Annotated in this window: 56 protein-coding genes (1 of these 56 running past the window's edge); 22 read left to right on the forward strand and 34 right to left on the reverse strand. The window is 54.6% G+C overall.

All coding sequences use genetic code 11. The annotated features are described in order from the left end of the window. Nucleotides 1-208: 208 nt before the first annotated feature. Genes AC5JPW_RS00800 through AC5JPW_RS00825 form a run of 6 tightly spaced genes read left to right on the forward strand, consistent with a single transcriptional unit; the run spans nucleotide 209 to nucleotide 6856 of the window. Nucleotides 209-871, forward strand: a complete 663-nt coding sequence (locus tag AC5JPW_RS00800) for a cysteine hydrolase family protein (RefSeq protein WP_494237732.1) — start codon at nucleotides 209-211, stop codon at nucleotides 869-871. Nucleotides 872-911: 40 nt separating this feature from the next. After that, the gene (fdrA, locus tag AC5JPW_RS00805; protein ID WP_494237733.1) at nucleotides 912-2462 is read left to right on the forward strand and encodes an acyl-CoA synthetase FdrA; all 1551 of its coding nucleotides are present in this window, start codon (nucleotides 912-914) and stop codon (nucleotides 2460-2462) included. 3 nt (nucleotides 2463-2465) lie between these two features. Then, entirely contained in the window at nucleotides 2466-3857 is a 1392-nt protein-coding gene (locus tag AC5JPW_RS00810; RefSeq protein WP_494237734.1) for a YlbE family protein, read from the forward strand. A 2-nt stretch (nucleotides 3858-3859) separates the two neighbouring features. Beyond that, on the forward strand, nucleotides 3860-4813 hold the full coding sequence (locus AC5JPW_RS00815) for a carbamate kinase (protein WP_494237735.1): 954 nt from the start codon (nucleotides 3860-3862) through the stop codon (nucleotides 4811-4813). Nucleotides 4814-4842: 29 nt separating this feature from the next. After that, nucleotides 4843-5238 carry an allophanate hydrolase-related protein gene (locus AC5JPW_RS00820; protein WP_494237736.1) on the forward strand — a complete coding sequence of 132 codons (396 nt, stop codon included), beginning with the start codon at nucleotides 4843-4845 and terminating at the stop codon, nucleotides 5236-5238. Nucleotides 5239-5257: 19 nt separating this feature from the next. Then, entirely contained in the window at nucleotides 5258-6856 is a 1599-nt protein-coding gene (locus AC5JPW_RS00825; protein ID WP_494237737.1) for a regulator, read from the forward strand. Nucleotides 6857-6909: 53 nt separating this feature from the next. Here AC5JPW_RS00825 and AC5JPW_RS00830 read toward each other — a convergent pair whose 3' ends face one another. The 7 genes from AC5JPW_RS00830 to gmk form a co-directional block, all read right to left on the reverse strand. Beyond that, a complete protein-coding gene (locus AC5JPW_RS00830; protein ID WP_494237738.1) occupies nucleotides 6910-8610 on the reverse strand; it encodes an AsmA family protein in 1701 nt (566 codons plus the stop codon). A 129-nt stretch (nucleotides 8611-8739) separates the two neighbouring features. Further along, on the reverse strand, nucleotides 8740-10125 hold the full coding sequence (locus AC5JPW_RS00835; protein ID WP_494237739.1) for a uracil-xanthine permease family protein: 1386 nt from the start codon (nucleotides 10123-10125) through the stop codon (nucleotides 8740-8742). Between the two features lie 160 nt (nucleotides 10126-10285). Then, on the reverse strand, nucleotides 10286-12367 hold the full coding sequence (gene recG, locus AC5JPW_RS00840) for an ATP-dependent DNA helicase RecG (protein WP_494237740.1): 2082 nt from the start codon (nucleotides 12365-12367) through the stop codon (nucleotides 10286-10288). After that, nucleotides 12368-13072 carry a tRNA (guanosine(18)-2'-O)-methyltransferase TrmH gene (gene trmH / locus AC5JPW_RS00845; RefSeq protein WP_494237741.1) on the reverse strand — a complete coding sequence of 235 codons (705 nt, stop codon included), beginning with the start codon at nucleotides 13070-13072 and terminating at the stop codon, nucleotides 12368-12370. It lies immediately after the preceding gene. 66 nt (nucleotides 13073-13138) lie between these two features. Then, nucleotides 13139-15265, reverse strand: a complete 2127-nt coding sequence (gene spoT, locus AC5JPW_RS00850; RefSeq protein ID WP_494237742.1) for a bifunctional GTP diphosphokinase/guanosine-3',5'-bis pyrophosphate 3'-pyrophosphohydrolase — start codon at nucleotides 15263-15265, stop codon at nucleotides 13139-13141. A gap of 18 nt (nucleotides 15266-15283) precedes the next feature. After that, the gene (gene rpoZ, locus AC5JPW_RS00855; protein ID WP_000135058.1) at nucleotides 15284-15559 is read right to left on the reverse strand and encodes a DNA-directed RNA polymerase subunit omega; all 276 of its coding nucleotides are present in this window, start codon (nucleotides 15557-15559) and stop codon (nucleotides 15284-15286) included. Between the two features lie 54 nt (nucleotides 15560-15613). After that, nucleotides 15614-16237, reverse strand: coding sequence for a guanylate kinase (gene gmk / locus AC5JPW_RS00860; RefSeq protein ID WP_494237743.1), 624 nt, complete (start codon nucleotides 16235-16237; stop codon nucleotides 15614-15616). A gap of 257 nt (nucleotides 16238-16494) precedes the next feature. Here gmk and ligB point away from each other — a divergent pair, with 257 nt between their 5' ends. After that, on the forward strand, nucleotides 16495-18180 hold the full coding sequence (ligB, locus tag AC5JPW_RS00865; RefSeq protein ID WP_494237744.1) for an NAD-dependent DNA ligase LigB: 1686 nt from the start codon (nucleotides 16495-16497) through the stop codon (nucleotides 18178-18180). On the opposite strand, the gene AC5JPW_RS00870 is transcribed toward ligB, so the two are convergent. Both AC5JPW_RS00870 and AC5JPW_RS00875 read right to left on the reverse strand, forming a co-directional pair. Continuing rightward, nucleotides 18177-18794, reverse strand: coding sequence for a trimeric intracellular cation channel family protein (locus tag AC5JPW_RS00870; RefSeq protein ID WP_494237746.1), 618 nt, complete (start codon nucleotides 18792-18794; stop codon nucleotides 18177-18179). The genes ligB and AC5JPW_RS00870 overlap by 4 nt on opposite strands. Nucleotides 18795-19052: 258 nt before the next feature. Then, complete coding sequence (locus tag AC5JPW_RS00875; protein ID WP_494237748.1) at nucleotides 19053-19916, reverse strand: YicC/YloC family endoribonuclease; 864 nt, start codon at nucleotides 19914-19916, stop codon at nucleotides 19053-19055. A gap of 124 nt (nucleotides 19917-20040) precedes the next feature. On the opposite strand from AC5JPW_RS00875, the gene rph reads away from it, so the two are divergent. Further along, nucleotides 20041-20757, forward strand: a complete 717-nt coding sequence (rph, locus tag AC5JPW_RS00880; RefSeq protein WP_494237749.1) for a ribonuclease PH — start codon at nucleotides 20041-20043, stop codon at nucleotides 20755-20757. Nucleotides 20758-20817: 60 nt separating this feature from the next. Then, entirely contained in the window at nucleotides 20818-21459 is a 642-nt protein-coding gene (gene pyrE, locus AC5JPW_RS00885) for an orotate phosphoribosyltransferase (protein WP_494237750.1), read from the forward strand. A gap of 45 nt (nucleotides 21460-21504) precedes the next feature. Here the strand turns inward: pyrE and AC5JPW_RS00890 are convergent, their stop codons facing one another. The 4 genes from AC5JPW_RS00890 to coaBC form a co-directional block, all read right to left on the reverse strand. Then, entirely contained in the window at nucleotides 21505-22521 is a 1017-nt protein-coding gene (locus AC5JPW_RS00890; protein WP_494237751.1) for an SMP-30/gluconolactonase/LRE family protein, read from the reverse strand. A gap of 184 nt (nucleotides 22522-22705) precedes the next feature. Beyond that, nucleotides 22706-23302, reverse strand: coding sequence for a nucleoid occlusion factor SlmA (gene slmA, locus AC5JPW_RS00895; protein WP_494237752.1), 597 nt, complete (start codon nucleotides 23300-23302; stop codon nucleotides 22706-22708). Nucleotides 23303-23419: 117 nt separating this feature from the next. Continuing rightward, nucleotides 23420-23878, reverse strand: coding sequence for a dUTP diphosphatase (dut, locus tag AC5JPW_RS00900; RefSeq protein WP_494237753.1), 459 nt, complete (start codon nucleotides 23876-23878; stop codon nucleotides 23420-23422). Further along, nucleotides 23856-25067, reverse strand: a complete 1212-nt coding sequence (gene coaBC / locus AC5JPW_RS00905) for a bifunctional phosphopantothenoylcysteine decarboxylase/phosphopantothenate--cysteine ligase CoaBC (RefSeq protein ID WP_494238122.1) — start codon at nucleotides 25065-25067, stop codon at nucleotides 23856-23858. Before coaBC ends, dut begins: the two co-directional genes overlap by 23 nt. A gap of 171 nt (nucleotides 25068-25238) precedes the next feature. Between coaBC and radC the strand changes: the two genes are divergently transcribed. The 4 genes from radC (at nucleotide 25239) to mutM (ending at nucleotide 27414) form a co-directional block, all read left to right on the forward strand. Next, nucleotides 25239-25895: a RadC family protein gene (gene radC, locus AC5JPW_RS00910; RefSeq protein WP_494237754.1), complete on the forward strand. Its 657-nt coding sequence runs from the start codon at nucleotides 25239-25241 to the stop codon at nucleotides 25893-25895. Between the two features lie 215 nt (nucleotides 25896-26110). After that, nucleotides 26111-26347 (forward strand): 50S ribosomal protein L28, encoded by a 237-nt coding sequence (gene rpmB, locus AC5JPW_RS00915; RefSeq protein WP_032198225.1) that lies wholly within the window; start codon nucleotides 26111-26113, stop codon nucleotides 26345-26347. A 20-nt stretch (nucleotides 26348-26367) separates the two neighbouring features. Beyond that, on the forward strand, nucleotides 26368-26535 hold the full coding sequence (rpmG, locus tag AC5JPW_RS00920; protein ID WP_003024094.1) for a 50S ribosomal protein L33: 168 nt from the start codon (nucleotides 26368-26370) through the stop codon (nucleotides 26533-26535). 69 nt (nucleotides 26536-26604) lie between these two features. Further along, the gene (gene mutM, locus AC5JPW_RS00925) at nucleotides 26605-27414 is read left to right on the forward strand and encodes a bifunctional DNA-formamidopyrimidine glycosylase/DNA-(apurinic or apyrimidinic site) lyase (protein ID WP_494237757.1); all 810 of its coding nucleotides are present in this window, start codon (nucleotides 26605-26607) and stop codon (nucleotides 27412-27414) included. 48 nt (nucleotides 27415-27462) lie between these two features. On the opposite strand, the gene coaD is transcribed toward mutM, so the two are convergent. From coaD to AC5JPW_RS00960, 7 genes are all read right to left on the reverse strand, one after another. Beyond that, on the reverse strand, nucleotides 27463-27942 hold the full coding sequence (gene coaD, locus AC5JPW_RS00930; RefSeq protein WP_494237759.1) for a pantetheine-phosphate adenylyltransferase: 480 nt from the start codon (nucleotides 27940-27942) through the stop codon (nucleotides 27463-27465). Between the two features lie 3 nt (nucleotides 27943-27945). Then, nucleotides 27946-28716, reverse strand: coding sequence for a glycosyltransferase family 2 protein (locus AC5JPW_RS00935; protein ID WP_494237761.1), 771 nt, complete (start codon nucleotides 28714-28716; stop codon nucleotides 27946-27948). Next, nucleotides 28716-29990: a lipid IV(A) 3-deoxy-D-manno-octulosonic acid transferase gene (gene waaA, locus AC5JPW_RS00940; RefSeq protein ID WP_494237762.1), complete on the reverse strand. Its 1275-nt coding sequence runs from the start codon at nucleotides 29988-29990 to the stop codon at nucleotides 28716-28718. The genes AC5JPW_RS00935 and waaA overlap by 1 nt, the downstream gene beginning before the upstream one ends. A gap of 153 nt (nucleotides 29991-30143) precedes the next feature. Further along, nucleotides 30144-31778, reverse strand: coding sequence for a sulfatase-like hydrolase/transferase (locus AC5JPW_RS00945; RefSeq protein WP_494237763.1), 1635 nt, complete (start codon nucleotides 31776-31778; stop codon nucleotides 30144-30146). An 18-nt stretch (nucleotides 31779-31796) separates the two neighbouring features. Then, the gene (locus AC5JPW_RS00950) at nucleotides 31797-32768 is read right to left on the reverse strand and encodes a glycosyltransferase family protein (protein WP_494237764.1); all 972 of its coding nucleotides are present in this window, start codon (nucleotides 32766-32768) and stop codon (nucleotides 31797-31799) included. 9 nt (nucleotides 32769-32777) lie between these two features. Beyond that, complete coding sequence (locus tag AC5JPW_RS00955; protein ID WP_494237765.1) at nucleotides 32778-33761, reverse strand: glycosyltransferase; 984 nt, start codon at nucleotides 33759-33761, stop codon at nucleotides 32778-32780. 143 nt (nucleotides 33762-33904) lie between these two features. Continuing rightward, entirely contained in the window at nucleotides 33905-35236 is a 1332-nt protein-coding gene (locus AC5JPW_RS00960) for an O-antigen ligase family protein (protein ID WP_494237766.1), read from the reverse strand. Nucleotides 35237-35515: 279 nt separating this feature from the next. Here AC5JPW_RS00960 and AC5JPW_RS00965 point away from each other — a divergent pair, with 279 nt between their 5' ends. Further along, the gene (locus tag AC5JPW_RS00965) at nucleotides 35516-36619 is read left to right on the forward strand and encodes a glycosyltransferase family 4 protein (RefSeq protein WP_494237767.1); all 1104 of its coding nucleotides are present in this window, start codon (nucleotides 35516-35518) and stop codon (nucleotides 36617-36619) included. On the opposite strand, the gene AC5JPW_RS00970 is transcribed toward AC5JPW_RS00965, so the two are convergent. Genes AC5JPW_RS00970 through rfaD form a run of 5 tightly spaced genes read right to left on the reverse strand, consistent with a single transcriptional unit; the run spans nucleotide 36598 to nucleotide 41768 of the window. After that, nucleotides 36598-37707 (reverse strand): glycosyltransferase family 4 protein, encoded by a 1110-nt coding sequence (locus AC5JPW_RS00970; protein WP_494237768.1) that lies wholly within the window; start codon nucleotides 37705-37707, stop codon nucleotides 36598-36600. The genes AC5JPW_RS00965 and AC5JPW_RS00970 overlap by 22 nt on opposite strands. Further along, the gene (gene rfaQ / locus AC5JPW_RS00975) at nucleotides 37704-38807 is read right to left on the reverse strand and encodes a putative lipopolysaccharide heptosyltransferase III (RefSeq protein WP_494237769.1); all 1104 of its coding nucleotides are present in this window, start codon (nucleotides 38805-38807) and stop codon (nucleotides 37704-37706) included. Before rfaQ ends, AC5JPW_RS00970 begins: the two co-directional genes overlap by 4 nt. Continuing rightward, nucleotides 38800-39783: a lipopolysaccharide heptosyltransferase RfaC gene (gene rfaC / locus AC5JPW_RS00980; protein ID WP_494237770.1), complete on the reverse strand. Its 984-nt coding sequence runs from the start codon at nucleotides 39781-39783 to the stop codon at nucleotides 38800-38802. Before rfaC ends, rfaQ begins: the two co-directional genes overlap by 8 nt. Before the next feature lie 3 nt (nucleotides 39784-39786). Next, a complete protein-coding gene (gene rfaF, locus AC5JPW_RS00985; RefSeq protein ID WP_494237771.1) occupies nucleotides 39787-40833 on the reverse strand; it encodes an ADP-heptose--LPS heptosyltransferase RfaF in 1047 nt (348 codons plus the stop codon). 2 nt (nucleotides 40834-40835) lie between these two features. Then, nucleotides 40836-41768, reverse strand: coding sequence for an ADP-glyceromanno-heptose 6-epimerase (rfaD, locus tag AC5JPW_RS00990; RefSeq protein ID WP_494237772.1), 933 nt, complete (start codon nucleotides 41766-41768; stop codon nucleotides 40836-40838). A 216-nt stretch (nucleotides 41769-41984) separates the two neighbouring features. Between rfaD and kbl the strand changes: the two genes are divergently transcribed. From kbl to AC5JPW_RS01005, 3 genes are all read left to right on the forward strand, one after another. Then, a complete protein-coding gene (gene kbl / locus AC5JPW_RS00995; protein ID WP_494237773.1) occupies nucleotides 41985-43181 on the forward strand; it encodes a glycine C-acetyltransferase in 1197 nt (398 codons plus the stop codon). Between the two features lie 9 nt (nucleotides 43182-43190). Next, complete coding sequence (gene tdh, locus AC5JPW_RS01000) at nucleotides 43191-44216, forward strand: L-threonine 3-dehydrogenase (protein WP_494237774.1); 1026 nt, start codon at nucleotides 43191-43193, stop codon at nucleotides 44214-44216. Between the two features lie 147 nt (nucleotides 44217-44363). Beyond that, on the forward strand, nucleotides 44364-45161 hold the full coding sequence (locus AC5JPW_RS01005; protein WP_494237776.1) for a glycosyltransferase family 2 protein: 798 nt from the start codon (nucleotides 44364-44366) through the stop codon (nucleotides 45159-45161). Here AC5JPW_RS01005 and AC5JPW_RS01010 read toward each other — a convergent pair. The 3 genes from AC5JPW_RS01010 to gpmM are packed head-to-tail and all read right to left on the reverse strand — an operon-like array spanning nucleotide 45158 to nucleotide 48922. Continuing rightward, on the reverse strand, nucleotides 45158-46096 hold the full coding sequence (locus AC5JPW_RS01010) for a divergent polysaccharide deacetylase family protein (protein WP_494237777.1): 939 nt from the start codon (nucleotides 46094-46096) through the stop codon (nucleotides 45158-45160). The two genes, AC5JPW_RS01005 and AC5JPW_RS01010, sit on opposite strands and share 4 nt — an antisense overlap. Nucleotides 46097-46099: 3 nt before the next feature. Beyond that, nucleotides 46100-47365 (reverse strand): murein hydrolase activator EnvC, encoded by a 1266-nt coding sequence (gene envC / locus AC5JPW_RS01015; protein ID WP_494237779.1) that lies wholly within the window; start codon nucleotides 47363-47365, stop codon nucleotides 46100-46102. Between the two features lie 9 nt (nucleotides 47366-47374). Next, entirely contained in the window at nucleotides 47375-48922 is a 1548-nt protein-coding gene (gene gpmM, locus AC5JPW_RS01020; RefSeq protein ID WP_494237780.1) for a 2,3-bisphosphoglycerate-independent phosphoglycerate mutase, read from the reverse strand. Nucleotides 48923-49168: 246 nt separating this feature from the next. Here gpmM and AC5JPW_RS01025 point away from each other — a divergent pair, with 246 nt between their 5' ends. From AC5JPW_RS01025 to cysE, 5 genes are all read left to right on the forward strand, one after another. Next, nucleotides 49169-49600: a rhodanese-like domain-containing protein gene (locus AC5JPW_RS01025; protein ID WP_494237781.1), complete on the forward strand. Its 432-nt coding sequence runs from the start codon at nucleotides 49169-49171 to the stop codon at nucleotides 49598-49600. Between the two features lie 17 nt (nucleotides 49601-49617). Continuing rightward, nucleotides 49618-49869: a glutaredoxin 3 gene (gene grxC, locus AC5JPW_RS01030; RefSeq protein WP_494237782.1), complete on the forward strand. Its 252-nt coding sequence runs from the start codon at nucleotides 49618-49620 to the stop codon at nucleotides 49867-49869. A 96-nt stretch (nucleotides 49870-49965) separates the two neighbouring features. Further along, nucleotides 49966-50433: a protein-export chaperone SecB gene (secB, locus tag AC5JPW_RS01035; RefSeq protein ID WP_494237783.1), complete on the forward strand. Its 468-nt coding sequence runs from the start codon at nucleotides 49966-49968 to the stop codon at nucleotides 50431-50433. After that, nucleotides 50433-51452, forward strand: a complete 1020-nt coding sequence (gene gpsA / locus AC5JPW_RS01040) for an NAD(P)H-dependent glycerol-3-phosphate dehydrogenase (RefSeq protein ID WP_494237784.1) — start codon at nucleotides 50433-50435, stop codon at nucleotides 51450-51452. The genes secB and gpsA overlap by 1 nt, the downstream gene beginning before the upstream one ends. A 75-nt stretch (nucleotides 51453-51527) precedes the next feature. Next, on the forward strand, nucleotides 51528-52349 hold the full coding sequence (gene cysE, locus AC5JPW_RS01045) for a serine O-acetyltransferase (RefSeq protein WP_494237786.1): 822 nt from the start codon (nucleotides 51528-51530) through the stop codon (nucleotides 52347-52349). Here cysE and trmL read toward each other — a convergent pair. From trmL to mtlD, 6 genes are all read right to left on the reverse strand, one after another. Further along, nucleotides 52346-52819 carry a tRNA (uridine(34)/cytosine(34)/5-carboxymethylaminomethyluridine(34)-2'-O)-methyltransferase TrmL gene (trmL, locus tag AC5JPW_RS01050; protein ID WP_494237788.1) on the reverse strand — a complete coding sequence of 158 codons (474 nt, stop codon included), beginning with the start codon at nucleotides 52817-52819 and terminating at the stop codon, nucleotides 52346-52348. The two genes, cysE and trmL, sit on opposite strands and share 4 nt — an antisense overlap. 152 nt (nucleotides 52820-52971) lie before the next feature. Beyond that, a complete protein-coding gene (gene lldD, locus AC5JPW_RS01055) occupies nucleotides 52972-54159 on the reverse strand; it encodes an FMN-dependent L-lactate dehydrogenase LldD (protein WP_494237789.1) in 1188 nt (395 codons plus the stop codon). Continuing rightward, nucleotides 54156-54932, reverse strand: a complete 777-nt coding sequence (gene lldR, locus AC5JPW_RS01060; protein ID WP_494237790.1) for a transcriptional regulator LldR — start codon at nucleotides 54930-54932, stop codon at nucleotides 54156-54158. Before lldR ends, lldD begins: the two co-directional genes overlap by 4 nt. Nucleotides 54933-55147: 215 nt before the next feature. Continuing rightward, nucleotides 55148-55510: a YibL family ribosome-associated protein gene (locus AC5JPW_RS01065; protein WP_494237791.1), complete on the reverse strand. Its 363-nt coding sequence runs from the start codon at nucleotides 55508-55510 to the stop codon at nucleotides 55148-55150. Between the two features lie 59 nt (nucleotides 55511-55569). Then, nucleotides 55570-56157 carry a mannitol operon repressor MtlR gene (mtlR, locus tag AC5JPW_RS01070; RefSeq protein WP_485889801.1) on the reverse strand — a complete coding sequence of 196 codons (588 nt, stop codon included), beginning with the start codon at nucleotides 56155-56157 and terminating at the stop codon, nucleotides 55570-55572. After that, nucleotides 56157-56667, reverse strand: the end of a protein-coding gene (mtlD, locus tag AC5JPW_RS01075; protein WP_494237792.1) for a mannitol-1-phosphate 5-dehydrogenase. It continues 638 nt past the right edge of the window; 511 of the gene's 1149 nt are visible here — the last part of the coding sequence; its start codon lies beyond the right edge, outside the window — the gene reads right to left on this strand; its stop codon occupies nucleotides 56157-56159. Before mtlD ends, mtlR begins: the two co-directional genes overlap by 1 nt.

The raw sequence follows: 56667 nt of genomic DNA on the forward strand, positions 1-56667 counted from the left end.
TTTAGCATGCGTTTTTTTGCCGGGGTTTTTATACCCGTTTGCATCCTGTGCAGAAAAAGTCATATCAGTACACGATTTACGCATTATGGTGGTTTGTTGCGCAATGGAGCCTCATTTTTTTTGAGGTTGAGACAGAAAACCTTTTTGCGCACATACCGTTAGCACTCCGTACACTTCATTTAAAGTCAACATCAACAAGGGAACGTTTATGCGCACGATTAAAGCACAACCTTTTGACTTTCAGTTTGACCCCAGGACCACTGCTCTGGTGGTTATCGATATGCAGCGCGATTTTGTCGAAAGCGGAGGATTTGGAGAAGCCCTCGGCAATGACGTTTCGATTGTGCGCCGGGCGATTGAACCCTGCGCCGCGCTGTTAAAAAGTGCGCGTGAAGCAGGATTGCTGGTCATCCATACCCGTGAAGGTCACCGCGACGATCTCAGCGATTGCCTGCCTGCAAAACGAACCCGTGGTGGCAAAACCTTTATTGGCGAGCAGGGCCCGATGGGCCGCATTCTCGTCCGTGGTCAGAAAGGCCACGACATTATCCCGGAACTGGCCCCGCTGCCGGGTGAACCGATTATCGATAAACCAGGAAAAGGGGCATTCTACGCCACCGACCTGCACATTATTCTGCAATCTCACCACATTACCTCTCTGATTATCTGCGGCGTTACCACGGAAGTCTGCGTCCAGAGTACCGCGCGTGAAGCGAACGACCGTGGGTACGAGCTGGTGATTCCGGAAGATTGCTGCGCCTCCTATTTCCCTGAGTTCCACCAGGCGGCGCTGGAGATGATCAAAGCCCAGGGCGCCATTGTTGGTTGGGTAAGTGATTCGGCAGCGGTCATTTCGGCACTCCGCTTGTGACTTAACGCCGTATACAACAGATTCTGTTCGAGGACACAAAATGTCACTGCATTACCAATGTTTCCCGAATCTGTATAAGGACTCCGTTTCCCTTATGCAGATCTCTGCCCGACTCAATGCCCTGGAAGGCGTTAAGCAGGCTTCCGTGGCGATGGCGACACCGGCAAACATCGAGCGCATGCGCGATGCCGGTTTGGACATCACCCTGGAAGCGCGGCCCAACGACCTGCTGATTGCTCTCGATGCGGGCGATGAGGCGGCGGCTGAGGCGCTGGAACTGGCCGCATCTTTGCTGCGCCCGTCCACAACTCAGGAAACATCGAATAATGCTACCCACCGCCCGGCAGTCAGCATCGCTATGGGGGTACACGATGAAATGCAGGCTAATTTTGCGCTGATTTCAGTGCCGGGGCGCTATGCCGCTGCCGAAGCCCTGAAAGCGTTGAGTCAGGGTCTGCACGTCATGCTGTTCAGCGATAACGTCCCCGAAGAACACGAAGCAGCAATCAAACGTTATGCCCGCGAGCAGGATCTGCTGGTGATGGGGCCGGATTGCGGGACTGCCATTATCAACGGCATGCCGCTCGGTTTTGCCAACGTAGTGCGACGTGGGTCGATTGGCCTGGTTGCTGCATCCGGTACTGGCTTACAGGAAGTCAGTTGTCATATTCACCATCTCGGTGCGGGCGTGTCGCAGGCTATTGGCACGGGCGGACGAGATTTACACGAAGCCATCGGCGGCCTGAGCATGATCCAGGGGATCGCGATGTTGGCCGATGATCCAGAAACAGACCTTATTGTTCTTATTTCTAAACCACCAGCACCAGGGATTATGCAAAAAGTACTGGCCAGCGCACGCCAGTGTGGAAAACCGGTTGTCGTGCACTTCCTCGGCGCCGAAGACCACAGCTTAGAATATGAAGGTGTTATTCCCGCACGCAGCCTGCTTCATGCAGCTGAAGTCGCGGTAGCCACATTAGAGGGCAAAAAAACACCTCAGGAATCCAATACCAGGGAATCCTTAATCGTCCGAGCCCGAGCCAAAATCGGGGCAATGGCGGCAATACAAAAAGACATTCGCGGCGTTTTCGCCGGTGGCACATTCTGTTACGAAGCACAACTCGCCCTGCTGGCGGCCGGACTTTCTTGCGAATCGAACGCGCCTGTTCACGGCGCTGCACATTTGCAAAACCGCCAGAAGGGTACCGGACACAGTCTGGTCGATATGGGTGACGACGAATTCACTCAGGGCAGACCGCATCCGATGATTGACCCCGAACTGCGCAATGCGCGCCTGCTGTCTGAAGGGCGCGACCCCGCGACTGCCGCTCTGCTTTTCGACATTGTCCTGGGCTATGGGGCCAGCGCCGATCCGTGTGCCACGCTTCTGCCAGTCCTGGAGGCGTTGCAGCAAGAGGCAGTCCAGGGGCAGCGTTCGCTGTTGCTGATTGCGCATGTTTGCGGCACCGAAGACGATCCTCAGAATCGTCAGCAGCAAATTGAACATTTACATCAGGCGGGTGTACTGGTGGCCGAGAGCAATATCGAGGCTGCACGGCTGGCGGCATTTGTCGCACAACAACGGAAATAGATTATGACGTCGTTATTTCAACAACCGCTTAGCGTTATCAATCTCGGTCTGGAGAGTTTCGCCGATAATCTGCGTGATGCCGGTGGGGACGTATTGCATCTGCAATGGCAACCCGCGGCCGAAGGGGACGACGAAGCGAACTGGATGCTGGCAACACTGACCGCTGACACGCGGGTTGATGCGGCTAACGAAATTGCTCTCCAGCGTTACCTGGATGCGCAACCGGTGCTTGTGGATATTAGTACAGCGCGGGAAGCCATTCCTGCGCTGGCGACGGAACGTAAAATTCTTCATGCCGGTCCGCCTATCGCATGGGCGGATATGTGTGGCCCCATGCAGGGTGCGATTGCGGGTGCGATCGTGCTGGAAGGGTGGGCGGATAGCGTTGAGCAAGCCATGCTGATGGCGGCAAACAGCGAAGTTGCGCTGGAGCCTTGCCACCACCACCACGCCACCGGTCCGATGGCGGGCATTATCAGCCCGTCGATGCCGGTCTGGGTAGTAGAGAACAAAACGGCGGGCAATCGCGCCTTCTGCAACTTCAATGAAGGCCTGGGGAAAGTGCTGCGCTTTGGTGCTAACCATGAAGAGGTGCTCGATCGCCTGCGCTGGATGGCTACCGTGCTGGCCCCGACTCTGAAAAAAGCCCTGGCCATGAGCGGTAACATTGAACTGAAACCGCTGATTGCGCAGGCCCTGCATATGGGAGATGAGTGCCATAACCGCAACGTCGCGGCGAGTGGGCTGCTGTTCCGCCGTCTTGCCCCCGATCTGGCGCGTATTGAGCACGGGCCGGAGGTGCTGGAGTTTATTGCCGCCAACGATCACTTCTTCCTCAACCTCTCTATGGCGGCCTGTAAGTCGATGCTCGATGCTGCCAGCGATGTACCGTACAGCTCGATGGTGACGGTGATGGCACGCAATGGGGTTAACTTCGGGATTCGCCTGTCCGGCACTGGCGACCGCTGGTTCCAGGCACCGGCTAACCCGGTGAATGGTCTCTTCTTCCCCGGCTTTGGCGTGGACGATGCCGCGGCGGATTTAGGCGACTCTGCCATCACTGAAACCGCAGGTATTGGCGGCTTTGCGATGGCAGCCTCTCCGGCGATTGTGAAATTCGTCGGCGGCACGCCAGCGGATGCGGTACGCCATAGCCAGGCAATGCACGAAATCACCCTGACCACGCAACCGGCCTTCACCCTGCCTGCGCTGAACTTTGTCGGCAGCGGCTGTGGGATTGACGCCCGACGCGTTGTCGACAGTAACATTTTGCCGATCATCAACACCGGTATTGCCCACAAGCTGGCCGGAGTTGGACAAATTGGTGCGGGCATTACCACCGCACCGTTAGCCTGTTTCATTGCTGGACTGACCGCGCTGTCCCAAGGGGGATAACCATGTCTGGACGCAACATTGCTGTCGTCGCCGTGGGTGGCAACGCGCTGATCCGCTTGCCGGGTGAAAATGCCCTTGAGCAGCAGTATGAAGCGGTGAAAGAGACCGCCACGCATGTGGTGGACCTGATTGCTGAAGGCTGGCGCGTTGTCCTGACGCACGGCAACGGGCCGCAGGTAGGTTTCATTCTGCGGCGCAGTGAAGTTGCGAAAGATGCCGCCCCGACTGTGCCGCTGGAATATGCGGTAGGGGATACACAAGGGGCGATTGGCTTTATGTTCCAGAACGCCTTAGGTAATGCGCTGACTGCGCGTGGCCTGGCGGATATTAACGTTGTTGCGCTGGTCACTCAGACGCGCATCGACCCCAACGATCCGGCGTTTGCTGCGCCAGATAAACCCATCGGTGCGCCGATGGACAAGGAGACGGCGACCCATCTTGCGAACACGCAGGGTTGGCAGATTGCCGAAGACTCCGGGCGCGGCTGGCGACGTGTGGTGGCCTCTCCCGCACCGCTGGAAGTGATTGAAACTCCTGTTATTCGCACCCTTCTTGAGCAAAACGTTCTGGTTATTGCCTGTGGCGGCGGCGGGATCCCCGTCTGGCGCGATAGCGACGGCAGGCTGGTTGCCGCGCAGGCCGTTATCGACAAAGACAGAGCATCGGCGCTACTGGCCTGCGAGCTAGGCGCGCAGATGCTGCTTATCCCGACCGGGGTTGATCAGGTAGCACTTCATTTTGGTACACCGCAGCAGCGCTGGCTCAGCCAGCTTTCACTCGCAGAAGCAGAAGCGCTGCTAAAAAGCAGCGAACTGGGTGCGGGCAGTATGGCTCCGAAGGTCGAGGCTATGCTGACTTATTTGCGTGGTCAACCGCAGGGTACCGGGATTATCACCACACCGCAGGGCATTGCCCGCGCACTGCGTGGAGAGGGCGGAACCCGTTTTACGTGCTAGAGCAGGCAAACTATTCAGAGCAAAACACTATGATAAATAACAAGATCTTACTCGCGGTAAATGGCACATTAATGCGTGGCCTTGTGTTGAATCCTAATATGATTTCCGCACAGGCCGACTTTATCAGGGAAGACACTACCGCCGCCTGCTACCGCTGTTGGACCATCAACGATAATCATCCTGGCATGATCCGTACCCCCGGAGACGGCGGTGCGATTGCGCTGGAGATTTGGGCTGTACCGCCTGCGGGACTTGGCGATATTTTACAAAAAGAGCCTGCCGGATTGTGTATCGGCAAAGTGGAGTTGAGTGACGGTAGCGAAGTCCTTGGCGTGCTGGCTGAACCCTGGCTGGTGGAAGGACAAAAAGAGATTACCACCCTGGGAGGCTGGAGAGCATATACCGGCCACTATATGACTGAGTAATAACGTCAGGAGTAGGATCATGGCGCAAGGAAACAACGCCTTTAGACCACAGCTCTGGGTCGCAGGCGATTTAAACGCTTTTTTTGGTCTGTTCACGAATGTGTTATTGAATGTGCTGGTCCTCTCCGGACTGGCGTTGTACGTCGCGCAAATTCCGGCGACCACTGTTTATGGCCGTATCCTGCCCGCTCTGGGCATTGCACTTCCCCTCGGAAATCTCTTTTACGCATGGCTTGCCTGGCGACTGGCCCAGCGCGAAGGTCGCAACAATGTGACCGCTCTGCCTTACGGTCCCAGCGTTCCACATATGTTTATCGTGGTGTTTGTGGTGATGCTGCCGACGCTGCTCATCCATAAAGACTGGATGCTGGCGTGGAAGCTTGGGCTTATCTGGGCAATGATTGTTGGCGTTATTGTTCTGCTCGGGGTGATTGTTGGCCCGACTATCCGTAAATATACGCCGCGTGCTGCCATGCTGGGCACGCTTGCTGGTATCGCCATTGCATTTATCGCCATGCGTCCGGCGTATCAGATGTTTGATACCGCGTGGATTGGCGTTATCTGCTTCGCCATTATTCTGCTCAACTGGGTCGGCAATGTGCGCCTGCCGTTTGGTTTGCCGGGTGGGCTGGCGGTGGTGATTGTCGGGTGCGTGCTGGGCTGGGGCGCGACCTTCTTAGGCCTCAGCGACATCATGAATCCGGCGGCGGTCAAAGAGGCAGCGGGCAATTTTGCGCTACATTTACCATCACTAACGGGTGATGTGTTCAGCGTGCCGTCGGAGCTGGTCTGGCCGCTGCTGGTCACCGCAATCCCACTGGGCATCTTTAACTTCACCGAAATTCTCAATAACGTCGAATCTGCGGCGGTGGGTGGCGATAGCTACAACCTGCGTGCGGTGCTGGCGGCGGATGGCGTTGGGGCGATTGTCGGTGCGCTGCTCGGTTCTCCGTTCCCGCCTGCAGTCTATATCGGCCACCCAGGCTGGAAGGCGATGGGCGGGCGTATTGGCTACTCGCTGGCAACCGGTATCTGTATGGCGATTGTTTGCTTCCTCGGCCTGACCGCGCTGTTGCTGTCGATCATTCCGCTGGTAGCGATTGTGCCAATCCTGCTGTTTATCGGGCTGGTGATTGGTGCGCAGGCATTCCAGGTGTCACCAAAACGCCATGCGCCGGCCATTGTGCTGGCACTGGTGCCGAACATCGCCGAATGGGCGAAAACCCAGGTAGACGGTGCGCTGAACGCAGCAGGGGCGAACACGGTCAATTTGCCGACTGAAGTGGTGAGCAATATGGCTACCAACGGCGTGCTCTATAACGGCATGGCGACCACCGGTGGCGGAGCGGTGCTGGCAGGACTGATGATGGGGGCAATTGCTGCCTTTATTATCGACCGACGCTTTAACTGGGCGGCAGTGTACGCCGCAGCGGCAACGGTGCTCTCTTTCTTCGGCTTTATTCACGGCCACCAGATGGCGGTCAACGCCTCGCCAACGGTCACCTTTGCCTATGCGGTGGTGACGCTGATGCTGACGTTCCTGGCCTGGCGTCAGGTGCGTGAACAGGGCGCACTCGACTGGTCACCTATCGATAATGACAAGGAACCGCTGGTCTAATCGGTTTTGCGTTAAATGAGAGACTGCGCCATCTTCGGATGGCGCAGTGCTTATCAAGGCTGTGGTTGCACTTCTCCGCCTGACACTACACCCGCGCGCATACTCTGCTTAACCTGTTGCTGTTGCGCATTCACGACGGATAACTCGCCATTCACCGTCGGTTTTAACGGCGCATCGGCCTGTACCCGGCCCGTGGCGCTGAGCTGCAAATTGCCATCTCCGCTGATAGGTAGCGCTGGCCAGCCCCATTCCTGCAAGACATTCACCGGTACACCGCGCCCGTTAAGGCTCAGGTTTACGCTACGTTCCGGCGTTTGTCCTACCACTGCGGTCGCTTCGAGCATCCCTTTTGCGGTGAAAGCACTGAGTTCAGTAATGTTCACCGAGCTGCTGTTGGCGCTCAGTGCTAAAGACGGGCGACGCACATCCACGCGATTAAAGGTGGCGGCAGCGGCATTCAGCTTAAGATCGCCATTCCAGATGCCCCACTGGCGATCGCGAGCCAGCAGCAGATTGGTGCCGTAACCGTCGAGAGCCGTCAGTTGCCAGGGGAAGGTCGGGTCAATGTCGATAACCAGGTTACGGCTGGCACTCAGTTTTTTCAGTTCAACGCTATGCAGCCATTCAGGAAGCGTATCCATCCAGGTCTGTTTCCACTTCTCGGGCAACGTGTATTCCAGACCGACAATAGCCGCATCGTTCAGCACCAGCGCTTTACCGCTGCGCGTCCAGTAGCCGGATGTCCGTACCATGCCGTTTTCCCAGCGGGTGGTGAACTGCTGGACGGCGATACCCTGCGGGGTAAATTCCGCATTGATAATGGGATCGAAGAAGTGCAGCGAACCGTAGATGAACTCGTTGGCATTCATAGATAACTGACCGTCATCCGTGTGCCAGTCGCCTTTGGTGAGCGTCAGGTTGCGCAAGCTGAGATCAAGATCGGTGACCGCCCACTCCGGCCCTTGTAAACGTGCATCGGTCACGTCCAGGCGACCAATTTGCAGTGAAGGCAGGGTGGTCAGCGGGGCGAAAAAGTCAGTCAGTGATTTGTCGCTTTGCAGACGAATGTCATTCAGGCGCAGGTTATCCACCACCCAGCCGCCGTCGGCGTCGCGCCTTGCGTTGCCGGTGAGTGAGCCACGCGCCATATCAGCACCGATGGTGGTCAGGGTGACGGTGTCCTTATCAATGCTCCCCTGAATCAACACGTTGCTGGCGGGCACGCCGTTGAGGGTCATCGAGCCTGCGCTCATCTGAATCTGTGCCTGATTTCCCAGGACGTTCCCGGCAATCGGCTGCCAGGGACTCACTCCACCGGTCACGCGCTGAGCGCTGAGATCCCACCCGGTAGCCGGGCTGTTGAACGCCATGTTGCTCAGTTGCAGGCGGTCGGCCTGGAAAGGCAGAGGGGCGGTGGCCGGGGAGAGATTCAGCGTGCCATCCTGAAGCAGAATGGTGTCGGTGTGCAGCGGGTCGGTGAGCTGGCGGCTGCTCAGGCCGATGTCGACGCCTTTGGCGACCAGTGTCGCGGGCTGGCCTTTACGACCAAAATTCACATTGCTTAAACGTATATGGGAAGGCGAAGAGAGGCTGTGATCGATGGCATCGAAGGTCAGGTGATAGTCGCTGTTTTTGTTGACCCAGTTACTGACCTGCGTCGCGCCCCATTGGGTTTTCAGCAGAAAATAACAGGCGACCAGCGCCACCAGCAGGACGATAACAACGAAAAGAAGCAGCTTTCCAATAAATTTCATGATCTTCCATCCTCGAATGCCGATACAGGAGTTATGCACGATTTGTGCGCAATCCTCAAGGTACGATTGGTGAAAGAGCGTTACAGCGGGGTGACAGAGGCAACGGTGTGACCCGCTGCCTCGACAGGATTACTTCTTATCGACAGGGAAAACCAGGTTCAGCACGATAGCGGTAATGCCGCCCGCAGCGATGCCGGAAGAGAGCAGGTTTTTCAGCCAGTCAGGCGCGAACTGCAGGATCATCGGTTGCTGAGATACGCCCAGGCCAACGGCCAGAGACAGCGCGATAATCATGATGGCGCGACGGTTCAGCGGCTCGCGGGAAACGATACGCACACCGGATGCGGCAATGGTACCGAACATGACCAGCGTTGCGCCGCCCAGTACCGGCTCAGGCAACTGCTGCACGAAGGCGGCAACGGCCGGGAACAGGCCCATCACCATCAGCATTACGGCAACAAAGAAGCCGACGTAACGGCTGGCTACACCGGTCAGCTGGATAACCCCATTGTTCTGCCCGAAGCAGGAGTTCGGGAAGGTGTTGAACACCGCAGAGACAAAGGAGTTCAGGCCGTTTGCCAGCACGCCACCTTTCAGGCGATTCATGTAAACCGGGCCGGAAACTGGCTGCTCGGAGACGTCAGATGTAGCGGTGATGTCGCCGATGGTTTCCAGAGAGGTGATCATAAAGACCAGCATCAGTGGCAGCAGCAGACTCCAGTCGATGCTCAGGCCGTAGTAAAGCGGGGTCGGGATCATAAAGGCGTCGGCAGGGGCAACATAGTCCGGCAGCATGCCCATCATCATGGCCATGACATAACCGACGGCCATCGCAATCACCAGGGAAGCGATACGCAGGTACGGGTTACGCTGACGGTTCAGAAGGATGATGATGGCGAGCACAATGCCTGCCAGCAGCAGATTTTTTGGTGCGCCAAAGGTGTGGTTTGCCATGGCCCCAAAGCCACCGCCCACGGACGTCAGGCCAACCTGAATCAGCGACAGACCGATAATCATCACCACGACGCCGGAGACCAGTGGGGTGATCACGCGACGGGCGAACGGCAGAATGCGGGAGATGACCATCTCGGTGCAGCTTGCCAGCATCAGGGAGCCGAACAGCGCTGCCATCATGGTCGGGACATCTGCGCCACCGGTTTTCAGCGCCGTACCGCCCATAATCAGCGGAGCCACAAAGTTAAAGCTTGTTCCCTGAATGGAGAGCAGGCCGGAACCGACCGGGCCCCAGGCTTTAATCTGGATGATGGATGCCACGCCGGAAGCGAACAGGGACATGCTGATGATGTGCTGCGTGTCCTGAGCCGGTAAACCCAGAGCCTGGCAAATCAGTAAGCCTGGTGTGATAACGCCAACAAACATCGCCAGCAGGTGCTGCAGGGCGGCAAAAATGGTTTGCGCCATAGGCGGGCGGTCTTCAAGGCGATAGATCAGTTCGCTGGGCTGGGTATGCGCAACCGTTTGCGCATTTTCGGACTCGATGGTGTTGACAGACATCTCAAGCAATCCCCTGATGGAAAAGCGGAGATTCTATCGGACTGTTTGGTAAAAGCAAACGGTTGCTTACCAATAAAACGTACTTTTATAAAGAAAGTTGAGAGCGGCGAGTTAGGTTCTAAAGAGGGTTGTACTATTGGCGGAATGAACGTTAGAAAAATCAGGCGTTTGAATAGCGTTCGGTTTCCGGCATCCAGCGTTCGATCAGGGCTTCAGCCTGCTGTGGATAGCGTTCATGGATATGGCGGGCAATGCGCTGCACTTCCGGGATCATCGCCTGGTCACGCAGCAAATCCGCCACTTTAAACTCTGCATTACCGGTCTGGCGGGTGCCAAGCAGTTCGCCGGGGCCGCGAATTTCCAGATCTTTTTGCGCAATCACAAAGCCGTCATTGCTGTCGCGTAGTACCTGCAGACGCATTTGCGCCGTCTTCGACAGCGGGGATTTGTAGAGCAGAACGCAGTGTGAGGCTACCGCACCGCGCCCAACGCGACCACGAAGCTGGTGCAGTTGCGCAAGGCCCAGACGCTCCGGGTTTTCGATAATCATCAGGCTCGCATTCGGTACATCCACGCCCACTTCGATAACCGTTGTCGCAATCAACAGGTGCAATTCACCCTGTTTGAAGGCGTGCATGACTGCCTGCTTTTCTGCGGGTTTCATGCGGCCGTGCACCAGGCCGATATTCAGCTCCGGCAGTGCCAGTTTCAGCTCTTCCCATGTGGCTTCTGCTGCCTGGGCTTCGAGAAGTTCGGACTCTTCAATCAGTGTGCAGACCCAGTAAGCCTGACGACTCTCTTCGGTGCAGGCGTTGCGCACACGGGTAATGATGTCGTTACGACGGGTATCCGGTATCGCCACGGTAGTCACAGGTGTGCGACCCGGTGGCATTTCATCAATCACCGAGGTATCGAGGTCAGCATAGGCGGTCATCGCCAGGGTGCGCGGAATCGGGGTCGCCGTCATGATCAACTGATGTGGGTGGAAGCCCTGCTGCTGGCCTTTTTCCCTCAGAGCCAGGCGCTGGTGGACGCCGAAACGGTGCTGTTCGTCGATAATCACTAATGCGAGTCCGTTAAATTGCACCTGTTCCTGGAAGATAGCGTGGGTGCCCACCACCATCTGTACCTGACCATTGGCAATAGCATCTTGCTGCGCCTGACGCGCTTTCCCTTTTTGTTTACCCGCCAGCCAGCCCACTTCGACACCCAGTGGTTCAAACCAGCTACGGAAGTTGTTGGCGTGCTGTTCAGCCAGCAGTTCGGTAGGGGCCATCAGCGCCACCTGGTTACCGTTAGCAATGGCGCGCAACGCGGCCAGCGCGGCAACCAGTGTTTTACCGGAGCCGACATCACCCTGTACCAGACGCATCATCGGTACGTCGAGTGCCATATCGTGTTCGATTTCTGCCACTACACGTGCCTGGGCTCCGGTAGGTTTGAATGGCAGCGAAGCCAACAGGTTGTTTTTAAGGATGTCTTTCGCACCCAGAGGCTTAGCGTGATACCGCTGTGCACCAGCCCGCACGGCCAGCATGCTCAGGTTGTGTGCCAGCAGTTCTTCAAGAATCAGTCGGCGCTGTGCCGGATGCTGCCCGGTTTCCAGATCGGCAAGCTGCAGTGACGGCGGCGGGCGATGTAGCGTGCGCAAGGCTTCCGGCAGGGACATCAGTCCTTGCGCCAGTTCTGGCGGTAACAGCTCTGCAATGGCGCAGGTATCGAGCAAATCCAGCGCCTGGTCGGTGAGTTTGCGCAACGTCGCCTGCTTCACCCCTTCGGTGGTCGGGTAGACCGGGGTTAAGGTTTCCTGCAGCTCAGGTGTGCTGAGATCGCCCTGCACGCGGTATTCCGGGTGGATCATTTCCGCACCGTATTTCCCGCGTTTTGCTTCGCCGTAGGCCAGCACGCGACGCCCGGTCGCGAGGCTGTTTTTCATCGCCGCGTTGAAGTTGAAGAAGCGCATGGTGAGGATGCCGGTACCGTCGCTTATCTGGCAGGTCATCATGCGACGGCCGCCAAAGGTGATATTGCAGTTCAGCACTTCGCCTTCCACCGTGGCGTAAATGCCCGGAAGCAGGTCGTTAATGGGGTAAAGCTGGGTGCGGTCTTCGTAACGTAGCGGCAGGTGTAACAAAAGGTCCTGAACGGTATGCAGGCCGATTTTCGCAAGCTTGCTGGCCTGAGCGGCACCCACACCGGTGAGGGTGTTGAGGGGGACAGCGTCCAGCAAACGGCCTTTCATTTACAGTTCAGCCTTTAAGGATTTGGATTGCATGGTCGCCCACCAGCTTTCGTCAGCTTCGACTTGCCCCTGCAGATTGATGCGGGGATAGGGCAGGCCTTTGCGTTTGGCGACTCGCGCCAGTACCGGATAGCCGCCTTCAAACAGCAGGCGTTGCTGCTCTTCATCCGGTAGCGTGCTGTTTTCACGATTGTACATACCGGCGTTCTGCCGCTGACGCTGTGCTTCATAAAGAATGAGCGCCGAAGCGACGGAGACGTTCAGCGACTGAACCATGCCAATCATCGGAATGATAATGTCCTGATCCGCCAGATCCAGCGCTTCCTGGGTGATCCCGGTTTTTTCCTGGCCCATCAGAATACAGGTCGGGCGGGTGTAGTCGATTTCGCGAAAATCCACGGCCTTAGCCGAGAGATGGGTCGCCAGCACCTGCATGCCAGAGGCTTTGATATGTGTGACGGCATCGCGGATGTTGGGGTGGGTTTTCACTTCCACCCAACTGTTGCTGCCAGCGGCTGCGCCAGCCATGGTGCGTAGGTTATTGCCTGGCCAGACGGCGTGCACTTCATGAATACCGACGGCGTCCGCAGTGCGGATGATTGCGGAAACGTTATGAGGTTTGTGGACCTGCTCCATACATACGGTCAGGTCCGGTTGACGCCTGGCGAGCATTTCGCGGATGCGCGTATAACGTTGTTCATTCATATACACTTCATTCTTCAAATTGCCTCGGCGTTAGCTGCGCTCTCTCACCCAGGTCTGTGTATAAAATTAATTTCGGTTACGGGTGACTTTGATAACGTCCGGCATCACGCGGATTTTGCGCATGATGTTTGCCAGATGGACACGATCGCGAGCGGTCAGACGGATATAAGCGCTATAAACGCGGCCGTCTTTCTCTTCCGTATTCAGGCTTTGAATATTGGATGACGCAGTGTTGATTGCCGCCGTCAGGTTCGCCAGTGCACCCTGGTGGTTGAACATATCCACCCTGATTTCGGTGATAAATTCCTGCGCGGTGTCCTTGTCCCACTCGACTGCCATGTATTTTTCGGGCTCTTTTTGATAGCCACGAATGTTACGGCAGGACTCATGGTGGATGACCAGCCCTTTACCTGGACTGACGTGCGCCACGATCGGGTCGCCCGGAATAGGACGGCAACATTTCGCGAAGGTGATCAGGACACCATCAGCACCTTTGATAGGCAGATGGCTGTGACCGTTGCTTATGCTAGTGATGCTTTGCGTTGTGGCTGTTGCGTCACCCTGTTGCAGGTTCTTCGCGACGACGACGCTCATGGCGTTACCCAGACCGATTTCCGCCAGCAGGTCGTCCAGCGACGCCAGCTTCATGCGATCGAGCTCGCGCTGAATATGTTCCTGCGGGATCTCTGCCAGTTTGCGGCTGCCACCCAATGCATGGTTGAGCAGACGACGCCCCAGGCTGACAGAATCGTCGCGTTTGAGGTTTTTCAGCAACTGGCGGATTTTGGCACGGGCTTTCGAGCTGACGACAAAGTTCAGCCACGCTGCGTTCGGGCGAGCGCCCGGTGCGGTAATGATTTCCACCGTCTGGCCGCTGGCAAGAGACTGCGACAGCGGGTAAGGCTGGCGGTCGACGCGCGCGCCGACGCAAGCATGACCAATATCGGTATGCACGGCATAGGCAAAGTCGACCGGAGTCGCGCCAGCCGGCAGTTCGACAATGCGGCCTTCCGGGGTGAAAACATAAATCTCATCCGGGAAGAGATCAGATTTTACGCTCTCGATAAATTCAAAGGAGCTGCCTGCACTTTGTTGCAGTTCCAGCAGGCTTTGCATCCAGCGCTGGGCGCGGATTTGCGCCGTGGTGCTGCTTTCGCCACCGTCTTCTTTATAAGCCCAGTGAGCCGCAACACCCATCTCCGCCATCTGGTCCATGTCTTCGGTGCGGATCTGCACTTCAACCGGAACACCGTGCGGGCCAATCATCGAGGTGTGTAAAGATTGATAGCCGTTCGCCTTCGGAATGGCGATGTAATCTTTGACGCGGCCTGGACGTGGCTTGTAGAGGCTGTGCATCTGGCCAAGCACGCGGTAGCAGGTGTCTGCATCCTGGACGATTACGCGAAACGCGTAGATATCCATGATCGAGTGGAAGCGCTGCTCTTTCAGCACCATCTTGCAGTAGATGGAGTACAAATGCTTTTCCCGACCACTGACGCGACAGGGAATTCCCGCTTCCTGCAAACGCCCTTCAATCTCCGCAAGGATTTTTTGAATCATCTCTTTACGGTTGCCGCGCGCGGCTTTCACCACTTCTTTGATAACGCGGTAACGGTTCGGGTGCAACGCTTCAAAGCCCAGCTCTTCAAGCTCGGTTTTGATGTGATGTATACCTAAACGGTGCGCCAGCGGGCTGTAGATTTCGAGGGTTTCACGGGCGATGCGGCGACGCTTGTCCGGGCGAAGTGAGCCCAGCGTGCGCATGTTGTGGGTGCGGTCAGCGAGTTTGATGAGAATGACGCGGATATCCTGCACCATCGCCATGATCATCTTGCGAAAGTTTTCAGCCTGGGCTTCTTTCTTATCGCGGAACTTGAGTTTATCAAGCTTCGACACCCCTTCCACCAGCTCGGCAACGCTTTTGCCAAACAGCTGTTCCATGTCCTGGTAGGTGGCGGGGGTATCTTCAATCACGTCATGCAGCAGAGCGGCCATCAGCGTTTCGTGGTCGAGTTTCATCTCGGCCAGGATACAGGCCACCGCTACCGGGTGCGTGATATAGGGTTCACCGCTTGAACGTGTCTGGCCCTCGTGAGCGTCACGTGCAACGAGGTACGCCTGCCGCAGACGCTTAATCTGGTCTTCCGGCAGGTAGTGTTGAATCAGCTGATTCAGGCTTTCAAACAGATACAAGGGCGACCCGCTTTGTGATTAACGACGACCTTCAGCAATAGCGGTAACGGCTTGTAATTCAGCGGCTTCCTGCTCTTGCTGTTCCTGGCGCTCACGTACGTCGAGGATCTGGTTGTTGATCAGACCTTCTTCGATTTCGCGCAGGGCGATAACGGTGGTTTTATCGTTTTCTTCCGGTACCAGCGGATCCTTTCCGCCTACCTGCATCTGACGAGCGCGACGCGCGGCGACCAGTACCAGGTCAAAACGGTTACCAATTTTCTCAACAGCGTCCTGAACAGTTACGCGTGCCATAATTAAAATGCTCCACAGGTGAAGAAATGACTGGGCATGATACTGAAACTGGTGTCAGTCTGCCAATAGTTTGCTGATTAAAGCGTCATGTCGCTGTTTTTGGCGGCTCATGCGCAGACGTTCGGCGCGAATGATGTTTTTCAGATCGCTCAGCGCGGTATCAAAATCATCATTCACAATAAGGTAATCATACTCGGCGTAATGGCTCATTTCAGCAACTGCCTGCGCCATTCGTTTCGCAATCACCTCTTCGCTGTCCTGACCGCGACCACGCAGGCGTCTGTCCAGTTCGACCTTAGACGGCGGCAGAATAAAGATGCTGCGTGCCTGCGGCATTCTTGAACGGATTTGCTGAGCGCCCTGCCAGTCGATATCGAGGAAAACATCCACGCCGGTTTTAAGCACTTGCTCAATGGTGGCGCGGGATGTGCCGTAATAGTTACCAAAGACCTCGGCATGCTCAAGGAACGCATCATCGCCAATCATCGATTTAAATTCGTCGTGATTAACAAAGAAATAGTGTTCACCGTGCACCTCACCCGGACGCGGCGCGCGCGTGGTGTGTGAAACAGAAACCTGGGTGTCATACAACGGTTGGGTTTTCAATAAAGCCTGAATGAGGCTTGATTTACCCGCGCCACTGGGGGCGGAAACAATATAAAGCGTGCCTTGAGCCATGAGAGTCTTTTGTATGTGAATTGCGAAAGGAAACTTACATACGTGCCTATTATACACAACGGCGCAACGTGACGTAGCCCTCGTCACACTTTTTACTGTCGATTCTCCGGTTTTGCGCGTCTTTTCCCTGATTTGACGTCAGTTTTCTGTAACAAGCAAAAGTGTACTGGAGCCGCCTCGCAAACCTTCCCTTTGTATCTCGAAATCCTCTGCTGGGTTCAGTTATACCTTTGCCATTCAGGTAAGGAGGCAGACAGATGGCATTAAGAACAGGCATGTTTATCAGTGTCTTGCTGTGGAGCGTAATGGGATTTTCGGCCTGCCCGGTCTGGTCGCCCACACAAGCGCAGCAAGAGATAACGCTTTTAGAGCAGCAGATTAACAAGTGGAACGATGACTACTGGCGGCGAGGGGCCAGTGCTGTCAATGACGATGTGTATGACACCCTCACGGCGCGACTGGAAAGCTGGCGGCACTGCTTCGGGGGTGAGGTGGTGCATGCCTCGCCTTCATTGCCCGGGGGAAATGTAAAACATCCGGTGGCCCATACCGGCGTCGAGAAACTGCGGAGCAAAGTCGCGCTACAACGATGGATGCAGGGGAAGTCATCTCTTTGGGCGCAGCCAAAGGTGGATGGGGTGGCCGTAACCCTGGTCTATCGAAATGGTGAACTCGAACGTGCTATCAGTCGGGGGAACGGGCTGACAGGCGAAGACTGGACGGCGAATGCGCATTTAATCCCCTCCCTGCCAAAAAAAGTGACCGGTGCACTGGCGAACAGTGTTCTGCAAGGCGAGCTGTTTTTGCAACGCTCGGGTCATATCCAAAAGAAAATGGGTGGGATGAACGCGCGTGCAAAAGTAGCCGGGGCGATGATGCGTAGCCGTGACCCGTCGGTATTAAACGAGATCTCATTCTTTGTCTGGAGCTGGCCGGACGGGCCCAAAAGCCTGGTTGAGCGGGGGCAATTACTGTCGAAAGCCGGCTTTGATTGGGTCGAAAAATATACTCTTAAGGTGAAGGATGTTCATGACGTTGAAAAACTCAGGAAAGGATGGTTTACCTCCGCATTGCCTTTTGCGACAGACGGCGTGGTGATTCGTAGTGAGAACGAGCCCGAAGGAAAACGCTGGCTGCCAGGACAGGGGAACTGGGTGGTGGCGTGGAAATACCCCCCGGTTGAACAGGTGGCTGAAGTAAAACAGATCCAGTTTACCGTTGGGCGCACCGGAAAAATTGCAGTTGTCGCGCAACTGGAGCCCATCCAGTTGGATGATAAGCGCGTACAGCGGGTCAATATTGGCTCGGTACGCCGCTGGCAGAAGTGGGATGTTGCTCCAGGGGACCAGGTACTCGTTAGCCTTGCCGGTCAGGGCATCCCACGCATTGATGATGTGGTCTGGCGCAACCAGGTGCGGGAAAAACCGCAGCCTCCAGCGCCGGTGTTCACCCCATTAACCTGCCTTTATGGCTCTCCTGAGTGCCGAGAGCAGTTTATGGCCCGGCTGGTGTGGCTTAGCTCAACGCAGGCGCTGGATATTGAAGGGCTGGGGGAAGCGGGATGGCGCGTGCTGGATCAGGCCTGGCATTTTGAGCATATTTTTTCATGGCTTGGCCTCACGCAGGAGCAGTTGCAACACACCCCAGGGATGACGCCTGCCAGAGGCGCGCAGCTCTGGCACCGTTTTGAGCTCGCCCGCGAACGCCCCTTTACACGCTGGATTGCTGCACTGGGTATGCCGATACCGAAATCGGCATTACACGCAGCCGGTGATGCCAGTTGGCAACTCATTCAGCAGCGTGACGAGCAGGCCTGGCAGCGTTTGCCTGGCATCGGTGCGGGGATTGCTCAGCGACTGAAGACCTTCGCCCATCATGCGGACGTTACCACACTGACGCAGTGGCTTGGTGAGCAGGGTATCTCGGGCTTCGTCCGCGATTAATGCGCGCTGTGGTTATAGTGAAAAACGGGCAATCGCAGTTTCCAGCGCAGCGCCAGCATGCGTGCGGTAAAGCCGAACAGCAGCGTTGAAATGACGATCACATCCTGGTTACTGACATAGTGTTGTAGCGCGATATACAACACCGCAGCGGCAAACGAAATGCCAGCGTAGAGCTCTTTCTGGAAGACGAGAGGGATACGTTTGCAGAACATGTCACGCAGGATACCGCCAAAGACACCGGTAACGACAGCGGCGATCGAGGCAATCACCGGTCCTTCACCCATATCCAGGGCGATTTGTGCACCGATAATCGAAAACACGATCAGGCCGAGGGCGTCCAGAGCCAGAAACAGGCGGCGCAAATGAGGCATTACCGGCGCAACAAGGGTGGTTAATACCGCAGCGATTGCAACGGTGACCACATATTCGGGGTGTTTGACCCAGCCCAGCGGATAGTGGCCAAGCAGGATATCTCTGACTGTACCGCCGCCCAGCGCTGTGGCGGTGGCGATGATGATGACACCAAAGGTGTCCATGCGACGGCGTCCGGCAGCCAGTGCGCCCGTCATCGCCTCGGCAGTAATACCAATCAGATAAAGAATATGTAGCAGCATGAATCCCCCAATAGTGAGGGCGTAAGGGTAGTGTTTTGCTCAGAAGCTCACGATTGAGATTTTTTTGTGCGATGTGTTCGGCTATATATTTACTAATTAATGAATCCATTAATTATGGATAATTTTAGGTTATGTCGTATTTTTAGCATTAGATTTATTCATGATTATGGCGTGAGGTAAAGAATCCTGCTGTAACGCGCCATAAAAAAAGGGTCCCAGCGCGGGACCCTCTAACAAGGCGGAAAGCGTAAGCGTGTATTACTCGATATTCTGAATCTGTTCGCGCATCTGTTCGATAAGCACTTTCAGCTCGATAGCTGAATTGGTGATATCTGCGTTGATAGATTTTGACGCCAGGGTGTTCGACTCACGGTTGAATTCCTGCATCATAAAGTCGAGGCGACGACCGACCGCTTCCTTCTTCTTCAGGATGTTCCAGGTCTCTTTGACGTGTGCGTCCAGACGGTCCAGTTCTTCAGCAACGTCAATGCGTTGCGCCATCAGCACCAGTTCTTGTTCCAGACGGTTGTTTTCGAGCTGTACCTGCGCGTCCTCCAGCTTGGCAACCAGGCGGTCACGCTGCCATTGCAGGATTTCTGGCATTTGCGCACGCACGTTTTTCACTTCGGTGCTCACACCATCAAGACGCTGCTCAATAAGTGCTTTCAGCGCCTGTCCTTCGGTCTCACGGGCAACGATAAAGTCGTCCAGCGTACCCTCAAGGGCAGCGAGGATTTCTGCAGAAATCGTATCCAGATCCTGCTCCTGGGCTGCCATCACGCCAGGCCAGCGCAGAATATCCACCGGATTAATTTCGCCTTCATCGCTTTGCATCTTGACCCAGTTCGCTGCAGAGACCAGCTGTTTAGCCAGTTTCTCATTAAGGATCAGTTCACCCTGGGCACTGGCATCGGGTTCGAAACGCAGGTTGCATTCGACTTTGCCACGGGTCAGACGTGCACGGATGCGCTCACGAACGACCGGCTCAAGGCTACGGAACTGCTCAGGCATGCGGAAGTAGGTTTCCAGATAACGCTGGTTAACCGAGCGCAGTTCCCAGGAGGCGGAGCCCCAGCTACCCTTGATTTCACGCCGGGCGTAGGCGGTCATACTGCGGATCATAGACATTCCCGTTTTTTAAGGAGAGATGCGAGGATTATAGCTTTCATGGGCTTGTCAGGATAGGAATAACCTGGGTAAGCCAGTATAATGCGCAGCCACATTGGTAACAGCCGGAGAAATCATCATGCGTCCATCAGGTCGTAGCACCACTGAGGTGCGTCCCGTCACCCTGACCCGTAACTATACTAAACACGCTGAAGGCTCCGTGCTGGTTGAATTTGGTGACACCAAAGTTCTTTGCACCGCTACCCTTGAAGAGGGAGTGCCACGTTTCCTGAAAGGTCAGGGTAAAGGCTGGATCACTGCAGAATATGGCATGCTGCCGCGTTCTACCCATACCCGTAATGCCCGTGAAGCCGCTAAAGGCAAACAGGGTGGACGTACCATGGAAATCCAGCGTCTTATCGCACGTGCACTGCGTGCTGCTGTAGATTTAAATGCGCTGGGCGAATATACCATCACGCTGGATTGCGACGTGATTCAGGCCGATGGTGGCACTCGCACCGCCTCCATCACCGGAGCCTGCGTGGCGCTGGCAGATGCTCTTAATGCGCTGGTGAGCGCGGGCAAACTGAAAACGAACCCGATGAAAGGTCTGGTGGCTGCGGTTTCCGTCGGTATCGTCAAGGGTGAAGCACTTTGCGACCTGGAGTATGTTGAAGACTCTGCCGCTGAGACTGACATGAACGTGGTAATGACCGAAGATGGTCGCATCATTGAAGTGCAAGGCACCGCTGAGGGCGAGCCCTTTACCCACGAAGAACTCCTTACCTTGCTGGCACTAGCCCGAGGGGGAATCGAATCCATTATTTCAACGCAGAAGGCGGCGTTGGAAAACTAGTTTTTAGGGCGACTGAGAAGTCGCCTTTTTTTTGTCTGTCGATAAGTAAGGAGCGAATCCATGAAACAGTATCAGCGCCAGTTTATTGAGTTTGCGCTTAACAAGCAGGTACTTAAGTTTGGCGAATTTACGCTGAAATCCGGGCGCAAGAGCCCCTATTTCTTTAACGCCGGGCTGTTTAATACCGGGCGCGATCTGGCACTGTTAGGCCGTTTCTACGCCGAAGCGCTGGTGGATTCCGGGATTGACTTCGACCTGCTGTTTGGCCCGGCCTACAAAGGCATTCCGATTGCGACGACCACTGCGGTAGCGCTTGCGGAACATCACGAACGTGACGTGCCTTACTGCTTTAACCGCAAAGAAGCTAAAACGCATGGTGAGGGTGGCAATCTGGTCGGCAGCGCGCTGCAGGGCCGCGTGATGCTGGTGGATGATGTGATCACCGCCGGTACTGCGATTCGTGAGTCCATGGAGATTATTCAGGCTAACGGCGCAACGCTTGCCGGTGTGCTGATTTCGCTTGATCGCCAGGAGCGTGGCCGCGCGGATATCTCTGCTATTCAGGAAGTTGAGCGTGATTACGGTTGCAGCGTAATTTCTATCGTTACGCTGAAAGACCTGATTGCTTATCTGGAAGAGAAACCTGAAATGGCAGACCATCTGGCGTCGGTGCGGGCCTATCGGGAAGAATACGGCGTGTGACGCTCGATGCCCACCAGGAGCTTGTCTGGTGGGTATCCACTTACTTTAAACCAGCTTCGCCCCTAGCGTATTCACGTACAGTGAATAGATGGAAGTGCTGGAAGCCATAAACAGGCGATTGCCTTTTTCGCCGCCAAAACAGAGGTTTGCACAGCGTTCTGGCAACTGAATTGTGCCGATGTGCTTACCCTGCGTGTTGAACACACGGACACCATCAAGTTCTTCCGTTCCCGTTCCCCAACCACACCACAGATTCCCGTCAATATCACAGGCAATACCGTCTGCCGTTCCATTTCCGCAATCAAGGTGTACCCTTTTGTTTTTTAATGTGTTTTCGACCACATCCCACGCCAGGATTAAGCGATTTGGTGTTGCGCGACTCTCCACGACATACAGGATTTTTTCATCCGGAGAGAAGCACAGGCCGTTCGGTCCTTTTACATCGCCCAGAACCACGGTGAGCTTGCGCGTCTCGGGATCCAGCCGATAGACGTTTTGCGGTAATTCCGGCGTCGCTTTATGTCCTTCATAGAATCCGGAGATGCCAAACGGCGGATCGGTAAACCAGATAGTTCCGTCTGATTTCACAACGATATCGTTAGGAGAGTTCAACGGTTTACCGTCATAACTGTCGGCCAGAACGGTGATAGAACCATCGTATTCAGTACGGGTGATGCGGCGCGTGTCATGTTCGCAGCTTATCAACCGTCCTTGTCTGTCACGTGCATGACCGTTGGTGTAGTTCGCCGGATGACGAAAGATGCTGGTTTGCCCGGTCACTTCGTCCCAGCGCATGATGGCGTCGTTGGGAATGTCGCTCCAGAGCAGCATGCGTGTATCGCCAAACCAGACCGGACCTTCCGCCCAGCGGTTCCCTGTCGCTATCTGTTCGACCTTCGCACTGGAGAGCATGTAAGGTTTGAAGCTGTCGTCTGCTGCAACGATGCGGGGGTCAGGATAGCGGCCGGACGGTGCCCAGGCCGCAAAGCTTTTTTGGCTGAGTAGCAGTGATGCGGTGGCGATTCCGCTCAGTTTTAACAAGTCTCTTCTCGAAGTTGCCATTAAACGTCTCCATGTCTGTAGGGGATTTCTCTGTTTATTTTTGTGAGGCAGAAAGTTTGTTCCACAGGCAGGTTAAAAGATGTCCAGCGGCAGAGCATCTGGCAACTTAACGAAATAGGTTGGGCTTTTACACAGAGTAATGTGAAGTCATGCAGCCTTTGCAGGCTGCATAGAGAGAGGCGGATTATTGCAGTTGTGCGGCCAGAAGCGGCCAGCGTGCTTCGAACTCATCGGTTGGGCTGTATTTGAATTCACTGCGGACAAAACGCGAGAGCATACCTTCACAAAATGACAGCAGCTGACTTGCCAGCAGTGCTTCATCGGTGTTGTAGCCTTCGCCTTCACGCATTTTCTTTTCACGCAGCACCTGGCGAATCTGCGATTCAATACGCTCGAAAAGTTGGTTGATGCGCCCTTGCAAGCGATCCTGTTCGAACATCAGCGCATGGCCCGTCAGAATCCGGGTCAGCCCCGGGTTACGTTCACCGAATCCCAGGATTAACTGCACAATCAGACGCAGACGCGCAGTGGTGTCCTTCTCATCTTTCATGATCAGGTTAATGCGGGTCATCAGGCTATCTTCGATAAACTCGATGAGGCTATCGAACATGCGTGTCTTGCTGGGGAAATGCCGGTACAGAGCGGCCTCAGAGACGCCAACAGACGCCGCCAGTTTTGCCGTGGTAATGCGTTGACTGCCATCGCTGGATTCAAGCATCAGTGCCAGAGACTGAAGTATTTCTTCGCGACGATTCCTTTTCGCGGTTTGTTTTTCTGCCATGTTACAAAATACCCCTGAAATAAGCGCTTATCAGGCGAACATCCACACGACGACCGCACCCCAGAGTGCGGAAATGTTATGACGTTATTTCGTCGCGGGATGCGTTAAATGGGCTGCTTATTTACGCCCGGAGTGGCCAAAGCCACCTTCACCACGGTCGGTGGCGTCAAACTCTTCAACCAGATTGAATTCTGCCTGAACGACAGGTACAAACACCATTTGTGCGATGCGTTCGCCCGGCTCAATGGTAAAGCTCACCTGACCACGGTTCCAGACGGAAACCATCAACTGGCCCTGATAGTCTGAGTCAATCAGTCCCACCAGGTTACCCAATACGATGCCATGTTTATGGCCCAGGCCGGAACGCGGCAAAATCACAGCAGCGAGCGAAGGGTCGGCAATGTGAATCGCCAGCCCTGTCGGCAGCAGCGTAGTTTCACCCGGAGCCAGTTCTACGGCGTCATCAAGACAGGCACGCAGGTCAAGGCCGGCAGAGCCAGCGGTGGCATAAGTCGGCAGCGGAAATTGCTTACCAACACGCGGGTCCAGAATCTTAACGTCGATTTTTTTCATCATAACGGGTAACGATCTCGTCCAGTAATAAGTGGCCTAACTGTTCCTTGCTCTTTAGCGGTAAATGTTTATCGCCATCCTGCCAGAAAAGATGCAAAGCGTTATTGTCGCTATTAAAACCTTGATTAGACTGCGAAACATCATTGGCGCAGATCAGATCGAGGTTTTTTCGGGCACGTTTTTGCCGGGCATATTCTTCCACATTATTTGTTTCTGCGGCAAACCCAACGACATAGGGGCGATGTTCAGTCAGTGCGGCAACCCCGGCAACGATATCCGGGTTTTTGACCATTTTTATCGTTAATTCATCGCCTTGCTTCTTAATTTTTTCTTCAGAAATCGCTGCCGCGCGGTAATCCGCAACAGCGGCGCAGCCAATAAAAATCTGTTGCTGCTGGGCCTGGTCTTGCACGGCCGCTTCCATTTCCAGTGCGGTAGTGACATCAATTCGCTGCACAAAGGCGGGTGTCGGCAGAGACACTGGCCCTGAAACGAGCGTGACATTGGCCCCACGGCTTGCAGCAGCGGCGGCAATCGCGAACCCCATTTTGCCGGAGCTTTGATTGGTGATGTAACGTACAGGGTCAAGCGGTTCACGTGTCGGACCCGCGGTAATCATGATGTTGAGATGTTGCAGATCGTTGACAGGTGAAAAGTGTGCAGCGGCCATATCCACAATCGTTAAGGGATCAAGCATGCGGCCTGGACCGATATCGCCACACGCCTGGCTGCCGCTATCAGGTCCCCAGAGTAGCAGGCCACGTGAGGCAAGCACCTCTAAATTATGTTGCGTTGCTGCAGCACGGTACATCTGTTGATTCATGGCGGGCACAACGGCAACCGGTGAGGGGGTCGCCAGGCAAATTGTCGACACCAGGTCGTTAGCCATACCAGCAGCAACGCGGGCAATCAGGTCTGCCGTGGCGGGAGCGAGAATCACTAGGTCGGCCCATTTCCCCAGCTCAATATGACCCATCGCCGCTTCTGCTGCTGGGTCGAGTAGACTATCAGAAACGGGGTAGCCGGAGACGGCTTGCAAACTTAACGGCGTAATAAAGGCCTTTGCTGCCTCGGTCATCGCCACGCGCACATCAGCGCCGCGATCGCGTAAACGACGCACCAGTTCTGGCGCTTTGTAAGCCGCAATACCGCCGCTTATGCCGAGAACGATTTTTTTACCCGCCAGACTCACCATGATTCTTTCCTGTTGGATTTCATCAGAAGGCGGGCATTTTATCACAATCCTGAGGTTGTCGTGATTTTGCCCGTTGTGCGGTTTGCGAGGCGCTACGCAAGTGTGTTCACGCGTGGTCGAGGTGGTGCGTCGCTTATGGCAGCATGAAGGCAAAAGGGAGGAATCGACATGGAAAACGAGCTGCCCAGAGAAAAAATGATGAACTCAGGGGTTGAGTCATTAACGGATGTTGAACTACTGGCGCTGTTTTTACGCACAGGGATGCCTGGCATACCCGTGATGATGCTGGCAACGCAATTGCTTGCACACTTTGGCTCGCTCTACACACTACTGACGGCAGATTATCGTGCTTTCAAAGGGGTAAACGGCATTGGTGTTGCAAAATATGCACAGCTTAAAGGGATTGCGGAGCTGGCTCGGCGTTTTTATAGCGTGAAAATGATGGAAGAGACAGCATTGTTAAGCCCTGAGATGACGCGGGAATTTTTACAAAGTCAGCTGGCCGGTGAAAAACGCGAGATCTTCATGGCGATCTTTCTGGATAATCAGAATCGAGTGTTGAAATACAGTCGCCTGTTTACGGGTACCATCGACCAGGTTGAAGTGCATCCACGGGAAATCGTGTGTGAGGCGCTGAAAATTAACGCAGTTGCTGTGATCCTTGCACATAATCATCCTTCGGGTAGCGCTGAACCCAGCAAAGCGGATAGAATCATCACCGAAAAGGTGGTGAAGTGCTGTCAGCTCATGGAAATCCGTGTGCTCGATCATCTGGTGATAGGTCGTGGAGAGTACGTTTCGTTCGCGGAACGTGGGTGGATTTAGACCTCTTTGCGCGATCCATCGGGATCTTTGTCTGTTCGGGACTTGAGCACATCGCTGAGTCAGCGTATACTACGCCACCTTTGAGAATCTCGGGTTTGGCAATTGGGCCTGGCTACACGAGTTCGCTTAGAACCGTCAGACCAGGCTGTGAAAGCCTGACGAGGCGCCAATACCCCATACGAAGCTCGAGCTAATTTGATTTTTGGAGAATAGACATGTCCCGAGTCTGCCAAGTTACTGGCAAGCGTCCGGTGACCGGTAACAACCGTTCCCACGCACTGAACGCGACTAAACGCCGTTTCCTGCCTAACCTGCACTCTCACCGTTTCTGGGTTGAGAGCGAAAAGCGTTTTGTCACCCTGCGTGTATCTGCTAAAGGTATGCGTGTAATCGATAAGAAAGGCATCGATACAGTTCTGACCGAACTGCGTGCCCGTGGCGAAAAGTACTAAGTACTTAGAGGAAATAAATCATGGCTAAAGGTATTCGTGAGAAAATCAAGCTGGTTTCTTCTGCTGGTACTGGTCACTTCTATACCACCACGAAGAACAAACGTACTAAGCCGGAAAAACTGGAACTGAAAAAGTTCGATCCAGTTGTCCGTCAGCACGTTCTTTACAAAGAAGCAAAAATTAAATAATTTTGGCTTTCTTGTACGAAAACCTCGCTTCGGCGGGGTTTTTGCGTTTTCAGGCCAGGAGAATGCAGCATGCCAGAGTTACCTGAGGTAGAAACCAGCCGCCGTGGCATTGAGCCCCACCTTGTGGGAGCCAAAATCCTTCATGCGATTGTCCGTAATGGCCGCCTGCGCTGGCCCGTCTCTGATGAAATCCACAGCCTGAGCGATAAACCGGTGCTGAGCGTGCAACGGCGCGCGAAATACCTGCTGCTCGAGCTACCTGACGGCTGGATTATCATTCACCTGGGGATGTCCGGGAGCCTGCGTGTTCTTCCCGAAGAGCTGCCTGCTGAAAAACATGACCACGTTGACCTGGTGATGAGCAACGGCAAAGTCCTGCGCTACACTGATCCACGTCGCTTTGGTGCCTGGCTCTGGACCAAAGAGCTGGAAGGCCACAACGTGCTGGCCCATCTCGGCCCTGAACCGCTCAGCGATGCGTTTGACGCCGATTATCTGCAACAGAAGTGTGTGAAGAAAAAAACCGCTATTAAACCCTGGCTGATGGATAACAAGCTGGTGGTAGGGGTGGGGAATATTTACGCCAGTGAATCACTCTTTGCCGCAGGCATTCATCCAGACAGGCTGGCATCATCCCTTTCGCGTGCGGAATACGAGCTGTTGGTGCGGGTGATCAAGGCCGTGTTACTGCGCTCGATAGAGCAGGGCGGGACGACGCTAAAGGACTTCCTGCAAAGCGATGGTAAACCTGGTTATTTTGCGCAAGAGTTGCAGGTTTACGGGCGTAAAGGGGAGCCGTGCCGGGTATGTGGGACGCCGATTATTGCAGCGAAGCATGCGCAGCGGGCGACGTTCTACTGCCGTCAGTGCCAGAAGTAATTATTCCCGGCCGGATAAGCTAACAAGCCATCCGGCAGGAGCGCAGGGTTACTTCAGCTTCTCCATCAGTGCCTGATGCACGTTAGCGGGCAGGAAATGGGTCACATCGCCTGCATGGCGAGCCACCTCTTTGACCAGCGTGGAAGAGATAAACGACCACTCTTTTGATGGCATCAAAAACACGCTTTCCAGATCTGGCATCAAATGGCGATTCATGTGCGCCAACTGCATTTCATATTCAAAATCAGCCACCGCGCGCAGGCCGCGAATTAAAATATTGGCCTGTTGAGCACGGGCAAAATTCGCCATCAGATCGCTAAAGCCGGTTACCGTGACATTAGGAATATGTCTGGTGGCTTCTTGCGCCAGCGCCACACGCTCATCCAGCGTAAACATCGGCTTTTTGCTTGGACTGGCGGCAATCGCCAGTACCACCTGGTCAAACATGGTGGCGGCGCGGGCGACAATATCAATATGTCCGTTGGTAATGGGATCAAATGTACCGGGATAAATCGCTTTTGTGCTCATCCGTTATGCTTTCTCAGAGTAGCCATGATTCAACGCCCACAGCTCAGTGTATTTGTTGAAAGTATACTGCGCATTCACCACTGCCAACAGCCAGCCCTGTTTACCATCCAGCACGCCGCCACGCAGAAGCAGGGTTTTCAGAAAAGCCCCCAGCGTATGGGCGAAAATGCCTGTCAGGGAGGTCTTCTTGCCTTTCTGGTGGCGTTCTTTGGCCCATGCGGTGGCGTAATTTAGCTGTTTGCGTTGGAAGCTGGAGAAATCGCGGCAGGTCAGATGCAGTAAATCACCCGTCAGTTCAATGACCTTTGCGCCCTGGGTTTCCAGCGATTCATGCACCAGATTCGCGTTGTACTGATAACGCTCGCGCGGGTACAAACGCATGACCCGGTCAGGATACCAGCCGCTGTGGCGCATAAAGCGACCGAGGAAATAGTTACGGCGGGCAATGCTGTAAATAGCATCCGCTTGGGGGGAGGCTAATGTGGCGCGTAACGCGTTTGCCAGTTCAGGCGTGACGCGCTCGTCGGTATCAATCATCAGCACGTAGTCGCCGGTGGCATGGCCCTGGGCACGCTGGCGCTGAATACCATAACCTTGCCAGTCGGTATCGGTAAAGACCTTCACACCGGCCGCACGGGCAATTTCAACGGTATCGTCTTCGCTACCCGAGTCCAGCAGCACGATTTCGTCCGCCCAGGCGACTGAGGCAAGGCAGTCCGGCAGCAGATCCGCCGCATTTTTGGCGATCATGACCACCGACAAGCGTTGGGACATTAATGACTCCGCTGGGGCAGATACGGTTGCAGAAGTTGCAGCAGGCGCGTTAGCGCACCCTGGTTCTGATGCAGAACTTCCACCGCGTGGCGTCCGCACCATAAACGATAGTCTTCATCGGTCAGGAGCGTGGAAACTTCTTTCACCAGGGTGTCTGCGTCAGTCACGGTGATTAAGCCATCTGCGGCCTGCAAACGTGCGCAGATATCCTTGAAGTTAAAGGTATGCGGCCCCATCAGCACCGGGAGAGCATGCGCTGCGGCTTCAAGCGGGTTGTGACCGCCGCGTTCGACGAGGCTGCCGCCCACAAAAGCGATATCCGCAATGCCGTAAAGCATCATCAGCTCGCCCATGGTATCGCCAATCACTACCTGAGTACTGCCGGAGGGAATTTCGCCAGAGCTGCGGGTGATAAAGCTAAAGCCGCCTTTGCGGGCCATGTCGCAGGCGTCCGGGAAGCGCTCCGGATGTCTTGGCACCAGAATTAGCAGCAGGTCCGGGAACGTCTCCAGCAGCGCACGGTGTGCCTGTAGAATGATTGTCTCTTCGCCTTCATGGGTGCTGGTCGCAATCCACACTTTACGGCGGGGGGCCCATTGACGGCGCAGGGTAATCGCGCGGGCTGCCAGTTCAGGAGTCACAGAAATATCGAACTTGAGGCTTCCGGTGACGGTTAACTGGCTTCGTTTAAGGCCCAGTTGCAGGAAACGGTCACCGTCTTCCTGAGTTTGTGCCGCCATCAGTGTGATCTTACTGAGCAGGCGACGCATAAATTTCCCCAGTTTGCCGTAGCCTTTTGCTGAACGTTCTGACAGACGGGCGTTGGCAATCACCAGCGGGATTTTACGGGCGTGCAGCGCCGAAATCATATTGGGCCACAGCTCGGTCTCCATCACGATGACCAGTTTCGGGCGAACCGTGTTGAGAAAGCGGCGCATAGCACAGGGTAAGTCATACGGCAGATAGACGTGATGTACATCTTTGCCAAAGGCCGAAAGTGCGCGCTCTGACCCGGTGGGGGTCATGGTCGTGACTGTGATCGGCAGCGTCGGGTAGCGGTGGCGTAATGCACGCACCAGCGGAACCGCGGCCAGGGTTTCTCCCACAGAAACGGAGTGCAGCAAAATACCGTCCGGCTTCACTTTGTTACGACAATAACCATAGCGTTCAGCCCAGCGTTTACGGTAGGCAGGGGCTTTACGGCTACGCAGCAATAAGCGCAACCACACCAGGGGCTGAATCAAGTAAAGCAGGAGGGTATACAACAATTCCAAGCGATAATCCGTCTTTTTAGTTTCGGCGGGCAAATTCTAAGCATTTAGGCCGCTTAAAGCTATATGTTTGGCGCTTTTACCGGGTGTGTTTAGTCAGGATCTGTACGTTTCAAGAAAAAACGGGCGATGCTCTGCCCGTTTTGATGTGCTCTGTTAGCGTTCGGCTTCAGGGAGGGCGTTCAGATGGTAGGTGATGCGCTCAGAAAGGCCGCGAATATCCCCACCCGTGATGAAGTAACTGTCATCTTTTTGATTCGGGTTTTTTACCTCAAAGCCCAGCATCTTGTTGATAAGCGTCGCCAGCTGGAAATGGTTCAGTGGTAACTGCGGGCTGATTTTGTCCATCGCATACGCCGGGTCATTGCTGAAGTACAGGAACGGTACCTGTGCGATTGGCATTTCCACCACCGAGTGGCCGAACAGGCCGCCGTCACCCACACGTTCGCCATGATCGGATGTTATGAAGACCAGTACCGGCAGTTTTGATTTCGCCATGGCGGTACGGATAGCAGATGCCAGGCCTTTATCGTAAAGGCGAATCGCATCGTCATACTCGTTTTTCTTCTGCGCCACATCATCGTCTAACTTCGGCGTAGAGAATTTCGCGAAGCCTTCCGGGATGTTCCGATCATAAGGAATATGCGGTGCACGGCTGTTCAGCACCATCAGGAAAGGCTTGTCCCAGTTGAGATTGGCACTTTCGACAGAGGGGGTGAGAACGACATCTGCACCGACGTCCGGGGCAGGGCGAATCTGCGTGTCTTCCCATAAATCAATGTCATGAATACCAATCCAGTTGCTCAGCCCCTCAAGTCCTTGTGCGGAAATGAAAGCGGTTTGGTAGCCCTGTTTCTTCGCATTGGCAAAGATATTGGTCGCTTTTGACTTATAGGCGTCGTAGTTGTCCGGCTCACGCAAGTTGTTCACCAGCATGGGAATAGCGACGCGAGTTGAAACGGCATTGGAGACAATCAAACGGCCGGTGCCGTGATATTTTTCCAGCAACGCTTTCAGCTCTGGTGTGGTGTCACGTTCATAACCCAGTGCGCTCACATGGTGCGGGTTCAGACTCTCACCAATCGCCAGAATGATGGAGTATTTCCCAGTCGTGATGCCAGCAGCCGGTGTCACCTGATAGGGATCGTAATGTGCCAGGGTCTGGTTCTCACCCGACATGGCTTCCGGAATAAGGCGTACGCTACTGAAACTCATGGCCGCCAGACCATTACGTAACAGTGAATGACGCAGATCCGGGTTGAATTTGTACATCTGGCCGTCAATCGCTTTGTAGAACTGACCACCAAACATCACCAGAATAATCAGCATGCAGGGCATGGCCTGCCATTTGCCCCAGGCTGGAGCCATACGGCGAGCAAAGACCAGCGCAAACATCACTGCAACGGCCATGATTGCGAAATAGATGCCCAGCGAGCCGAGGCTGTCGGTAATACCACTGGCAATATCTTTCGTTTCAACAAAGGCTAACCAGACTTCGCTCGGACCGTAAAATTGCCCATAGAACTGGTAGTAAATCGCCTCTGAAATCTGCGTGATAAACGTCACGGCCAGTAGCAGGCGCGTCAGAAAATATCGGGCACTGACCGCTGCAAGCAGTGAAATCAGCACATAGAGTCCGATATCGTCAGCCTTCGGCATGTACACGCGATCTTTGAGTAAAATCAGAATCTCTGAAAAAGAGAAAAGTACTAAGAAAACAAGAGTCAGCACCACGGTACGCGTCAGTTTACTTCCTGACGCACGGGCTGACTGTGTGAATATTGTGGACATTACGATACTCGATATGGCTTAGAATTTTTTGGTCAGTGGACGAATGACTTTACCGAAGCTGAAGCGTAGGGCACGGGCAAACGTTGAACGGTTGTGCAATCCTTTCTCCTGGATATCTTCGAACAAACGATACCAGCGGGTAGCCACTGCCTCACGGGAGTAAACCTGAAGCCGTTTTTCACCCTGTTCGCGCATCTGGCGGTACAGCTCAGGGGTATTTTTCAACTTCATGATCGCGTCGAACGCCTCATCAGGCGTTTTCGCAATCAAATAATCCAGTTCGCTTTCGCGAATCGCACGGTAAGAGGGTTCGTCGTCGCACACCATCACCGTTTTACCCAACCAGTTGTTGATCAACTTACTGGCTGGTTTTCGCGCCAGTTTGTGGTCATGTGATTTGCGAAAACTGATACAGACATCGACATCCTGGTAGTCGGTCCAGTTATCGAACGAGATACGCAGATCGATCCCCTGTTCTGCCAGACGCTGCTTGAAATCACCGTTGCCGAATTGTTCCGGGAAACTGTCTACGCGGCCAAAAAAGGCGACGGTTTTGACGGTGTCATCGCTGCGTTCGCGAGGTTTGACGCCGGGTTGTGGCCAGTTTGGAATAAATATACGTCCTGGGATGGCTGCCACTTCAGGGTTTTGCTCGACAACATAGTCAGCACCAATGACCGGGGGGCGATCTGCGCGTGCGACCACAGTGACGCCAACCCATGGCTTGATCCGTGACCCATAATGGTCGTTATGCATCAGGTTGATGGCATCGGGGCGACATTCTGTTCCCCAGGAACATTCAATCTGGCCGTTGTAGTAATAATTCAGGCTGAGCATGGTCTGAAAGGTCCAGACTCCGCGCCCACCGCAATAAAAACGATGCGGAATATCGTTGGGATTAATGGCCTGATCAATCAATTCTTTGAAGTCGGCAAAATGCGCTTCAATAAAATCGGATCGGGAAACTACGTGTAATTTCATCCTGCTCATATAACCACTTTATTTCACAATTTTTTTAAGGCGGAAGTAACGACGTCCCAGACGCCAGCGTTGCCGTAAACCGCGTGCATTATTCCAGATCATTGACCAGATGCCACGGTCAAAAAGTTCGCGCGTAATTTCGCGCTTTTTGGCCAAATCTTCAATGTTATTGATGCTATGCAGGATACCGAGCCCCTCTTTGGCGATTTGCCAGTGGCAAGCGGGTACGCGTTTTACCTGCTCCGGATAGCGTTTGTTGATAGCATCCAGCATCTCCAGAATCTTCATATAATGGCGTGACGAACGCATGCGTGTGTCGTCGGTGCCCGGCGTGTGCGAGACGGATGCAGAGTGAATCAGGTAGTCGTAAAAGACCTCGTCCACATACTGAACGCGTTTGGCAGTCAACAGCACTTCGGTGGTCCAGGGAATATCCTGATGACGTAAACCTTGCTCGAAGGTGAAGCCTTGCGCCTTAATAAATGCGTGGCGGTAGATGTTCAGCCAGGTTACGTGAAGAAACTTACGTGAGGTGAGCGCCATTTGCAGCCAGGTGGGGCCATCCAGCACGCCGGTAGACGCCAGCTTATCCGATGGAAAAATCTTCTTTGACGGGCGACCATCGTCATAGATATAGGTCCCGTTACAGGTCGCGACATCCAGTTGCCCGGCAAAGGCAATATCCAGCAGGCGCTGGTACATACCCGGATAGATAACATCATCAATGTCGGGGAAAGCGACATACTCTCCACGGGCAACGGCCAAACCCGTATTACGCGCAGCCGAAACACCACCATTCGCCTGATCGATGACCTGGAAATGGGCAAATTCACCGGCATAACGCGCAATAATTTGTGCAGAGTTATCGGTTGAGCCGTCGTTGACGACGACCAATTCCAGGCTACTCAGGTTCTGGCTCTTAATACTGTCAAAGAAAGCGCTCAGAAAATTTTCGCCATTATAGACGGCAATCACGAGGCTTAATTGCGGCGTTCCGGACATGCTTTCTCCATATTGATGCGGGGCGATGCGGCGATCACGTCACATACTTTTTACTTTCGCGACGGCAATTTGACCGCGCGAAACGTAAAGGGTTCTGAAAAGGTAAAATGCGCCAACGTAAATGAACGCTGGCGCACCGAAAATCAAGAAGGGGTATTATTACTCTTCGTCGTACGTAATGAACACATTCCGATGAGCAACCCTGTTAACATCATATATTGCTCCAGATAGTGGTCTTTTAAATTGTGGTCGACCATGGTTCTGGAGAAAAATCCGACGGTAAACAGTAATAAGAACATGCCTACCATACTATTGCCGCGGCGGAATTCACGCCAGCCAATATGCCAGCAACCTGCTAGCAGAATCAGCCAGCCAGCAATGCCTGCAATACCGTTCTGAATCCCAAATTCAATCAGGCCATAGTGGCTATGCGGGATAGTAATATGCGCATCCGGCATCTCGTGGCTTAGCACATAGTTGAATGCTTCTTTGCGTGGTCCCATTCCGGCAGGGTGTTCCCAGACCAGTTTCCAGCCCTGATGGAAGAAGCTGGCGCGGCAGGCATTAGAGTGATTGACCGGGGCACCTTCGTCATTCAACGGATCCGAGCCATCAACTCTGTCGTAACAGAAACTATTAAAAGGCGCGTTCCATCCCGCAATTGCATCACTTTTCAGACTTTGCCAGCGCGGGTCTGTCTTCCAGGAGGTGTAGCCCAGAAGCGCAGAGGCAGCAATAATGCCGACCAGAATGAGGCCTGTTTTTGCAAGGCGGCTACGGCGCGTCGAGTGCAAACTCAACAAAATAAATGTGGAGAACAGGCTTCCCACCAGGCCAATGGTTCCCCAGCGGGTGTCCACCAGTGCGGTACAGAGCAGGTTGCTGATAAGGATTAATGCCAGGACAGGGGTATTCAGGCGCAGGAAACGTTGGTGAAGCAGACCGCGTGCCAGCAACTCCGCGAGAATAAAGCCGGTGATCATATTCACCTGGAAGCTCATGCGGGTGCGGTTGTAGACGATACGGGTTTCACCCCAATGAATCACGCCATCACGCCAGTAGAGCCAAAGGGTATCAAGCAGATGAACACAAATAACCCCCCAGAAGAAGAGAATTACCAGGGTGAAAAACTTCGCCGCTGAGAAGTTCGGGAAATGCGCCTGGATAGCAGGAAGGATCACCAGTCCCGCACAAAACAGCAGTACGGGGCGTACCCATTGACCGTCCCAGGTTGAAATCATCTCTTTAATATCTGGCGCGACAAAAAAGCCATTAATTAACAGGAAGAAAGTGAGTACCCAAACCGTAATAAGGACAAACTTAATTTTATTTAAGTCCAGACTACTTTTGGCCAGAGGGGACGTAAAAAAAAGCCCCAATGAAACCACAATAATAGGGTAGATGAACCCATTACGGTGGAACGGAAGTTGATCGTTTGGAATGGGCCAGGCGAAGCATAAAGCCAGTACACCCATGACTAAAAGGCTCGTCAGAAAACTACGAATACTTATCATATTTTTTGGACAGTTTAAGGAAATGGGAATCTTCACCAGCGAGTTAGCAAAGCTTACATAAATTCCACTTTTTTTAGTGGGAATTAAAGACAGTGAAAACTACCATAGAAGCGTAAGTGACAGAAGGCTAATGTTTGTAAGCAAGATTAATCTGCTGCCTGGGGTGCCTGTAAGTACTGATGTGAGCGCCACAAAGTATATACTACGCGAATCAGGTCGTTAGCCCAAAACAGGAATTATATGCATATCGTTCACACCGAAGCCGATGGCGGCAAAGGCGGGCAGCCATTACGCATTATCAATGAGTCTATCGGGCTCATTCAACGTGGACATCAGGTCACCCTTCTTTGTCCGGAAACTGCACCACTACACGCCATGGCGCGTGAAGCCGGGCTGACTGTTGTGACGATGCCACTCAAACGTAAGAATCTCAAAAATCTGCAGGCGTTACGTCGCTGGATTAGCGCAAACCGTGGCGCGATTGACGTCATAAATAGTCACAATTCTGCCGACACCTGGCTGGTGGCGCTCGCCAATCTTACCCTCAGTAATCCTGTTCCACTGGTGCGGACGAGACATGCTTCTGGTGTGCCGCGCAATAACTGGACCACGCGGTGGCTGTTTCGCAAAGCCTGTGCGCACATTGTGACCACCGGAGAAGCGTTGCGCCAGCAGATGGCAGATATCGGCGTACCCATGGCGCAAAGTACTTCCGTGCCAAGCGGCGTGGATACCGGGCGTTTTCACCCTGCGGATAAACAGGCTGCCAGAGCACATTGCGGTCTCGCGCAGGACGATTTTTTACTCGGCGTCGTCTCGCACCTGCGGCCCAATAAAGGCCACAGCGTGCTGTTACGGGCGTTGGCTAAGATTGAGCACCCTGAAGTGAAGCTGGTCATCGTGGGTGAAGGAACGTACAAAGCGACGCTGGAGCAGCAAATTGTTGAATTGGGGTTGCAGGACCGCGTCATCATGACGGGGCACCGTAGCGACCCGGAACGTTTTTTCCCGGCATTCGATATTGCCCTGAGTCCTTCCCATGACATGGAAGGCCTGCCGCAGGGGGTCTTGCAATCACTGGCCTCACGTGTCGCCACCATCGCGACGGATGCAGGGGGAACCGGGGATGCGGTAATTAACCGCAAAACCGGTCTGCTGATTGCCCAGCGTGATGAGGCGGCGCTGCATGACGCCATCATTAAGCTCTACCAAGACCCGGCATTACGCGAAACGCTGGCGCAACAGGGATATGACTATCTGTGCGCCCACTTTACGCGTGAGTGCATGCTCGATGCGATGGAGAAGGTTTTTACCGACGCCGCTCAGCGCAGCAAATCGCGATAAAGCGTTTGTAGCTCTACGGCCATTCGGTCGAGGGTATAAGGTTCGGCAGTCGCGCGGGCGGCTGTCGAATACGCCACCCCGTTTTTTCTGCCTTCCAGCCAGGCGCCGATCGCCTGCTGATAGCCTTTACTGTCGAGGGCATCGCGCACCCAGCCATTCACCCCTTCTTCAATCCACTCTGCTGCGCCGCAACCGTGGCTGGTGAGCAGCGGCAGCCCGCAGGCCAGCGCTTCGACGCAGACATTAGGGAAGGGATCGTAGAGGGTAGGAAGAATCAACGCGTCCGCAGAACCGTAAACCTCACGTACATCTGTCACTGGCCCAAGAAAACGCACGCGGGATGCCACGCCAAGTGTTTGTGCCAGCTTTTCGAACTTACGTGCGTGTTTGTCGCGCCCGGCAATCAGCAGCCAGACATCGCGATGTGGGGCAATGGCCTTCAGCGCCGTCGCCACCCCTTTGCGGCTAAAACCCGAACCAACATATGCCAGCACTGGTGCATCCTGCGGGATACCCAGCGCATCACGCTGTGAGCGGTTTTTCACCATCGGGTGGAAGTGGGTGGTGTCCACACCGTTGTAGATAACGGTGAGTTTGTCATCCGGCAGGGCAAAGCGGCGTGCGATGTCATCGCGGACCATCTTCGAGTTACAGATAACGTTGCGCAGCGCCGGATGGGTGAACATCTGGCTTTCGGCCTGCAGAATATAACGGTGATACTTGCTGAATGACTGCGCCCAGCGCGCCAGCGGCGACTGAATGCGACCATATTGCTCAAGCCAGGTGGCATGCACACCGTCCCCGGCACGAAAAACGGTCGCACCGGGAATACGTTCGTGGCTCTGCACAATATCAAACTGATCGAATTGCGCGGCAGCCGCGGTGGCAAAGCCGGCCTCACGGCTCAGGCGGTTACGAAACGGCGGGTTCACCGTTAATGTCTGCCAGCCTGCGGCATCTTCCCACTGACGGGCGATTAACGTCACGTCCAGAGAGCTATCCTGCGCCAGCACGTTCAGGGCGCGGGAGACAAACCGCTCAGCACCACCATTCGGGTTGTAAGTCTGTCGGACAATCGCCAGCTTCATGCAGGATATTCCAGCAGTAATGTGTCAATGGCGCTCAGCACCTGTTGCGGGGTGATGGCGGTGATACAGTCGGAAACACCGCTGTCGCCGCAGCCCGCTTTACCGCAGGGCTGACAGGTAAATCCAGCCGTGATGACGCGGTAGTTAACTCCCCACGGTGCCCATTTGATGGCTCCCGTTGGACCAAAGATCGCCACAGTCGGCGTACCAACGGCGCTGGCGAGGTGCATTGGCATGGAGTCGACGCCAAAGTAGACCCTGGCGTGCTTCATCAGCGCACCCAGCTCTTTCAGATTCAGTTGACCGCTTAAATCGAAGACCGGCTGCGTCAGCGCCGCGCGCAGCGCATCCATATACTCGGTTTCGTCTTTCGACGGTGCAGCGGAGAGGATGATGGGCAAACCGCGTGCAGCGAGATTATCAATGGTCGCGGCAAGCTGGTCGATTTGCCAGGCTTTAAACATCCAGCGCGAAGTTGGGTGCACCAAAATGTACGATTTACTGGCAAGGCCAAAGCCCGCCAGCTTTTCCGCAATGATAGCTTCCGCCGCTTCACCGGGGACGAAAAGGGTGTTTTTATCTTCAGCAGACTGCGGATGAATACCAATGCGGCGCAGTGCATCAAGGTTCACTTCCACCATATGGCGGGTGTTGTCCTGAATAGCCGGGTAGAGCGTGGTGAAAGATTTCACCCAGCGACGACGCGCCAGTCCACCGCGTTTATCCGGCTTAAAGCCCACCGACACACGCGGTTTCAGGCGACGCGCCAGGCGCGCACCGTGCCAGTGCTCGGTCAGATTGACCAGCACATCGTATTCCCGTGCTTTCAGTTTTTTCAGCAGCGCACGGTAGAGACGAAGCTGTTCAAACCAGCCTTTTTTGCGCCAGTTACGACCAATAGTATGCACCTGGGAGATGTACGGATGGCTGGTCAACATCGCCTGAGTATCATCATAGACCAGCGCGTCGACTTCGACGTCGGGCCAGTTTTTTTTCAGCACGGTAAAGACCGGCGAGGTGAGCAGGACATCCCCGTGGTGGCGTAGCTTAATGATCAGCACACGCTTAGGCGGGCGTTCCGGCGTAAAAAAATCAGACATAGTCACTCTCTGCTTTCAGCAAAGGCTGTAATTGCGCAAAAACCGCAGTCGCGTCAAGGTCGCTTAACTGCGATGAATGTTCCGGGCGGCAGATATATTGGTTTTTTCCGTAGCCGCCAATCAGCCCAGGGTCCGTTGGGCCGTAAAGCGTAATGTTAGGGCGATCAAGTGCAGCGGTCAGATGGCTAAGCCCGGTATCGACAGAAACCACGCAACGGGCACCGGCGAGCACCTGAGCCACGCGCTCCAGACTCATGCGCGGCAGCACTTCAACAAAATCATAGCCTTCCGCCAGTCGTTTCGCTCTGGCTTCTTCATGCGGTGCGCCCCACGGTAGTTTGATTTGCAGACCGCTGTTTCCCAGCAGGCCAAGCAGGTCACGCCAGTGGTTTTCCGGCCAGTGCTTATCGTCGCGGGTTGTGGCATGCAAAAAGACGGCGTAAGGGGTGGCATGGCTGCGGCTGCCCGGGAAATGGCGCGCAATGGCATAATCACCCTGGGTTTGCGGCTTTTCATAACCAAGGCTTTTGGCAAACAGCTCGCGGGTACGCTCCACCGCATGTTGCTGTTTTGCAATGTGATGGCGGCGATTATAGAACAGGCTTGCCAGCGGCTCGCGCGCGCTCTGCCAGTCCATACCGTGTTTTATGCCGTGTGCGAGACGGGTGACCAGCGCAGCACTCTTCACCAGCCCCTGGGCGTCGATGATGGCATCGTACTGCTCTGTCCGGACAGCGCGACGAAATGCCAGCCGTTCTGCCTTTACGGGTGCCGAGAACCAGGCTTTACGCCAGCGGCGGATAGCCACCGGGATCACCCGGTCAACGTTTTCATGCCAGGAAGGGATCTGGGCAAAGCCCTCTTCGACGACCCAGTCAAAACGGATGCCCGGAATGGCACGTGCAGCGTCGGTCAACGCCGGAAGCGTATGCAGCACATCACCCATTGACGAGGTTTTAACGATCAGCACCCGCATGCGTTACCCTTCTTCTTTCAACAGCAGGTCGTTCAGTTCGTTCAGTACCTGCTCCGGCGTAATGTCGATCAGACTTTGATGATAGCCCTCGGCAGCGTCGCCTTTACGCACTTTGTGATAGCCGGTAATCAGGCGAATCACCCGTGCTTTGTGCGACAGCGGCGGGGTAAAGTCCGGGCTGCTCGGGCCATAGAGTGCGACCAACGGGCGATTAAGCGCGGCGGCAACGTGCATCAGACCAGAGTCATTGCTAACGACCGCTTTGCAGGAGGCGATAAGAATGACCGCTTGTTCCAGTTGAGTTTCCCCCGCCAGATTACGGCACCACGCTTGTTGTTCAACACTCAGCGAAGCAAGGATTTGATTGCCCGCCTCGTGATCTTTTGCTGAGCCGAACAGCACCACCTGGAAGCCTTCATCAATCAGCTGTTTTGCCAGTTCTGCATAATGGTAGTGCGGCCAGCGCTTGGCCGGGCCAAACTCAGCACCTGGGCAAAAGCCGATGATCTGGCGTTCAGACGAGAGAGAGAATGCGGCGCAGGTCTGGGATTTTTCACTCTCGTTCACCTGCAATTGCGGCCAAAGTAGCGGCTGCGGCAAATCTTTCGCGCTGTTCATCGCGCCTTTGTCGTAAGCCAGCGCCACATAGCGCTCAACCATCAACGGCCAGGCCTGTTTGTCCAGTACGCGGAGGTCATTGAGCAAGCCGTAGCGCATTTCACCACGCCAGCCGGTGCGATGGGGCACGTTGGCAAAAAAGGGCACCAGCGCGGACTTAAACGAGTTAGGCAGAACGTACGAGCGATCGTAACGTTTTTCACGCAAGCTGTGACCCAGCTTGCGGCGTTCGCCAATTTCCAGCGCCCCGTGGCCGAGTGGCATGGGGATCGCTTCATTCACTTCCGGCATGCGCGACAACAGCGGACGGCACCATGCAGGTGCCATCACGTCTATTGAAGCATGGGGAAAGCGCGCCTTGAGCGTGCGATAGAGACTTTGCGACATCATCATGTCGCCCACCCATGACGGGCCAACCACGAGAATCTTCATACTTACGCGTCGCGGTTCAGCCAGGCCATGTATTCGGTCACGCCTTCAGCAACAGTTTTGAACGGCTTATCGTAGCCCGCTGCGCGCAGATTGGTTAAATCAGCCTGAGTGAACGCCTGGTAGCGGCCTTTCAGTTTGTCCGGGAACGGGATGTATTCGAGGCTGCCTTTTTTGTGGAATGCCAGCGCAGCGTCTGCCACTGCCTGGAAAGATTCCGCACGGCCGGTGCCGAGGTTGAAAATGCCGGATACGCCGTTTTCCCAGAACCACAGGTTCACGGCTGCCACGTCACCCACATAGACGAAGTCACGTTTGAAGCTATCACTGCCTTCGAACAGTTTCGGACTTTCGCCATTATTCAACTGGGTGTTCAGGTGGAAAGCCACGCTCGCCATGCTGCCTTTATGGCCTTCACGCGGGCCATAGACGTTGAAGTAACGGAAGCCGACAATCGGGGAGTTCGCTTCTGGCAGCACCTGGCGGACATATTCATCAAACAGGAACTTAGAGTAGCCGTACACGTTCAGCGGCTGCTCATATTCGCGTGACTCGATAAAGTTGCTGGTGCGGCCGCCGTAGGTGGCAGCGGAAGAGGCGTACAGGAACGGAATTTCACGCTCCAGGCAGAAATGCAGCAGCTCTTTGGAGTACTGATAGTTGTTATCCATCATGTACTTGCCATCCCACTCGGTAGTGGAAGAGCATGCGCCTTCATGGAAGACGGCTTCGATATCGCCGAAATCTTCGCCCGCCATAATCTGGATAAGGAAGTCTTCTTTATCCATATAGTCAGCGATATTCAGGTCCACCAGATTCACAAATTTGGTGCCGTCTTTCAGGTTGTCCACCACCAGGATGTCGGTGATGCCTTTATCATTCAGGGCCTTAACGATGTTGCTGCCGATAAAGCCTGCGCCGCCGGTAACGATGATCATAACTGTAACCTTTGAATTGTGGAGCTCTGAGACTATCTCAGGCACTAATGTCTCTAATCATACCATTTCATTGCACACCCTACAGCCATTCACCGTCAGGCCATCCTGTTACACGTGATTTATGCTACAAAATGTTCATCAAATGATGCGTCATCTCGTATCAACGTATAGCTTTGGGTAATATGTTCCGAAATTTGCCCTGTCTGGAGAATTGCGATGCGTGGGGATTTTTACAAGCAGTTAACGAGCGACCTGGAGACCGCACGTGCGGAAGGGTTGTTTAAAGAAGAACGCATTATCACCTCAGCCCAACAGGCTGATATTACCGTGGCGAAGGGTGGCCATGTCATTAACTTCTGTGCCAACAACTACCTTGGCCTGGCGAATCACCCGGAACTGATTGCGGCTGCAAAAGCCGGGATGGACAGCCACGGATTCGGTATGGCCTCCGTACGCTTCATCTGCGGCACTCAGGACACCCACAAGGTGCTGGAGAAAAAGCTCGCTGATTTCCTCGGCATGGAAGATGCGATTCTGTACTCCTCCTGCTTTGATGCCAACGGCGGGCTGTTTGAAACCCTGCTCGGCGCAGAAGACGCCATCATCTCCGACGCCCTCAATCACGCTTCCATTATCGACGGTGTGCGTCTGTGTAAAGCGAAGCGCTTCCGCTATGCCAACAATGACATGCAGGAGCTGGAAGCCCGCCTGAAAGAAGCCCGTGAAGCGGGTGCGCGCCACGTGTTAATCGCCACCGACGGCGTCTTCTCAATGGACGGGGTGATTGCCAACCTGAAAGGGGTTTGCGACCTCGCTGACAAGTACGACGCGCTGGTGATGGTCGATGACTCTCACGCCGTGGGTTTTGTTGGCGAAAACGGTCGCGGTTCCCATGAGTACTGCGAAGTGATGGGCCGTGTCGACATCATCACCGGTACGCTCGGCAAAGCGCTTGGCGGCGCATCGGGTGGTTATACCGCTGCGCGTAAAGAGGTTGTTGAATGGCTGCGTCAGCGTTCTCGTCCATACCTGTTCTCCAACTCCCTGGCTCCGGCCATCGTGAGCGCATCTATTAAGGTGCTGGAGATGGTGGAATCAGGCGCAGAACTGCGTGACCGCCTGTGGGCTAACGCGCGATTGTTCCGTGAAAAAATGAGTGCAGCGGGCTTCACCCTCGCGGGTGCCGATCACGCCATTATTCCTGTGATGTTGGGTGATGCGGTTGTGGCGCAGAACTTTGCCCGTGAGCTGCAAAAAGAGGGCATTTACGTGACCGGCTTCTTCTTCCCGGTCGTGCCGAAAGGCCAGGCGCGTATTCGTACCCAAATGTCGGCGGCCCATACGCCAGAGCAAATTGAACGTGCGGTGGCTGCGTTTATCCGCATCGGTAAACAACTGGGCGTGATTGCCTGAGGACGTAAGATGAAAGCGCTATCCAAACTGAAAGCGGAAGAAGGCATCTGGATGAACGACGTTCCGGCACCGGAAGTCGGGCATAACGACCTGCTAATTAAAATCCGCAAAACCGCTATCTGCGGCACCGATGTGCATATTTATAATTGGGACGAATGGTCACAAAAGACCATTCCGGTTCCGATGGTGGTGGGGCACGAGTACGTTGGCGAAGTGGTCGGTATTGGTCAGGAAGTCAGAGGGTTCAAACTCGGCGACCGCGTGTCTGGTGAAGGTCATATCACCTGCGGCCACTGTCGTAACTGTCGTGCAGGCCGTACACACCTGTGCCGTAACACCGTGGGTGTAGGTGTTAACCGCCCGGGCTGCTTCGCTGAATATCTGGTGATTCCGGCCTTCAACGCCTTCAAAATCCCGGACAATATTTCCGATGATTTAGCCTCTATCTTCGACCCGTTCGGCAACGCAGTACACACGGCGCTCTCCTTCGACCTGGTGGGTGAAGATGTGCTGGTGTCTGGCGCAGGCCCGATTGGCATCATGGCGGCAGCGGTGGCGAAACATGTCGGTGCACGCCATGTGGTTATCACTGACGTGAATGAATACCGTCTGGATCTGGCCCGTAAGATGGGCGTGACACGTGCGGTGAACGTGGCAAAAGAGAACCTGACCGATGTGATGGCAGAACTGGGCATGACCGAAGGTTTTGATGTAGGCCTGGAGATGTCCGGTGCGCCACCCGCATTCCGTACCATGCTCGACACCATGAACCACGGCGGCCGTATTGCATTGCTGGGTATTCCACCGTCTGAAATGGCCATCGACTGGAATAAAGTGATCTTCAAGGGTCTCTTTATTAAAGGGATTTACGGTCGCGAAATGTTTGAGACCTGGTACAAGATGGCAGCGCTTATTCAGTCAGGGTTGGATCTGTCACCTATTATCACCCACCGTTTCGGTATTGATGATTTCCAGAAAGGCTTTGATGCCATGCGTTCTGGACAATCTGGTAAGGTTATCCTTAGCTGGAACTGAAAATAAAGACGCCTTCGGGCGTCTTTTTATTATCTCCCTCACACTTTTCACTGCGAATAGCACAATAAGCACATTTTCCGTAACGCAAACTGTCGTTAGAACATAAAGTTTGTTGACGATTGGTTTAACTTTTAATTACGGATAATTATGTTCAAACTCTCGGTGTGCCTGCTCACCTGTAATTCAGCCCGTTTGTTACGGGAAGTGCTTCCGCCACTATTAGTGGTAGCGGATGATTTTGTAGTGCTTGATTCTGGCAGTACGGATGCGACGCTGGATATTTGCCGGGAATATGGTCTGACGGTTCATCATCACCCTTATTCTATGCATGGTGCACAAATGAACCACGCCACAAGCCTTGCGGCTTATGACTGGGTGCTATGTATGGACAGTGATGAAATTCTCGATGAGCAGGCGCTTAATTTCATCCTACAATTGAAAGCAGGGAAGGAGCCTTCGCCCAATCAGGCCTGGCGTTTGCCCCGGCACTGGTATGTTTTAGGTGAAGAGATCCGCACGATATACCCTATCTCTTCACCTGATTTTCCGGTGCGTTTATATCATCGCAAGACGGCACGTTTTAACGATCGTCCGGTGGATGATAAAGTTGAAGGATTTCTGCAATCCTCAAAAATACCGGGCCATGTTCGTCACGATACTTTTTATTCATTGCATGAAGTCTTCAGTAAATTAAACAGTTACACGACCCGCCTGGTGAAATATCAACATGTCAGGCCATCTATAGGCCGTGGAATAATCAGCGCGGTGGGGGCTTTTTTTAAATGGTATTTGTTTAGCGGGGCGTGGCGTACCGGAAAAGTCGGTGTTGTGACCGGTTTATATGCCACGCTTTATAGTTTTCTTAAATATTTCAAATCCTGGTATTCACATGCTGAAGGTAAAACCAGGGTTGTTGAAGAAAAGAAAAACTCCCGCGCCGTTTAAGGGCGCGGTTTACCCCATCCTTGCCATTGCTGTGAGAAGTACTTCACCAGGGTGCTTTCGCTGACACTCTCTTTCACCACTGCAAAGAAATGGCCTGCATAAACCGGTTCCGGCGCGTGTTTAGTCATGCACAGTTTGACACCGCGGAAGGGGTTACGGGGTGTTACCGGGTTACCCGGGTGCGTCTGGTTTGGCGTGGAGGTATCGACCTGTGGTTCGTTCAGCAAGCTTCCGGCACGGACCAGGGTGATGTCGGCAGGCAGGTTATAAATCATTTGCTGGAGAACGCGCACCGTTGAGGGGTGTGGGTGACCAATCGCAATAGCCGAACCGCTGCGGCGCGCCAGTTCGACAGCCCGATTGAACTGGATACGGATATCCCCTTCATTCTGCGTGTCGTCGAGGAACACTTTGCGTTTAATGACTTTGACGCCAGTGCCGCTCGCTGCGCGCATCGCCTGGCTGTTACCGATGGTCATGCTGTCAAGAAAATAGAGATCGTAGCGTTCCAGCGCCTGCATTACTTTCTGCATGCCAAACAGGCTGGAGGTCATGGCGCTGCCCATATGGTTATTCAGACCTGTGGCATAGGGTACTTTGCTCACTGCGTCGCTGATGATGCGTTCAATTTCCGCGCTGCTCATCTCCGGGCGCAGAGTGTCCTTTTCCAGCGGCTGTTTACTTAACGGCGCCATAGGCAGGTGAATAAGCACTTCATGCCCGGCGTTATGGGCTTTGGTCGCCATTTCACGCGCGTGGGGAGCATTGGGTAATACCGCAACAGACAGGGTGGCAGGCATCGCCAGAACCTGATTCTCGGTCTGAGGACGGTAGCCAAAATCATCAATTACGATGGCGAGTTTTCCGGCAAACGCCGATGCAGAACAGGTCAGCAGGCTGACCGCGACAACAAAAATACGACGAAATTGAAGCAAAACTTATCTTCCCAACCACGGCTGTGGATTGACCGCCTGACCCTGGCGGCGAATTTCGAAATAGAGTGAAGGCCGACCCTGACCGCCACTGCTCCCGACGAGTGCTATCGGTTGACCGGCGCGAACCTGAGTGCCAACGCTGACCAGCGCACTCTGGTTATATCCGTAGAGGCTCATGTCCCCTTTTCCGTGCTCGACTACCACTACAAGGCCATAGCCCTGTAACCAGTCGGCAAGGATCACACGCCCGTCAGCCACCGCTTTGACTTCGCTGCCTTCAGACGCACCGATAACAATCCCTTTCCAACGTAGCTCACCTTGTAGCTGTTCGCCATAACGATGGAGGATTGGGCCACGCACAGGCCAGAAAGCCTGACCGGATGGCGAGCCGAGCCCGCCGGTACGTGACATCAGTGAACGTTCATTTTCGGTCGGTTTGTAGGTCGAGCCTTTGCGTGAGGCATCCTGCTGCTTATCGCGCACCGCTTGTGCTTCGCGGGCCTCACGGTCAGCACGCGCTTTGGCAGCCGCTTCTGCACGTGCCAGGCGATCGCGCAGACGGGATTCGTTCGCACGCAATTCGCCCAACTGCTGTTGGCCTGCCTGGATAGAGGATTCAAGGCCAGAGAGGGTTTTCTTACGTTCGTTACGGGCCTGCTCAAGCTTTGCCTGTTGGGCTTTTTGTTCATACAACAGGGTTTGCTGCTGGCTCTGTTTCTCTTCCAGCTCAGCCTTTTGGGAGGCAACCTCTTCACGGGTCTGTTTCAGCTGCCCGATGGTTTCCTGCCGCGACTGGTTGAGATAGCCGAAGTAGGCCTGCAGACGCTGTCCGCGCTGGCTCTCTTCGCCACTCAGAATCAGCTGAATGCCGGTATGTTCGCCCTGGCGAAAGGCGGCATCAAGCTGAGCGGCGAGGTTACGTTCCTGCGCGGCTTTCTGCTTTTCCAGCTTTGCAATGGACGCATTCATCGCGTCGATTTGTTTGTTGAGCTGGGCAAGGGAGTTTTGCGTTTCCCGCAGTTCGCGGGCGGCGGCTGAAATAGCCACTTCCTGCTGTTTGAGCTGGGCAAGCAGGGCGGAACGCTGCTGCTGTTGCTGGCGAACATCGCGCTCTTTGGCGGCAATGTCTGCCTGAATGGATTTTAACTGATCGCGGTCATCCGCGTGGGCAGGTAAGGCGCACAACAATACGCCAGCGCTCAATGCGCTGGCGTAAATCAGAGGCCGAACTGCACCCCATTTCACTAAATTAATCGCCTTTCCCCTCATGGGGAGCGATTATTCCACGATGAACAGCGGCTTACCAGTCATCTCGTGCGGGATTTCCATGCCCATCAGGGTCAGCATGGTTGGGGCGATGTCAGAAAGTTTGCCACCTTCAACGGCTTTCACAGCTTTGTCGCCGACGTAAATCAGCGGTACCGGCAGGTTGGTGTGGGCGGTGTGCGCCTGACCGGTTGCCGGGTCACGCATCTGCTCAGCGTTACCGTGGTCTGCGGTGATCAGCAGTTGGCCGCCAACGGATTCAACGGCTTTAGCAACCTGCTCAACGCAGTGATCCAGCGCTTCAACCGCTTTGATTGCTGCTTCCATCACGCCGGTATGGCCGACCATGTCGCCATTCGGGTAGTTGCAGATGATGGTGTCGTATTTGCCACCGGTGATGGCACCGACCAGTTTCTCGGTCAGCTCAGCAGAACTCATTTCCGGCTGCAGGTCGTAGGTGGCAACTTTCGGAGAGTTGATCAGAATGCGATCTTCGCCCGGGAAAGACTCTTCCACGCCGCCGTTGAAGAAGAAGGTCACGTGCGCATATTTCTCGGTTTCGGAAATACGCAGCTGCGTTTTGTCATTCTTCGCCATCCATTCACCGTAAGTATTGGTCAGGGAAGAAGGCGGGTAGGCGCAGGCCGCTTTGATGTCGGCTGCATATTCGCTCAGCATGACGAACTCGCCCAGCTTAACCACTTTCTTACGGGCAAAGCCGTCAAAGTCGGCGTTAACGAATGCACGGGTGATTTCGCGCGCGCGGTCAGCACGGAAGTTCATGAAAATCAGCGTATCACCGTCTTCCATTGCCGCGTCAGCCTGGCCTTCAGCACGAATAACGGTCGCTTTCACGAATTCGTCGTTTTCGTCACGGACATAGGCTTTTTGCAGACCTTCAACAGCGGTAGCGGTAGTGAACTCGCCTTTCGCCAGCGTCATCAGGTCATAAGCTTGTTCAACGCGATCCCAACGGTTGTCGCGGTCCATAGCAAAGTAGCGACCAATGATAGAAGCAACACGGCCTTTGCCGAGCTCAGCAAATTTGTCTTCAAAGCGTTTCAGAGAAGATTCAGCGCTGCGAGGCGGGGTATCACGGCCATCCAGGAAGGCGTGCAGGTAGATTTTTTCTGCGCCACGTTCCGCAGCCAGTTCCACCATCGCGAGAATATGATCCTCATGGCTGTGAACGCCACCGGCGGAGAGCAGGCCCATGATGTGCACGGCTTTGCCTGCAGCTACGGCTTTATCAACTGCACCGCTCAGTACCGGGTTGCTGAAGAAAGTACGTTCTTTAATTTCAACATCCAGGCGGGTCAGATCCTGATACACGATACGGCCCGCGCCCAGGTTAACGTGGCCCACTTCGGAGTTACCCATCTGGCGATCCGGCAGACCGACTTCCAGGCCAGAAGCGTCAACCAGCGTGTGCGGGCGTTTCGCCCATAATGCATCCATGACCGGGGTTTTAGCGCTGAAAATAGCGTTATCCTGCTGGTCTTCACGGTAGCCGTAGCCATCCAGAATCACCAGTACCATAGGTTTTTTAGAAACCGACATTGCGACAACCTCATGCTCAAAGACAAAAAAATTTGTGTAATTTTACTACAGCTGAATCGATAAAATAGCCGCAGAAGATCAAAGAAAACGGTAGCGCGAGGCAATGATTACGCCGTTGTGATGATTTTTTTCGGCAACAGTCCGCATAAAATGCAATCCATCACGCTCGCTGGCTGTATTTGCTACACCGCACAGGTATACTCCTTTCCTGGTTTTTAATCACTGATTCGGGAGTTGTTACCCCCCATGCAAGAAATTATGCAGTTTGTTAGTCGCCACCCCGTACTTTGTCTCGCCTGGATTGCGTTACTCGGGGCCGTACTGTTCACTTCGTTCAAAGGTTTTGCATCGAAAGTGAAAGTGATCACCCGCGGTGAAGCCACCCGTCTGATTAACAAAGAAGATGCCGTTATTGTGGACTTGCGTCAGCGTGACGATTTCCGTAAAGGTCATATCGCCGGTTCAGTGAATTTGCTGCCAAACGATATCAAGTCCAATAATGTAGGTGAGCTTGAGAAATTCAAAAGCAAGCCGGTTATCGTCGTTGACGGTACGGGCATGCAGGCTCAGGTTCCTGCGAATGAGTTAATCAAAGCAGGTTTCGAGCAGGTATTTGTGCTGAAAGAAGGCGTGGCTGGCTGGAGCGGTGAGAATCTCCCGCTGGTGCGCGGTAAGTAATATTCAGAGGAACAGTCATGGCCAATATTGAGATCTATACCAAAGCAACTTGCCCGTTCTGCCATCGCGCAAAAGCGCTGCTGGGCAGCAAAGGCGTCACGTTCGAAGAGTTACCTATCGACGGTGACGCGGTAAAACGCGAAGAGATGATTCAACGTAGTGGCCGCACGACGGTACCCCAGATTTTTATTGATGCGCAGCACATCGGTGGCTGTGATGATTTGTATGCGCTGGACGCGCGTGGTGGGCTTGATCCCCTCTTGCGTTAATGCGTATATCAAAAATACAGGTTGTGGCCGCGTGAGCTAACACGGCGGCAACCTGAAAAAAGCGTATTCAAGGACAACACTCAAGGGTTTTTAGACATGTCAGAACAAAACAACGCAGAAATGACTTTCCAGATTCAACGCATCTACACTAAAGATATCTCTTTTGAAGCACCGAATGCTCCGCACGTGTTTCAGAAAGACTGGCAGCCGGAAGTAAAACTGGACCTGGACACGGCGTCCACGCAGTTGGCTGAAGGCGTTTACGAAGTGGTACTGCGTGTTACCGTTACTGCGGTGCTGGGTGAAGAAAACGCATTCCTGTGTGAAGTACAGCAGGGCGGCATCTTCTCCATCGAAGGCATTGAAGGTAATCAAATGGCTCATTGCCTGGGTGCGTACTGCCCGAACATTCTGTTCCCGTACGCGCGCGAGTGCATCACCAGCCTGGTTTCCCGCGGTACTTTCCCGCAACTGAACCTTGCGCCGGTCAACTTTGATGCGCTGTTCATGAACTATCTGCAGCAGCAAGCTGGCGAAGGTGCCGAACAACATCAGGATGCCTGATGAACGCACGCAATGCTGAAATGACTGTTATCGGTGCCGGCTCTTACGGCACCGCTCTTGCCATCACCCTGGCGAGAAATGGCCACCCGGTTATTCTGTGGGGCCATGATCCAAAACATATCGCAACGTTGCAGCATGACCGCTGCAATGCTGCCTTCCTGCCTGATGTGCCTTTCCCCGATACGCTCGAACTGGAAAGCGATCTTGCCTCTGCCCTTGCTGCCAGCCGCAATATTCTCGTTGTGGTGCCAAGCCATGTGTTTGGCGTCGTGCTGCAACAGATCAAGCCGCTGATGCGCAGCGACGCGCGTATCGTCTGGGCTACCAAAGGGCTGGAGGCGGAAACGGGTCGTCTGTTGCAGGATGTCGCGCGTGAAGTGCTAGGTGACGACATCCCGTTGGCGGTCATTTCCGGGCCGACCTTTGCCAAAGAGCTGGCCGCAGGTTTGCCGACGGCGATTTCACTGGCGTCGACTGACCCGGTGTTTGCCGACGATCTCCAGCAGCTTCTGCACTGCGGCAAAAGTTTCCGTGTCTACAGTAACCCTGATTTTATCGGTGTTCAGCTGGGCGGCGCGGTGAAAAACGTGATTGCCATCGGTGCGGGTATGTCTGACGGCATTGGCTTTGGTGCTAACGCCCGAACGGCGCTCATTACCCGTGGGCTGACCGAAATGTCTCGCCTGGGGGCAGCATTAGGTGCCGATCCTGCCACCTTTATGGGTATGGCGGGTTTAGGGGATTTGGTGCTGACCTGTACTGACAACCAGTCACGTAACCGCCGTTTCGGCATGGCACTGGGTCAGGGCGCAGACGTTCAAACCGCTCAGGACCAGATTGGTCAGGTGGTTGAAGGCTACCGCAATACCAAAGAAGTTCGCGCACTGGCGCATCGGTTTGGGGTGGAAATGCCCATCACCGAGGAAATTTATCAGGTATTGTATTGCGGAAAAAATGCGCGCGAGGCAGCATTGACCCTATTAGGTCGTGCTCGCAAGGACGAGCGCAGCAGCCACTAGTCGCAGGGAACTACGTTACCTCACGACACGGCCAGCATAGACTGGCCGGTCGTCTTATTACGTCTGGAGTAAGCAATGCCGTGTGAAGAACTGGATCTGGTCTGGAACAATATTAAAGCCGAAGCCCGTGCGCTGGCGGACTGCGAGCCTATGCTGGCCAGTTTTTACCACGCAACCTTACTCAAGCATGAAAATCTGGGCAGTGCGCTGAGCTATATGCTGGCGAACAAGCTGTCGTCATCGATCATGCCCGCCATTGCCATTCGCGAAGTGGTGGAAGAGGCCTATGCGGCTGATCCGGAGATGATTGCCTCCGCAGCCTGCGATATTCAGGCCGTGCGCACCCGTGACCCGGCGGTGGACAAATACTCCACGCCGCTGCTCTACCTGAAAGGTTTTCATGCGCTTCAGTCCTATCGCATCGGCCACTGGCTGTGGAACGAAGGACGCCGCGCACTGGCCATTTTCCTGCAAAACCAGGTCTCGGTGACCTTCCAGGTGGATATCCACCCGGCAGCAAAAATTGGCCGTGGCATTATGCTCGACCACGCGACGGGCATTGTGGTGGGTGAAACGGCGGTGATTGAAGATGACGTGTCGATTCTGCAGTCCGTGACGCTCGGCGGTACCGGCAAAACCAGCGGCGATCGTCACCCGAAAATCCGCGAAGGCGTGATGATTGGTGCAGGCGCAAAAATTCTCGGCAATATCGAAGTGGGGCGTGGCGCGAAAATCGGTGCCGGTTCCGTGGTCTTGCAGCCCGTGCCACCGCACACCACCGCCGCAGGAGTACCGGCACGTATCGTCGGTAAGCCAGAGTCAGACAAACCCGCGATGGATATGGACCAGCATTTTAATGGGGCCAATCACGGGTTTGAATATGGTGATGGCATTTAACTTCTGAGCACTGCGCCAGGATAACCCAACTGGCGCCAGGCTTCATACACCACTACCGACACCGCATTCGACAGGTTCATGCTGCGGCTGTCCGGCATCATCGGAATACGAATTTTTTGCTCTGGCGGCAGCGCGTCCAGAATGGTCGCAGGCAAGCCGCGAGTTTCCGGGCCAAACATCAGAAAATCCCCGTCCTGATAGCTCACGGCGCTGTGCGCAGGCGTACCTTTGGTGGTGAGCGCGAACATACGCTCAGGCTTTTCAGACTCAATAAAGGCCGCATAATCGTGATGACGCTTCACGGCGGTGAATTCGTGGTAATCGAGGCCAGCACGGCGCAGGCGCTTATCATCCCAGGTAAAACCCATAGGCTCAATGATGTGCAAACTGAAGCCGGTATTCGCGCATAAGCGGATGATATTGCCGGTATTGGGTGGAATTTCTGGTTCGAATAAAACGATGTTTAGCATGCTGCCCCCTTAATAGCGGGGGCAGGATAGCAGAATTTTCCCAGACCCTCACCCCAGCTTTCTCCTGGTGCGTGCCCAGTGTGGGATTGGGCGCTTTTTTCTCCCTCTCCCGGTGGGAGAGGGCCGGGGTGAGGGCATCAGGCCGCTCTGACTTAAGCCGCATCCCCCTGCGCTAACGGTGCCAGTGCCGCCGGAATCTTACCCAGCTCCTGCACCAGCGAATCTTTGCTGATCTCGCTAATCGACTTCGCCCCGGTCAGCGTCATCGCCACGCGCATCTCTTTCTCAATCAGGTTCAGCAGGTTAGCCACTCCGGCACGGCCATGTGTAGCCAGTGCATAAAGATACGCACGACCCAACAGCACCGTGTCTGCACCGAGCGCAATCATGCGCACCACGTCCAGCCCGTTACGAATGCCGCTATCCGCCAGAATGGCGATATCGCCTTTCACTGCATCGGCAATGGCAGGCAGTGCGCGAGCGGAAGAGAGCACACCGTCAAGCTGGCGACCGCCGTGGTTAGAGACGACAATGCCATCGGCACCAAAGCGCACCGCATCCCGCGCATCTTCGGGATCGAGGATCCCCTTGATCACCATCGGGCCATCCCAAAATTCCCGGATCCACTCGAGGTCTTTCCACGAAATCGACGGATCAAAATTGGTGCCCAGCCAGCCGATATAATCCTCAAGTCCGGTGGGTTTACCTAAGTAGGTTGAGATATTGCCTAAATCGTGCGGCCTGCCATTCACACCCACATCCCAGGTCCATTGCGGATGCGTCACGGCCTGCCAGTAGCGTTTGAGTACGGCGTGCTGTCCACTCATGCCGGAGTGCGCATCGCGATAACGCGCCCCTGGTGTCGGCATATCGACGGTGAAAACCAGCGTGGAACAGCCCGCCGCTTTAGCGCGCTCCAGCGCATTACGCATAAATCCGCGATCGCGCAGGACGTAAAGCTGGAACCACATCGGGCGTTTGAGGGTAGGGGCCACTTCTTCAATCGGGCAGACCGAAACGGTTGATAGGGTAAAGGGGATCCCTTTGTCATCTGCTGCTCCAGCCGCCTGCACTTCACCGCGACGCGCATACATGCCGCAAAGCCCCACCGGCGCCAGCGCCACCGGCATAGAGAGCTTCTCGTTAAACAGCGTGGTTTCCGTGCTCAGCGCTGACATGTTCTTCAGCACCCGCTGGCGCAGGGCAACCTGACCCAAATCCTCCACGTTTCGACGCAGCGTGTACTCTGCGTAAGCGCCACCGTCGATGTAATGGAACAGGAAGGGGGGCAGAATGCGTTGGGCGGCAGCGCGGTAGTCGCTGGCGGCAGAAATGATCATGCTGAGTCTCCAAAGGGAAGCGTATGCCGTTCATCGGGCAGGCGAGTAATGCGCGCGCTGCGCGCCTGGTCTTCATCAAACTGACGAATCGTGGTATGGACAAAACCCAGGTGAGCCATCATTGCGTCGCGTGCGTGCTGAGCGTCACCGGCAAAAATGGCATCCATAATTTCCCGGTGCTGCCCGGTTAATTGGGTAAAGACGGGGGGAACCTGGTACATGCGCTGGCGGCTTTGCTTGACCGAGCTTTGCAGCAGATCGAAAAAACCGCGCATGGTCTGTAGCAGGACGATATTGTGCGACGCCTCGGCAATGGAGAGATGAAAACGCACATCAGCCTGGGAGGCTAAGTCCGGGTCAGCGACAAGTGTGGCCTCAAAGCAGAGGCGGATTTTCTCTTTCTCAATGGGTGTGGCCCGTAAGGCCGCATGCCAGGCGGTGCTGCCTTCAATCGCATGGCGGGCTTCCAGAATGTCGAAGCTGTAATCCGGGTCATCTTCCAGCAGCGTCTTAAGCGGCTGCACAATGCTCTGTTCTGACCAGGCTTCATGCTGCCAGCGCACAAAGGTGCCACCGCCGTGGCGGCTCAGCAACACGCCCTCGCTAATGAGTTTGGCTATCGCCTCCCGCAGAGAGTTGCGCGAGATGCCAAGCTGCAATGCCAGTTGTCGCTCCGAGGGCAAACGCATACCCGCCTCGAGGCCTTTTTCACGAATAAGGGTTCTGATACGCCGGGCAACATCCTCAGAAAGCCGTTCAGCCGTCGCGGTCATGGTCTGCTCCGTGTCAGTCAAATCCGGGAGGGAAAGTGGTACTGCCAGTTAGCGACAGTACAACGCCATGAGCACAAGGTTAATTGGCTGCTTTGTAATGGCAATGTTAATTTTGTGTGATTTTGCGGGGTGTGAAGCGACACGCATTAATGTGCGTAATGGTAGTACCACTCGGGAGGGGGAAACCCCCTTCGGTTAAGAAGGGGGAAGCGAGATCAGAAATCGGTCTTCGAAAAACCCGTCATCTCTTTCAGGCCCATTTCGCGGCCCAGGGCGGTCATCGGGTGCACAACCACAATGCCACGCACGCTTTTCTTCAGCTTGCCGAGATCGGCCTGCTCTTTCTTGGTGATGGCGCGTTTGAACGGCATGTTCACCAGCTTTTGTGCCTCTTTGCTGAGCTTCTGGCTGTACTGGCCGCGCAGACGCTCGATTTCCGTTTCGATAGTCTCTTTTTCTTTTTCCAGCTCAGCATATTTCTCAGCGGATTCCACCAGAGAGAGCGCGGCTTGCTGGTGGCGAATGAGGTCCAGGCGGTCGCTCAGGCGTTTAATTTCGTTCTTTTCGACTTCTTTCATGGCTTTTGACTCAGAAAACGGGAGAGATAATGACAAAGGATACACGAATGTGCGCAGGCTTACTTCTGAAACGCCTTTTTCAAGCTGATTTTGGAAATCAGCTCGGTCAGCGAGAGCACCATGGTTGAACGGACAACCTGCTGGTAGCGCTGTTTTTGCATCGCATACAGATCCGGGTCGCTGGTATCAAAAAGCGGTACGGGGGGGAGGGCAGAAACGCAGTTCAGCTCACCAAAAGGGCCGAGGATTTCATCATCGGTAAATCCGTATTCGGTGCCGTCATGGTTGAGTTCTTCGCGCAGTGCCATCAACAGCTCCGCGTCTTCGTATTCCGGTCTGCTGAGCACACCAAGTCCGTAGATCAACTTTAAGCGCACAGAGAGATTGCCCAGCGGTCCGTCTCCGTCAAGCAACGGCTCTACAGCGTATTTCACTGCATAGTCGTCTTTGCGGAAGACCTGAAGCACCAGAATATTCACCGCCTCGGTAAGTAACTCTACGGCGGCAATCAAAAAGCTTCGTACGGTTTTGCCAGCATTCAGACGCTCGAGCACACGGTTTTCGAAAGCCTGTGTTAGTTCCATTATTGCCTGCATATCTGACAATCTTGTTAACAGGCGCGGGATGTCCCGCGCCAAATTCGGCATCATGCCTTTGCGTTGTAAGCGTCGACGGCTTCAGCCACCACTGCGCTGTTGGCATCCAGACCGGAGATCTGTACCAGTGCGCCCTGCGGGCCTTTTTCTGCAATCAGTGCCGCCAGTTCCAGCGCCTGCGGGTCCTGTTCGCTACGGTAATGCATCGCCGCGGCGATACCCTTAACCAGATTGGTGTGGGCAGTGGAATATTCCAGCGTGCCGAGCAGCGGCTTGATCAGACGATCGCCTGCGCTCAGTTTGCGCAGTGGCTGACGGCCAACGCGCTCAACATCATCTTTCAGGTATGGGTTTTCAAAACGACCGAGGATTTTTTCAATATACGCGGCGTGTTTCTCAGCATCGAAGCCATAGCGCTTGATCAGCACCGCGCCACTCTCTTCCATTGCGCCCTTCACTACCGCACGGATGTTCTCGTCCAGGATAGCGTCGCGAATGGTCTGATGACCCGTCTGTTGACCAAGGTACGCGGTTATAGCATGCCCGGTGTTTAACGTGAAG

It is taken from the genome of Phytobacter sp. (assembly GCF_059074235.1).

Coding starts and splice junctions, on each gene's coding strand:
- gpsA (WP_494237784.1), top strand. CDS start 50,433: ATGAACGCACGCAATGCTGAAATGACTGTTATCGGTGCCGGCTCTTAC.
- AC5JPW_RS00800 (WP_494237732.1), top strand. CDS start 209: ATGCGCACGATTAAAGCACAACCTTTTGACTTTCAGTTTGACCCCAGG.
- rpmB (WP_032198225.1), top strand. CDS start 26,111: ATGTCCCGAGTCTGCCAAGTTACTGGCAAGCGTCCGGTGACCGGTAAC.
- mutM (WP_494237757.1), top strand. CDS start 26,605: ATGCCAGAGTTACCTGAGGTAGAAACCAGCCGCCGTGGCATTGAGCCC.
- mtlR (WP_485889801.1), bottom strand. CDS start 56,157: ATGCCGAATTTGGCGCGGGACATCCCGCGCCTGTTAACAAGATTGTCA.
- rfaD (WP_494237772.1), bottom strand. CDS start 41,768: ATGATCATCGTTACCGGCGGCGCAGGCTTTATCGGCAGCAACATCGTT.
- ligB (WP_494237744.1), top strand. CDS start 16,495: ATGGCATTAAGAACAGGCATGTTTATCAGTGTCTTGCTGTGGAGCGTA.
- grxC (WP_494237782.1), top strand. CDS start 49,618: ATGGCCAATATTGAGATCTATACCAAAGCAACTTGCCCGTTCTGCCAT.
- cysE (WP_494237786.1), top strand. CDS start 51,528: ATGCCGTGTGAAGAACTGGATCTGGTCTGGAACAATATTAAAGCCGAA.
- AC5JPW_RS00935 (WP_494237761.1), bottom strand. CDS start 28,716: ATGTCCCAACGCTTGTCGGTGGTCATGATCGCCAAAAATGCGGCGGAT.
- trmL (WP_494237788.1), bottom strand. CDS start 52,819: ATGCTAAACATCGTTTTATTCGAACCAGAAATTCCACCCAATACCGGC.
- tdh (WP_494237774.1), top strand. CDS start 43,191: ATGAAAGCGCTATCCAAACTGAAAGCGGAAGAAGGCATCTGGATGAAC.
- AC5JPW_RS00825 (WP_494237737.1), top strand. CDS start 5,258: ATGGCGCAAGGAAACAACGCCTTTAGACCACAGCTCTGGGTCGCAGGC.
- AC5JPW_RS00945 (WP_494237763.1), bottom strand. CDS start 31,778: ATGTCCACAATATTCACACAGTCAGCCCGTGCGTCAGGAAGTAAACTG.
- trmH (WP_494237741.1), bottom strand. CDS start 13,072: ATGAATGAACAACGTTATACGCGCATCCGCGAAATGCTCGCCAGGCGT.
- AC5JPW_RS00870 (WP_494237746.1), bottom strand. CDS start 18,794: ATGCTGCTACATATTCTTTATCTGATTGGTATTACTGCCGAGGCGATG.
- kbl (WP_494237773.1), top strand. CDS start 41,985: ATGCGTGGGGATTTTTACAAGCAGTTAACGAGCGACCTGGAGACCGCA.
- coaD (WP_494237759.1), bottom strand. CDS start 27,942: ATGAGCACAAAAGCGATTTATCCCGGTACATTTGATCCCATTACCAAC.
- lldD (WP_494237789.1), bottom strand. CDS start 54,159: ATGATCATTTCTGCCGCCAGCGACTACCGCGCTGCCGCCCAACGCATT.
- AC5JPW_RS00955 (WP_494237765.1), bottom strand. CDS start 33,761: ATGTCCGGAACGCCGCAATTAAGCCTCGTGATTGCCGTCTATAATGGC.
- rph (WP_494237749.1), top strand. CDS start 20,041: ATGCGTCCATCAGGTCGTAGCACCACTGAGGTGCGTCCCGTCACCCTG.
- secB (WP_494237783.1), top strand. CDS start 49,966: ATGTCAGAACAAAACAACGCAGAAATGACTTTCCAGATTCAACGCATC.
- AC5JPW_RS00890 (WP_494237751.1), bottom strand. CDS start 22,521: ATGGCAACTTCGAGAAGAGACTTGTTAAAACTGAGCGGAATCGCCACC.
- AC5JPW_RS00965 (WP_494237767.1), top strand. CDS start 35,516: ATGCATATCGTTCACACCGAAGCCGATGGCGGCAAAGGCGGGCAGCCA.
- slmA (WP_494237752.1), bottom strand. CDS start 23,302: ATGGCAGAAAAACAAACCGCGAAAAGGAATCGTCGCGAAGAAATACTT.
- fdrA (WP_494237733.1), top strand. CDS start 912: ATGTCACTGCATTACCAATGTTTCCCGAATCTGTATAAGGACTCCGTT.
- AC5JPW_RS00960 (WP_494237766.1), bottom strand. CDS start 35,236: ATGGGTGTACTGGCTTTATGCTTCGCCTGGCCCATTCCAAACGATCAA.
- AC5JPW_RS00820 (WP_494237736.1), top strand. CDS start 4,843: ATGATAAATAACAAGATCTTACTCGCGGTAAATGGCACATTAATGCGT.
- rfaF (WP_494237771.1), bottom strand. CDS start 40,833: ATGAAGATTCTCGTGGTTGGCCCGTCATGGGTGGGCGACATGATGATG.
- AC5JPW_RS01005 (WP_494237776.1), top strand. CDS start 44,364: ATGTTCAAACTCTCGGTGTGCCTGCTCACCTGTAATTCAGCCCGTTTG.
- radC (WP_494237754.1), top strand. CDS start 25,239: ATGGAAAACGAGCTGCCCAGAGAAAAAATGATGAACTCAGGGGTTGAG.
- AC5JPW_RS00970 (WP_494237768.1), bottom strand. CDS start 37,707: ATGAAGCTGGCGATTGTCCGACAGACTTACAACCCGAATGGTGGTGCT.
- dut (WP_494237753.1), bottom strand. CDS start 23,878: ATGATGAAAAAAATCGACGTTAAGATTCTGGACCCGCGTGTTGGTAAG.
- AC5JPW_RS00830 (WP_494237738.1), bottom strand. CDS start 8,610: ATGAAATTTATTGGAAAGCTGCTTCTTTTCGTTGTTATCGTCCTGCTG.
- AC5JPW_RS00875 (WP_494237748.1), bottom strand. CDS start 19,916: ATGATCCGCAGTATGACCGCCTACGCCCGGCGTGAAATCAAGGGTAGC.
- recG (WP_494237740.1), bottom strand. CDS start 12,367: ATGAAAGGCCGTTTGCTGGACGCTGTCCCCCTCAACACCCTCACCGGT.
- pyrE (WP_494237750.1), top strand. CDS start 20,818: ATGAAACAGTATCAGCGCCAGTTTATTGAGTTTGCGCTTAACAAGCAG.
- rpoZ (WP_000135058.1), bottom strand. CDS start 15,559: ATGGCACGCGTAACTGTTCAGGACGCTGTTGAGAAAATTGGTAACCGT.
- AC5JPW_RS00810 (WP_494237734.1), top strand. CDS start 2,466: ATGACGTCGTTATTTCAACAACCGCTTAGCGTTATCAATCTCGGTCTG.
- AC5JPW_RS01065 (WP_494237791.1), bottom strand. CDS start 55,510: ATGAAAGAAGTCGAAAAGAACGAAATTAAACGCCTGAGCGACCGCCTG.
- lldR (WP_494237790.1), bottom strand. CDS start 54,932: ATGACCGCGACGGCTGAACGGCTTTCTGAGGATGTTGCCCGGCGTATC.
- rpmG (WP_003024094.1), top strand. CDS start 26,368: ATGGCTAAAGGTATTCGTGAGAAAATCAAGCTGGTTTCTTCTGCTGGT.
- rfaC (WP_494237770.1), bottom strand. CDS start 39,783: ATGCGGGTGCTGATCGTTAAAACCTCGTCAATGGGTGATGTGCTGCAT.
- envC (WP_494237779.1), bottom strand. CDS start 47,365: ATGAGGGGAAAGGCGATTAATTTAGTGAAATGGGGTGCAGTTCGGCCT.
- rfaQ (WP_494237769.1), bottom strand. CDS start 38,807: ATGTCTGATTTTTTTACGCCGGAACGCCCGCCTAAGCGTGTGCTGATC.
- AC5JPW_RS01025 (WP_494237781.1), top strand. CDS start 49,169: ATGCAAGAAATTATGCAGTTTGTTAGTCGCCACCCCGTACTTTGTCTC.
- gpmM (WP_494237780.1), bottom strand. CDS start 48,922: ATGTCGGTTTCTAAAAAACCTATGGTACTGGTGATTCTGGATGGCTAC.
- gmk (WP_494237743.1), bottom strand. CDS start 16,237: ATGGCTCAAGGCACGCTTTATATTGTTTCCGCCCCCAGTGGCGCGGGT.
- AC5JPW_RS00815 (WP_494237735.1), top strand. CDS start 3,860: ATGTCTGGACGCAACATTGCTGTCGTCGCCGTGGGTGGCAACGCGCTG.
- AC5JPW_RS00950 (WP_494237764.1), bottom strand. CDS start 32,768: ATGAGCAGGATGAAATTACACGTAGTTTCCCGATCCGATTTTATTGAA.
- AC5JPW_RS00835 (WP_494237739.1), bottom strand. CDS start 10,125: ATGTCTGTCAACACCATCGAGTCCGAAAATGCGCAAACGGTTGCGCAT.